Origin of the sequence: Halomonas smyrnensis AAD6 (assembly GCF_000265245.1) — a bacterium.
Lineage (GTDB): Bacteria > Pseudomonadota > Gammaproteobacteria > Pseudomonadales > Halomonadaceae > Halomonas > Halomonas smyrnensis.
Genome location: NZ_AJKS02000008.1, coordinates 1 through 57,671, shown reverse-complemented (window position 1 = coordinate 57,671; position 57,671 = coordinate 1). Strand labels below are relative to the sequence as shown.

The following is a 57,671-nucleotide window of genomic DNA, read 5'->3' as shown; positions in this document are numbered from 1 at the left end:
AATGCGCCATGACCCTCGCGCTGTCACAGCTCTATCGCGGCCCCCTCGACTTCCTGACGCCGCCTCGCATCGAGGCGACGCCGGGCGACGACGTCATCGCCGCCAGCCACCTGCTCGACCCGGCCTACCTGGAGGCACTGCTCGAACGCTACGGCGCCCAGTACGGCCACGGCGACCGCCGGGCGGTGGCCTCGCTGTGGTCCAAGTGGCACTTCGCCGGCCTGGCCGCGCACGACCTGGCGACCAACCTGCTGCTGGAACGCGACCTGCCGCTGGGGGTCGACGAGCTGCATGTGGTCCAGACGCCCGAGGGCCAGACCGCCGGCTTCAGCCTGCGCCACGCCGGCCGACCGCTCGCCGAGCTCGACGGCCTCGGCCGCTTCGCCACCCTGCTCGACGGCCACCTGATCCCGCTGATCGAGACCCTGGCCAAGGTGTCCGGCGCCTCGCCCAAGGTGTTCTGGAGCAACGCCGGCAGCTATGTCGACTACTTCGCCGGCGCCATGGCCGACCACCCCATGGGCTCCCCGGCCGCGGCCGAGCCCGGCCTGGCGCTGATCTCGACCCGCCACCTGCCCGACGGGCGCCGCAACCCGCTCTATCAGGCGGTGCGCCACGTGGTGCCGGCCGACCCCGAGGCGCCGACCCGCATGCCGAAGACCTGCTGCATTCGCTACCTGCTCGACGACCTCGGCTACTGCGCCAACTGCCCGCTGGAGTGCCGGCGCAAGGCCAAGGCCACGAAGGCCGCACAGACGGCACAGACGGCACAGACGGCGACGGTAGAACGGACCGCCCCATGAGCGCCGCGTCCGGCGTGCGCCAGCACACCGCCCGCGACCTGCAGGCCTACGGGCGGCGCTACGGCATCGACTACCGGGTGCCGGCACTCGTCTCCCGCGAGGAGGAACCGGTGATGCGTGGCGTGGTGCGCGAGCTGTCGCTGGGCCAGGGCATGGAACTGGTGACCTCCGACGTGGAAGTGCTGCACCGCTACGATTCCCACTCCCACGCACCCTCACCGCTGTCGATCGTGGTCATGCTGGAGGGCCGCGCCGAGGTCAGCCTCGAGGATCGCACCCTGACGCTGACCCCGGGCATGGCGCTGAGCCTGCGCCTCGATGCGCGCCACGGCCTGCACGCCACCCAGCCCGCCGGCCAGCGCCTGCGAGCCCTGACCCTGGGCCTCAGCGAGTCACGCCTGGCCGAGCTGGGCCCGGCGCTGCCCGACCATGGCGGCTCGCGGATGCACGCCTGGCGCCCGCCGAGCGCGCTGCTGCAGGGGCTCGAACAGGCGATGGCCACACCGCTGCCCGCCCCGGCCCAGAGGCTGCTGCTCGAAGGCCTGGGGCTGCAGCTGCTGGCCCACGGCCTGCCGCAGCCTCCCGCCCGGAACGATCCCCCGGCCGACGCGGACGAGTCGACGCGCCTGGCGCCGCGAGAGCGCCAGCGGCTCGAGCGCGTGCGCACCGCCCTCGAGCAGGATCCCGCCGCCGAGCATCGCCTGGAGGCGCTGGCCGAGCTCGCCGCCATGAGCCCGGCCAGCCTGCGCCGCAAGTTCCGCGCGGCCTTCGGCGTGAGCGTCTTCGACTACCTGCGCGACTGCCGACTGGGCCTCGCCCACGACTACCTGAGTCGCGGCTTCAGCGTGCAGCAGGCCGCCCACTTCTGCGGCTATCGCCACGCCAGCAACTTCGCCACCGCCTTCCGCCGCCGCTACGGCGTGCCGCCGAGTTCCTTGACGAAAGCCTGCTGATCGCTGCGCATAGAGCATTGAGCACTGCGCATACCTCAACCGGCGAACCAAAAAGCAATAATTCTCATTAGTTAATGAGTCATATAATCGCCACAGGAACTTCTGCATGCCGACCCCACGTCCCCTGGCGCAGGCCATCGCCCTCGCCGCCGCCGGCGTCGCTCTCTCCGCCCAGGCCCAGAACGCGTCTCAGAACAGCGAGAACCTCTCCACCGTGACCGTCACCGCCCAGGCGGCGACCAAGACCGAGACGCCGTTCAACGAGACGCCGCAGTCCGTCTCGCTGATCACTCAGGAAGAGATTCGCGAACAGGGATCGGAATCGGTCCAGGAAGCCACCCGCTATACCGCGGGCGTCTTTACCGGCCAGTACGGCGCCACGGGGGGGCGTTACGATGCGATCAAGCTTCGCGGCTTCGGTAGCGACAGCACTGACAACCAGTATCTGGACGGCCTGAAACTGCTGAACGACAAGGGCACCTACAGCATCTTCCAGATCGACCCGTATTTCCTGGAGAGCATCGAGGTGGTCAAGGGGCCCTCTTCGGTGCTCTACGGCCGCGCCGCGCCCGGCGGGCTGGTGGCCTTGACCAGCAAGCTGCCCCAGTTCACCTCGCACCGTCAGGTGCAGGCGAGCGTCGGCACTCAGGGACACCTCGGCGCCGGATTCGATATCGGCGGCCAGATAGGAGACTCGGGGCGCGCCGCCTACCGGGTGGTCGGTCTGGTCAAGGATGCCGACAGCCAGTGGGATCACGTCGAGAACGAGCGATATGCCATCGCGCCGTCTCTGGCCCTCGATATCGGCGACTCTACCTCGTTGACGCTGATGGCGTATCTGCAGAAGGACCCGGAGGGAGGCTACTACGGCGGGCTGCCGGCCGACGGCACCCTCTACAGCCATAACGGCAAGCGGATTTCCAACAGCTTCTATGACGGTGAGGAAGATTACGAAACGTTCGATCGCGAGCAGGCCATGGTCGGCTATCAGCTCGAGCACCGTTTCAACGACACCTGGACCGGACGCCAGAACCTGCGTTACATCCACAGCGATGTCGACTACGGGCAGGTCTATAACACGGGCATCTGGAGTGGCGATGAGCTTGGCCGGACCTACTTCGGCGCCGACGAGGAGCTCAGCGCCCTGGCGGTCGACAACCAGCTGATCGCCGACTTCGATCTCGGCGATACCCAGCACACCGTGCTGACGGGGCTGGACTACCAGCATCGTGACACCGACGCCGAGTGGACGACTGACGGCTCCGACTACGGCTACGGCGACGGCTTTTCTTCTATCAATCCGTTCAACCCGACGTACGGCAGCGACGGGACCATTGTCCCCTTCAGTGACAACGACCGCGAGCTGGAGCAGACCGGCGTCTACCTGCAGGACCAGATCGCTCTCGGTCAGTGGCGACTCACTCTCGGCGGGCGCTACGACTGGGTCGACATAGAGAACGAGAGCGAAAACCTCATCTCTGGCACGACGAGCCAACAGCAGCTCGACGATGAAAGCTTCAGCGGCCGCGCGGCGCTGCTGTACCAGTTCGACAACGGCCTCTCACCGTATATCAGTTACTCCGAGTCGTTCAGCCCGAGCAGCAACGTCGACGAGAGCGGCGACCTGATCGAGCCCTCCGATGCCGAACAGGTCGAGCTCGGACTGAAGTATCAGCCCAATGGGACCAGCGACCAGTACAGCATCGCCGTGTTCCAGATCGACCAGGACAACACGGCCAACTACATCCAGGAGACTCAGGCCTATCGCGCCGTCGGCAGCACACGATCTCGCGGCCTGGAACTCGAGGCCGACAAGCACATCACCGAAGACCTGGCCGTTCGGGCGAGCTACACCTACACGGACGTGGAGATTCGGGAGTCCGAGGAAGGCAACGAGGGCAAGACACCGGTGGCGACACCGGAACACATGGCCTCCGTCTGGGGCTCCTATCGGTTCCAGGAAGGGGCGCTATCGGGTCTGACCACGGGCCTTGGGGTGCGCTACATTGGCGACAGCTGGGCCAACGAATCCAATACGCTCGAGGTCCCGGACTACACGCTGGTGGATGCCTCCCTCAAGTACGATCTCTCCCAGGTCGGCCTGAACGGCGTGACCGCCCAGCTGAACGTCAACAATCTGTTCGACAAGGAATATATCGGAGCCTGTTACAGCGAGTCTCGCTGCTACTTCGGCGCCGAGCGCAGCGTGAAGGCGACCGTCAGCTACGACTTCTAAACCGCCTCGATGCCGCATGTTCACGCCACCGACGTCTGTCGGTGGCGTGTTGCGTTCAGGCCCTCCCGGCGCCTGGCGCGATCTGACCCTGGGCGGCGGCGCCCGCTGGCAGAGCAGCACCTATCGCGAGGCGCGGTCCTCGCGACAGACGTAAAGGAAGACAAGGCAGGTGAAGACAAGCAAGGCCATGAACCACGCCCCCGGGCCGCCCGGCGGCCCGGGGCGCTTGCCTGAGGACGACGAACGCGGCGCCTAGCCCGCGCCTGGCCGCGCTCGACGCGGCATCGCTCGCCGCGAGAGCATGCGCTCCCGTGCGATCAGCAGCAGGGAGATCGCGCCCGCCCCCAGGCTCAGCTGGCCACACCAGCTCACCAGCCCCACAACGAGGCCCTGCCGGCCCATCGCCTCCACGGCGGCCACCAGCAGCAGCACGATGCCCGCCAGCCTGGCACTCGCGCCACGCCGATGCGGCAGCTTCCACCCGAGTCGACGCCGGACACGCTCGGAACCCAGCGCCAGCCCCGCGAAACCGGCCACACACTCGGCCAGGGTCAACCAGATCATCATGTCGTTACCTTTCGTGTCCTGCGCAGCCGCGACGGCGCCGCAGCGCGAGGCGGCCGGTAGACGCCGAGATAGGAAAGGGCATTGGGCAGGATCTCGTCAGAGGGCTTGGTATCCATGCTAATAAAAAAGATTACTATTTGCATCATATGGCTATCCTGAATGGCTCCCTCGTTGGGAGGCTCCCCTGGCCGCATCGACGCGACAAGCCATTTAATAGAAATCAATCTCATTGATATTCACTCCGATCTTGCGTAGGCTCCTCCTGCCAAAAAATCACGCTCCTCTTTCCAGGAAACGACAATGAAAAAGGCCCTGCTCACCGCAGCCATCGCGTCTTCGGTCGCGCCCCTGCATGCCCTCGCCCAGACGCCACAGGACACCATGGTGGTCGTGGGCTCCCGTTCGCCCCAGTCCATCAGCGAGGTCCCCGGCGCCGTCTGGGTCGTGGAGCATCAGCAGCTCCAGGATCAGCTGAACACCGGACAATCGCTGAAATCGGCGCTGGGCAAGCTGATCCCCGGCTTCGACATCGGCTCCTCGACGAATCGCACCAACTACGCTCAGAACTTCCGCGGCCGCGATGCCCTGGTGATGATCGACGGCGTGTCGATGAACGGCTCGCGCAGCCTGTCGCGCCAGTTCGATGCCATCGACCCGTTCAACATCGAGCGCATCGAGGTGCTGTCGGGCGCCAGCAGCCTCTACGGCGGCGGCGCCACGGGCGGGATCATCAACATCATCACCAAGGACGGCGAACCCGGCGGGCCCCATCTGGAAAGCGAGGTCGGGCTGGCCACCGGCTTCAACGACTCGAATGACCTGCAGAAGCGTGCCGCCCAGGCGATGGCCTTCGGCAACGAGCGCGTCAACGGCCGCGTCTCCGCCGCGGTGCAGGAGAACGGCTGGTTCTACGACGGCGACGGCGAGATCATCAAGCCGGACATCGCTCAGTCGGGCCTGCAGGGCAACCGCACCATCGACGTGATGGGCTCGCTCGACGTGGCGCTCACCGAGCACCAGCACCTCGATCTCCTGGCGCAGAAATACCGCTCGCGCTTCGAGGGCGACAAGGGCCTCGTCTATCCCGACTACAACACGGGCAGCAGCTACACGGAGCAGATCCAGGGCAGCGAGGTCCGCGACGGCTACGCGTCCGACATCGACCCGGAGACCGACCGCACCCTGTTCAACGCCAACTACCGCCACGACGCGCTGCTGGGCCAGCAGTTCTACTTCCAGGCCTTCCATCGCGAGGAGTCATCGGTCTTCAATCCCTTCCCGGGCGGCGGCAACGCCTTTACGGTCTCCGAGCAGAACACCGACCTCTCCGGCGCCAAGGCCATGTTCTCGGCCCAGCTCGCCGCTCCACTGTCCCTGACCTACGGCATCGACTTCAGCCACGAGACCTTCGACTCGCGGCGCTTCACCCTGGTCTCCGACGATGGCGGGCGCACGCTGGACAAGGTCGACACCCTGGATCCGTACTACCCGTCCTTCCAGGCCGACACCCTGGCCGGCTTCGCCCAGGCCGAGTACCAGGCCACCGACGCCCTGCTGCTGTCCGGCGGCGTGCGCGTCGAGCAGACCGACGTCGAGGTCGAGCCCCAGGGCGGCAACGACGGCGGCAGCAACGACTACGACGTCTCGCTGTTCAATGCCAAGGCCCTCTACGACTTCCACAACGGCCACCAGGCCTGGCTGGCCTACTCCCAGGGCTTCGAGATCCCCGACATCGCCAAGTCGTACCGCAACGTGAGCTTCGACATCTCCGACAACCCCGTCGACGGGATCAAGACCCAGCAGGTCGAGGCCGGCTGGCGCATGAACGCGGCAGACTGGAACACCCAGATCGCGGCCTACTACAGCTGGTCCGACAAGGCGCTCGACTACGTGTACAGCGACGGCGGCCTGGAGATCGGCACCACCACCATCGACCGCGACGTGCGCACCTACGGCATCGAGGGCAAGGTCCAGCGCTACCTCGGCCGGCACGTCGATGTCGGCACCTCCTTCCACTGGTCGCGCTCCGAGGTCGAGCAGGACGGCGAGTGGCTCGATGCCAGCGTCACCGAGGCCAGCATGCCCAAGGCGGTGGCCTTCGCCAACTGGGCCGACGACGACACCCGCGCCATGCTCCAGGTCAACCGCACCTTCGACATCGACGACGCGGACGGCAACGCGCTCGATGGCTTCACCACCGTCGACACCAGCCTCAGTCAGGCCACCGGCGTCGGCACCTTCAGCCTGGGCGTGAACAACCTGCTCGACGAGCAGTACACCACCACCTGGGGGCAGCGCGCGGCGATCTTCTACGAGGCCTACGGCGCCTCCTCGCTGTGGGACCTCAACGGCCAGGGCCGCACCTTCCGCCTGACCTGGTCGCTCGACGTCTGACGCCTTCCACGACGACCACAAAAATGCCCCGGCGGCCACCATGGCCGCCGGGGCATCTTCCGTTGGGGAGCGCCTGCGCGAGCAGGCGACGCCCTCCCCGCGCTACGGCAGCGCCGCCGCCTCGAGCTCGCCGGTCTGCACCCGCCACTGGGCGGCGTAGCGGCCGTCGCGGGCCAAGAGCTCGGCGTGGGTGCCGCGCTCGGCCACCCGGCCCGCCTCGATCACCGCGATCTCGTCGGCGTGGACGATGGTCGACAGCCGATGGGCGATCATGATCACCGTGCGGCCGTGGCCGATCCGGCGCAGGGAGCGCTGGATGGCGGCCTCGGTCTCGTTGTCCACCGCGCTGGTGGCCTCGTCGAGCACCAGGATCGGCGGATTCTTGAGCAGCGCCCGGGCCAGCGACAGCCGCTGTCGCTGGCCGCCGGAGAGGCGCACGCCGCGCTCGCCCACCGCGGTGTCGAGGCCCTCGGGCAGCGCCTGGATGAAGTCCCAGGCCTCGGCGGTGCGCGCCGCCTCGACGATCTCGGCGTCGGTGGCATCGGGCTTGCCGTAGGCGATGTTGTCGCGGATCGTGCCCTCGAACAGGTAGACGTCCTGGCTGACCAGGCCGATCGATCGGCGCAGCGAGGCCAGCGTCACCTCGTCCAGCGGCTGGCCGTCGACGCTCACCCGGCCCGCGGCCGGCTCGACGAAGCGCAGCAGCAGCTTGATCAGCGTCGACTTGCCGGAGCCGGTGGCGCCCACCAGCGCCAGGGTGTGGCCCGCCGGCACCGCCAGATCGATGCCCTCGACCCCGGCGCCGGACTCGCCGTAACGGAAGGCCACGCCCTCGAAGCGCACCTCGCCGCGCACCGGCTCCGCCAGCGCCTGGCCGGCGTCGTCGCGCACCCGGATCGGCGTGGCCAGCAGGTCGAGGATGCGCCGGGTGCTGGCCATGGCGCGCTCGAACAGGTCGATCACCTGGGCCAGCCCGGTCAGCGGCCACAGCAGCCGCTGGGTGAGGAACACCAGCACCCCGTAGGCGCCGACGTTGAGCTCGCCGCTCAGCGCCATCATGCCGCCCACCGTGAAGGTGGCCAGAAAGCCGGTGAGGATCGCCATGCGGATCACCGGAATGAACGCCGAGCTGATGCGGATCGCGCGGCGGTTGGCCTGCACGTAGGCCTCGCTGGCGGCCTTGAGGCGCTCGGCCTCGCGCGCCTCGGCGGTGAAGCTCTTGATGGTGGCGATGCCCGCCAGGTTATTGGCCAGCCGGCTGGAGAGCTCGCCGACCCGCTCGCGCACCTCGGCGTAGAGTGGCCCGGCCTTGCGCTGGAAGTAGAAGGCGCCCCACACGATCAGCGGGATCGGCGTGAAGGCCAGCAGCGCGATCAGGGGCGAGAGCACGAAGAACACCGCCCCCACCGCCACCACGGTGACGCCGACCTGGATCATCGAATTGGCGCCGCCGTCGAGGAAGCGCTCGAGCTGGTTGACGTCGTCGTTCATGGTCGCCACCAGCTGCCCGGAACTTCGCGACTCGAAGAAGCCCATGTCCAGGCGCTGGACGTGCTCGTAGGCGTCCTGGCGAAGCTCGGCCTGGAGCCGCTGGGCCAGGTTGCGCCACAGGATCTGATAGAGATACTCGAACAGCGACTCGCCGGCCCAGATGAAGAAGGTCAGCACCCCGAGGATCAGGATCTGCTCCCGGGCGGTGGTGAAGCCCAGCCCGGCGACGAAGCTGTCCTCCTGGTTGACCACCACGTCGATGGCCACCCCGATCAGGATCTCCGGGGCGATATCGAACAGCTTGTTGATGATCGAGCAGACGGTGGCGGCGACGATCCGGCGCCGGTGCCCGCGGGCATAGCGGAGCAGGCGGCCCAGCGCCTCGAAGCTCCTCATATTCGACATGGGGGCTCTCCCTGTGGCGGTCTTCCCTGTACGCGACGAAAGACCGCCGGGCCCTGGCAGGCCCGGCGGTCACGATCAGACGGCTACCATACCCCGTCGTCGCGAGGCTGTCCCGCCAGCCTGCAGGGAATCGCGAGGCGCCCTCAGCCGACGGCGGCGAGATAGCGCCGCTCGACCTCGTCCCAGTCGACCACCTCGTAGAAGGCGGCGATGTAATCGGGGCGCTTGTTCCAGTACTTGAGGTAGTAGGCGTGCTCCCACACGTCGAGGCCCAGCACCGGCGTGTTGCCGTGCATCAGCGGGCTGTCCTGGTTGGCGGTGCTCTCCACCACCAGCGCGCCCTGCGGGGTCACACTGAGCCAGGCCCAGCCGCTGCCGAAGCGCGTCAGGGCGGCCTGGGTGAAGGCCTGCCGGAAGGCCTCGACGCCGCCCAGCTCGCGCTCGATGGCCGCCGCCACCCGCCCGCTCGGCGCCCCGCCGCCCTCGGGCGACATCACCCGCCAGAACAGCGAGTGATTGGCGTGGCCGCCGCCGTTGTTGATCACCGCCTGGCGCTTGTCGGCGGGCACCCGGTCGATATCGGCGATCAGCGCCTCCACCGGCAGTTCCTCGAGGCCGGTGCCTTCCAGGGCGGCGTTGAGGTTGTTGACGTAGGTCTGGTGATGCCGCGAATGGTGGATCTCCATGGTCAGGGCATCGAGATGCGGCTCGAGAGCGTCATAGGCGTAGGGCAGTTCGGGCAACGCATGCGGCATGACGGCGGCTCCTTTTCGAGAGAGGCAAGAGAGTCGTGGAGCGACGAAAGTTGAACACCGCGACCACGACCTCAGCCTACGCCCGATAAACCTAAATGAAAACCACTAGCATATAGGATATGCCTATCACGGAGATTTGATAACCATTCGTATCAAGAGTACTCTCACGCGGGTGCGCGCGCCTTCGCCCTGACCGCGAGGCCTCGCGCCGCCGACGATCCACGGAGCCCACCATGTTCGATGCCCAGGCCGCGACCTTCGAGGTCAACGGCAAACGCCTGCTGCACCCCACCGATCTTCGCTTCGAGGAAGGCCAGGTCCACGGTCTGATCGGCCACAATGGCTCCGGCAAGTCGACGCTGCTCAAGCTGCTGGCCCAGCAGCAACCCGCCAGCCAGGGCGTCATCCGCTTCGACGACCGGCCGCTCGGTGACTGGGGCCACCGCGAGTTCGCCCGACAGGTGGCCTACCTGCCCCAGCATCTGCCCAGCGCCGAGACCCTGACCTGCCGCGAGCTGATCGCCTTCGGCCGCTATCCCTGGCGCGGCCTGCTGGGTCGCCATACCCGCGAGGACCGCCAGCAGGTCGAGCGCGCCATCGCCCTGACCCATACCGAGGCCTTCGCCGACCGCCTGGTGGATACCCTCTCCGGCGGCGAGCGCCAGCGGGTGTGGCTCGCCATGCTGCTGGCCCAGGGCAGCCGCTTCCTGCTGCTCGACGAACCGCTGGCGGCGCTGGACATCGCCCACCAGGTCGAGGTGCTGGCCCTGACCCGCCGGCTCTCCCAGGAGCTGGGCCTGGGCGTGATCATCGTGCTGCACGATATCAACATGGCCTCGCGCTACTGCGACCGCCTGGTGGCGCTGCACGGCGGCCGAGTGCTGGCCCAGGGCACGCCGGCCGACCTGATGACCGGCGACACCCTGGAAGCGATCTACGGCATCCCCATGCACGTGATGCACCATCCCGTCGGCGAGCACCGGGTCGCCATCGCCCACTGATTCCATCACTCGCTCGCCACTCGTTCATGGAGTTCCGCTTGTCTCCTCCGCGCCGCCTTCGTCGACGGGCCCGCCGCTGGCTCGCCGGCCCGCTCGTCATGCTGCTCACGCTCTTCATCGCCCTGCCGGCGCTGGCCGACTCGCCACATCTGGAATCACCGCGCCTGGCGACTCTCGACTGGACCCTGGCCGAGACCCTGGCCGCCCTCGAGGCGCCGCCCGCGGCGATGGCCCAGCTCGACGCCTATCACGCCTGGGTGGGCGAGCCGGCGCTGCCGGACGCGGTGATCGACCTCGGCCTGCGCTCCCAGCCCAACCTGGAGCTGCTGGCGGACCTCGATCCCGAACGCATCCTGATCTCGCCGATGTTCGCCAACCTCGCCCCGCGCCTCGAGGCGATCGCCCCGGTGGACACCCTGGCGCTCTATACCCCCGGCCGGGACACCTGGACGGAGATGCGCGAGCTGACGCGCCGCGTCGCCGACATCGTCGAACGGCCCGAGGCCGGCGAGCGGCTGATCGAGGACACCGAGTCGCGCCTGATGCGCCTCGAGCAGCGCCTCGGCGACGACGCCCCGCCGCTGCTGGTCGTGCAATTCATGGACGCCCGCCACGTGCGGGTGTTCGGCGACAACGGCCTCTACCAGGCGGTGCTCGACCGCCTGGGGCTCAAGAACGCCTGGACCGGCGTCACCAACGCCTGGGGCTTCTCGCTGGTCGGCATCGAGGCCCTGGCCGGCCTCGACGCCCGGCTGGTGGTGGTCGAACCCTATCCGGCCGGCGTGCGCGAGACCCTGGCCGACAGTGGCCTGTGGCGGCGGCTGGTCGAACGCAGCCGCGGCGAGCCGCTGATCCTGCCGCCGGTATGGAGCTTCGGCGCCCTGCCCTCCGCCCAGCGCTTCGCCGAGCAGCTGGTGACCGCCCTGGAGAACGACGATGTCCGCTGATGCGCCTGCCCACGCCCTCCCGTCACGCCGGCTGACGCCGGGCCGCGCCTGCCTGCTGCTGGGCCTGCTCACCGCGGGGTTGGCCGTGGCCCATCTGGCGTCGAGCACGGGGCTCGTGGCCGGGCTGTCGTCGCTGGTGACGATCCTGGATGACTCCGCCGACGCCCTGGTGCTGCACTTCGCCTGGTGGCCGCGGCTGGCCATGGCATTGATGGCCGGCGGCGGCCTGGCGCTGGCCGGGGTGCTGATGCAGCAGGTGCTGCGCAACCCGCTGGCGGCGCCGACCACCCTGGGCGTGGCCAGCGGCGCCAACCTGGCGCTGATGGCCGCCAGCCTGCTGGCCCCGGGGCTGCTCGCCCTGGGCCGCGAATGGGTGGCGCTGGCCGGCGGCGGACTGGCCATGGGGCTGGTGTTCGCGCTGGCCTGGCGTCGTGGGCTTTCACCGGTGGTGGTGGTGCTCGGCGGGCTGGTGGTCAACCTCTACTTCGGCGCCTTGGCCATGGTGCTGCTGCTGTTTCATCAGGAGGCGCTCAAGGGCCTGCTGATCTGGGGCGCCGGCTCGCTGGCCCAGAACGGCTGGAGCGACGCCGCCTTCCTGGCGCCGCGCCTGGCGCTGGGCGTCCTCGGCGCCTTCTGGCTGCTGCGCCCGCTGGCGGTGCTGGAGCTCGACGAGGCCGGCGCCAGAAGCCTCGGCGTGTCGCTCAAGTGGCTGCGTCTGGCCGGGCTCGGCCTGGCGGTGTTCCTCACCGGCTGCGTGGTCAGCACCGTCGGCATCGTCGGCTTCATCGGCCTGGCGGCGCCCAACATCGTGCGCCTGGCCGGCGCCCGCCGGCTGGGCACGCGGCTGCTGTGGTCGACGCTGCTCGGCGCCCTGCTGCTGGCCACCACCGACCAGCTGCTGCAGCGCTACGCCGGCACCCTGCCGACGCTGATTCCCACCGGCGCCACCACCGCCGCCCTGGGCGCGCCGCTGCTGCTGTGGCTGATCCCGCGCCTGCGCCTCAACGGCTCGGCGCCGCCGCGCCACGCCGCCACGTCTCGCGTGCGTCACCCCGCGCCGAGAAGGCTGATCGTCGGGCTGTCCCTCGCCCTGGTCGCGATGGCCGTGGTGGCCGCACTCGCCGGTCAGGGCGCCGACGGCTGGCAGTGGGCCTCGCCCCTCGATGCCGGCCTGCTCGAGTGGCGCTGGCCGCGGCTGCTCGCCGCCTCGGGCTGCGGGCTGATGCTGGCCGTCGCCGGCACCCTGATCCAGCGCCTCACCGCCAACCCCATGGCCAGCCCCGAGATCCTCGGCATCAGCGGCGGCAGCGCCATCGCCCTGATGGGCGCCATCTTCCTGCTGCCCTCGCCCGGCAACCTGACGCTGGTTGGCGCCGGGGTGCTGGGCGCGCTCGTCTCGCTGGCGGTGCTGGTGGCGGTCAACCGCAGGAGCGGCTTCCAGCCCGAGCGGCTGCTGCTCACCGGGGTCGCGATCACCGCACTGTTCGAGGCGATCAAGGCCGTGGTGCTGGCCGGCGGCGACCCCCGCGGCCAGCAGGTCATCGCCTGGCTCTCCGGCTCCACCTACTACGTCGATGCGACGAGCGCCGTGACCGTGGCCGGCGCGGCCGCGCTGCTGGCGCTGGCCGCCGCGCCGCTGGCCCGCTGGCTGGACATCCTGCCGCTGGGCGGCGCCACCGCCGCCGCGCTCGGCATCGACCTGCGCCGGGCGCGACTCAGCCTGCTGCTGCTGGTCGCCCTGCTGACCGCCGCCGCCACCCTGGTGGTCGGACCGCTGTCCTTCGTCGGCCTGCTGGCGCCTCACATGGCGCGACTGATGGGCTTCACCCGCGCCCGGGCGCATCTCGCCGGCGCCGCCCTGACCGGCGCGCTGCTGATGGTGCTGGCCGACTGGCTGGGTCGCCAGTTACTGTTCCCGCAGGAGATTCCTGCCGGCCTGGTCGCCTCGCTGATCGGCGGCGCCTATTTCATGTGGGGAATGCGACGACTATGAACCCTATCAAGCCCCGACCGCGCCGATGGCGCGAACGCTGGCGACAGCGGATCGCCTCGATGCTGGCCTTTGCCCTGGCATGTTTTCCCCTGACGGGCGTCGCGCATCCTCACGGCTGGGTGGACGTCTCGGTGAAGGTGATGACGAATGACCAGGGGCATGCCGTGGCCCTTCAGCAGCGCTGGCGGCTCGACCCGTTCTACAGCCAGCTGGTGCTGGAAGAACTCGGCGCCGCCCAGGGCGATGAACCGATGGCGGCGCGCCTCGACCAGCTCGGCGTGGAGATCCGCCACACCCTGGCCCCGAAGCACTACTTCACCCACGTGACCCAGGCCGACCGGCCGATCGCGCTCGGGGAGGTCGATGACTTCACCACCCTGGCGCGCGACGGTCGCGTCGAGCTGATGTTCCGACTGCCCCTGTCCACGCCCCTGCGGCTGGAGGAGGCGCCGATGCGCTATCGCATCTATGACCCGACCTACTACCTCGAGGTCGTGCACGAGGCGGACGCCGAGACGCCCAGGCCGGACGCCTTGACGGTCACGAGAGCCGGCTGCAGCACCCGGATCATCGCCGCCGATCCCGATCCCGCGAAGGTCGCCGAGGCGGCCAGCCTGGATCGCGGCGAGCAAGCCCAGGAGGGCCTCGGCCGCTTCTTCGCCGAAACGGGAGAAATACGATGCGATCGTCCATGAATCCCGCCCACAAGATGCAGCGGCGCCTGCGATGGCTGGCCCCCCTGTTGATCGGTGGCATCACCCTGGGGCTGCTGGCGGTGGCCTGGAGCACCTTCGGCCAGGAGGCCAGCCTGCGGCTGGTCGCCTGGCAGCGCGACCTGCATCGCGCCCTGACGGAGGCGATCGCGGCCCTGGACGCTGCGCCGACATCGGCCGCCTGGCTCGGCCTGCTGGGCCTCAGCTTCGGCTATGGCGTCTTCCACGCCGCCGGCCCGGGCCATGGCAAGGCGGTGCTCGGCACCTACCTGCTCAGCCAGGGCGGCGCGCTGCGCCGGGCCCTGCTGCTCTCGTGCCTGGCCTCTCTGCTGCAGGCCCTGGTGGCCATCGGCCTGGTCACGGTGCTGGTTCATGGCCTGGGCTGGCTGACCCGCCAGGCCATGGGCTCGGTGATATGGCTGGAGCAGGCCAGCTACCTGCTCGTCGTGGCACTGGGGATCTGGCTGTGCTGGCGGGCCCTGGCCGGCCACCGGCGCACGCCGGGCTCCCACGACCACGACCACGACCACGACCACGACCACGACCCGCACGAGTGTGACTGCGCCCACCATCTGACGCCCCAACAGGCCACGGACTGGCGTGGCGCCCTGGCCGTGGTGGCCTCGATCGGCATCCGTCCCTGCAGCGGCAGCGTGCTGCTGGTCGGCGCCGCCTCGCTGCTGGGGCACTACTGGAGCGGCGTGCTGGCGGTGCTGGCCATGGCCGCCGGCACCGCCCTGACGGTCTCGGCGCTGGCCCTGGCCAGCGTGATGGCTCGCGGCTGGGCCGAGCGCCGCCTGCAGCGCTCGGCGAGCAGCATGAACCTGGCGCGCTGCCTGCGAGTCGTTGGCTTCGCAGGCGGCGCCCTCATCCTGATGCTGGGGCTTTCACTGTTCGTGGCCGGCGCCCGGTCACCCGACGCGCCGCCGCTGCTCGAGGGCGCCCCCACCACCTCCCCCTCGCCGTTCGGCGGCTAGCGCCTCGCGCACGACGGCCAGCCCCTGAACGCCCGTGCACGGCCATTGAAATGCGCCTCGACACCTGCGCCGACCTCGAGGGCGACGGCGCCACGCCGAGCCCCGTCTGGCGCGCCGTCTCGGTCGATCCCCTCCCGCCGGGCGAGGCCTGAGCGCCGCCTACCCCTGGCCGTCCGCGGCCCGACGCCCCGGCTCGAGGATCTCCCGGGCCAGCTCGCGGCCGCCCGGGGTCAGGTGCAGCGCCTCGCCGTTGCGTTCGATCAGCGCCTGTTCGCGGCTGCGCGCCACCACCCGGCGTGCCTTGGCATCGTCCCACAGCAGGTGCTCGCGCAGCGCCCGGGTGACGTTCTCCTCGTGCTGCTCGGGGCTGCCCTCGTGGTTGTAGAGGTGCACGGCCAGGGTGCGAATCTCGTTGAGGCGCCGCTGCCCGCGGCGCCGCAGCCACTGGGCGATCACCCCATAGCGCGGGCCGACCAGGAAGGCCAGCAGCAGGAACGCGCCGGTCATCACCGCCATCATGCCGCCGATCGAGACGTCCCAGGCCACCGCCAGGGCATAGCCCGAGACGCTGGACAGGATCGATACCAGCATGCCGTAGACGAACATCAGCCACAGCCGGTCGGTGAGCAGGTAGGCGGTGGCCGGCGGCACGATGACGAAGGCCACGAACAGCACCGCCCCCACGGCGTCGAAGGCCGCCACCGCGGTGCCGCTGGTCAGCAGCAGCAGGCCATGGAACAAGAGCCCCGGCGCCAGCCCCAGGGCCCGGGCCAGCCCCTCGTCGAAGGTGGCCAGCTTGAGTTCCTTGAAGAAGACGCCGACGAAGGCGGCGTTGAGCAGCGTCATGGCGCCCATGGAAAGCAGCGCCTGGGGCACCCGATACTCGCCCAGGGTGACGGTATCGAGCCACACGAAGCCGATCTCGCCGAGCAGCACGGTATGGGTGTCGATGTGCACGTCCCGGGCATACAGGTTGAGCAGCAGCACGCCGATCGAGAACAGCACCGGGAACACCAGGCCGATGGCGGCGTCCTGCTTGACCCGCCGGGTGCTGACCAAGAGCTCGGTGAGCACCACCGTGAGCAGCCCCGTCAGCGCGGCGCCGAGGATCTGCAGCGGGCCGCTCTGCTGATGCGTCGCCAGCCACACGATGACGATGCCGAACACGATGGCATGGCCGATGGCGTCCGAGAGCATGCTGTTGCCACGCAGCACCAGGAAGGTGCCCACCAGGGTCGAGGCGATGCCCACCAGGGCGCCCACCAGCATGATCATCGCCGCGGGATTGTCGAACAGCGCGGCCAGCATCAGGCGCCCTCCTCGTGCAGCGAGGCCAGCACCCGCTCGGCCTCGGCACGCCCCGCCGGCGTCAGCAGCCAGCGCCGCGACGGCCCCGGCTCCCCCGGCGGCGCCTCGCCCCACTCGACCAGGCCACGGCGCTCGAGCTTGCGCAGCGCGGTACGGGTGCGCAGCCCGTGATAGCTGTCGATCAGCCCCTGCTCGGAGCGGAACACCGGATCCTCGTGGCGGGCGGCGAGCCCGTAGAGGGTGGTCAGCACCTGCTGCTGGCGCAGGCGCCGACGCCCCCGCCACAGCCGCAGCGCCTCCCACACCAGGCCGCGGCCCGGGGCCAGGGCGAGCGACAGCAGCACCACGGCGGAAACGCTGAGGATGATCAGCGGGCCGGTGGCCAGGCCCCGCGACAGGGCGCTGAGCAAGGCGCCCAGCACGCCGCCGGCCACGCCGATCAGCGCGGCAAGCGTCACCATGCTCTCGAGACGCCGGCTCCACTGCCGGGCCGCCACCGCCGGGGCGATGATCATGGCCGCCATCAGCACCACGCCGACCATCTGCAGGCCGACCACCACGGCGAGCGCGACCATCATCGTCAGCAGCGCCTCGAGCCAGACCACCGGCATCCCCTGGGAGGCGGCGAACTCGGCATCGAAGGTCACCAGCTTGAACTCCTTCCACAGCACCGCCACCAGCGTCAGGGCGATCGCGGTGATGCCGGCCATGATCCACACGTCGGCGCGCAGGGTGGCCGCCGCCTGACCGAACAGGAAGGCGTCGAGGCCGCCCTGGGAGGCGTTGTGCGTGCCCTGGATATGGGTCAGCAGCACCACCCCGAGGGCGAAGAAGACGCTCAGCGCGATGCCCAGGGCGGCGTCGGTCTTGAGCCGGCTGAGGCGCGTCAGCAGCAGCATCGTCAGCGCCGCCAGGGCACCGGTGACCAGCGCGCCGACCAGGATGCTGCCCATGTGACGCCCGCCGGCGATGATGAAGCCCAGACAGACCCCGGGCAGCGCCGCGTGGGACATGGTGTCGCCGAGCAGGCTCTGGCGGCGCAGCACCGCGAAGCTGCCCAGCACGCCGCTGATCAGCCCCAGCAGGGCGGCGCCGGCCATGACGTTCTGCAGGGTGTAGTCGTTCAACAGGCTCAGCAGCGAGGCCATCACGAGGCGTCGCCCTCCCCGGCCAGCCTGCCGGCCTCGTCGAGCAGCGCGATCTGGCCGCCGTAGGCGCGGCGCAGGTTGTCGGCAGTATAGACCTCGCGCACCGGCCCCTGGGCGATGACCCGCACGTTGAGCAGCAGCAGCCAGTCGAAGTAGCTGCGCACCGTCTGCAGGTCATGGTGCACCACGATCAGCGTCTTGCCCTGGTCGCGCAGGCGGCGAAGGATGTCGACGATGGCGCGCTCGGTGGTGGCGTCGACCCCGGCCATGGGCTCGTCGAGAAAATAGACGTCGGCCTGCTGGACCAGCGCCCGGGCCAGGAACACCCGCTGCTGCTGGCCGCCGGAGAGCTGGCTGATCTGGCGCCCGGCGAGATCGGCCATGCCGACCTGCTCCAGCGCCGCCATGGCCTCGTCGCGCTCGCGCCGCCCCGGCCGTCGCAGCCAGCCCAGTCGGCCGTAGAGCCCCATGGTGACCACGTCCAGGGCGGTGGTGGGGAAATCCCAGTCGACGCTGGAGCGCTGCGGCACGTAGCCCACCCGGCGGCGATGCGACCTGTAGGGCAGGCCGAACAGGCGCACATGGCCGGCCACCGTGGGCACGAGCCCCAGCACGCTCTTGATCAGCGTGCTCTTGCCGGCGCCGTTGGGGCCGACGATGCCGGCCATCACCCCGGGCGGGACGTCGAAGTCGATGTCCCACAGCACCGGCTTGCTGTGGTAGCTGACCGTCAGGTCCTCGACGTGCAGGGCGAGATCCGGTTCATGCAGCGGTAGGGTCATGGCGTGCCTTTCTGATGCGTGGGATGCGTGGCGGGACGGACGGATCAGGCCTCGGGGATCTCCCAGCGGGCGGCCCAGTCGGCCAGCGCCTCGGGCAGCGGTGCCGGCGTGCCGCCCAGCGCCTCGACGATGTGCCGGGTGTTGGCATGGAGCATGCCGATGTAGGTGCCCTCGGCGGTCCCCGCCTCGCCCATGGCGTCGGCATACAGCTGGGCGCCGACCGTCACCGCCTGGCCGCGTTGGCGGGCGGCGTCGATCACCGCCTGGACGGTGCGGGGATTGATGGTGCTCTCGACGAACACCGCCGGCACCGCGCGCTCGACCACCGCGTCCGCCATGGCGCGGATATCGGCCACGCCGGTCTCGGTCTCGGTGCTGATGCCCTGGATGCCGGCGACCTCGATGCCGTAGGCGCGGCCGTAGTAGTGGAAGGCGTCATGGGCGGTCACCAGGATGCGCTGCGCCTCGGGAATGGAGGCCACGCTCGCCGCGATCCAGTCGTGCAGGGCGGCGAGCTCGCGGCCATAGGCCTCGGCGTTGGCCCGCATCGTCGCCGCGCACTCGGGGCGTGCCTCGGCGAAGGTCTCGGCCAGCACCGGCAGGGTCTGCGCCCACAGCGACACGTCCATCCACAGGTGAGGATCGATGCCGTAGGCATCCTGCACCCGGATCAGCGCGTCTTCGCCGATGGCGGCCGGCGAGACCGCCACGGTGGGCGTGATCTCGGCGAAGCGTTCCAGCACGTCGCCGAGCCGGCCCTCCAGCGCATAGCCGGAATAGAGGATGGTCTCGGCACGCTGCAGGATCGCCACGTCCCGGGCGCTGGCCTGGAACAGGTGCGGGTCCACCCCCGGCCCCATCAGCGCCGTGACCTCGACGCACTCGCCACCGACCCGCTCGGCGACGTCGCCGAGCATGCCGATGGTCACCACCGTCTCCAGCGGCTCCGCGGCCTGCGCCGGTCCGCTCCCCAGGACCATGGCGAGCCCCATGGTCATCCATCGCATCCGCATCGTCGATCCTCCCGGTCAGCCGCTCCCGCAGATATAACACCCCGGCCACGACCGGGTAAAAGTGCTTGTCTCACACATTGTTACACAACGAGTTGAAACTCATGGACATCAGACGACACTAATGGGTGTCGTCGACACATGACGACGCGATGGACACCGACTCAAGGAGAGACGCCATGACCCGCGATTCCCTTCGCCAGACGAGCATCACCGCCGCCCTGCTCGCCGCCGGCCTGACCGTCAGTGCCACCGCATCGGCCGCCCCTCAGGGCCTGTACTCCGCCGATGAGCTGCTCGATGCCGACGTCTACACCCAGGCGGATTCCGAGCGGTCGATCGGCGAGGTGGAAGACGTGCTGCTGGACGACGACATGCGCCTGCGCGCCCTGGTGATCGACTCCGGCAGCCTGCTCGACCTCAACGAGAAGCAGTACGTGGTCGAGGCCGACCAGTTCAAGGTCGAGACCCATCACGGCGAGCGCATCGAGGACATCGAATACCGCGTCACCCTGAGCCTCGACGCCGCCAGCCTGCGCGACCAGCCCGAATACACCGACGGCTGGTGGAACGAGGCCCGCGAGAGCATGCGCAGCGCCTGGGCCGACACCCAGGAAGGCGCGGCCAGCGCCTGGGAAACCACCCAGGAAGGCGCGTCCAACGCCCTGGATCGCATCGGCCAGGCCCTGCAGAGCGCCGGCGAGAGCGCCCAGAAGGCCGCCGAATAACCCGACTCGGCGACACTTCACCACTCCCACGCGCCCCGGCCCTGCCGGGGCGCGTCGCGTTCAGGCCCGGCGCAGGTCGGTCAGGATCGGCGTGCCGGTGGCCGGATCGGGCACCAGGGTGCAGGTCACGCCGTAGAGCTCGTGCACCAGCGCCTCGGTGACCACCTCGGCGGGCGCCCCCTGGGCGACGATGCGCCCGTCGCGCATGGCCACCAGGTGATCGGCATAGCGGCAGGCGCTGGCCAGGTCGTGCAGCACCAGCGCCAGGGTGCGGCCGTCGGCCGCCAGGCGCCTGACCAGCTCGAAGACCTCCAGCTGGTGGCCCAGGTCCAGCGCCGAGGTCGGCTCGTCGAGCAGCAGCAGCGGCGTCTGCTGGGCGATGGTCATGGCGATCCAGGCGCGCTGGCGCTGGCCGCCGGAGAGCGCCTCCAGCGGCCGGTCGGCCAGGGCCTCCAGCCCCGCCGCGGCCACCGCCTCCTCCACCGCGCGCCGGTCGTCGCCGGACCACTGGCGCAGCCAGCCCTGGTGGGGCTGGCGGCCGAAGCGGATCAGGTCGCCCACGGTCAGCCCCTCCGGCGCCGTGGCCTCCTGGGGCAGCAGCGCCAGTCGTCGGGCCAGCTCCCGGGGCGGCAGGCGCTGGATGTCCTGGCCATCGAGCAGCACCGCGCCCGAGTCCGGCGCGTGCAGCCGCGCCAGCCCGGCCAGCAGGGTCGACTTGCCGCAGCCGTTGGGGCCGACGATGGCGGTCACCCGGCCCGGCGGCAGCTCGACCGCCAGGTCCTCGATGATCGCGGTGCGACCGTGGCTCAGGCTCAGCGCCTCGACCTGCAGGCGTTGCGGGGCGTTCATGAGACTCTCCTATGGGTGGGACGCATCAGGATCCACAGCAGCCAGGGGCCGCCGACCACGGCGGTGACGATGCCCACCGGCAGTTCGATGGGGGCCAGCAGCAGCCGGCCGGTCAGGTCGGCCAGCACCATCACCAGGGCCCCGGCCAGGGCCGAGGCGGTCAGCGGCACGCCCCGCGAGGTAGACAGCGAGCGGGCGATCTCCGGGCCGATCAGCCCGACCATGCCCACCGGCCCGGCCACCGCCACCGCGAGCGCGGTGAGCAGCACCGAGAGCCCGAGGATCTGGGCGCGCCGGCGACGCAGCCCGACGCCGAGCCCGCGGGCCACGGCGTCGCTGAAGCGCATCAGCGACAGCGGCCGGGCCAGCGCCATGGCCAGCGGCCAGCCGAGCGCCAGGCCGATGCCCAGCACCGCGACGGCGCCGCCCGGGCGCGCGTTCAGGGTGCCCACCGTCCACGGGTAGGCCTGGTTGGCGGTGTCGATATCGACCCGGGCCAGCAGCAGCTGGGTGACGGCGCCGAACACCGCGCCGACGCCGATGCCGGCGACGATGAAGCGATAGCCGCGGGTATCGCCGCCGCTGGCCACGCCGAAGGTCACGGCCGCCGCGGTGGCCGCGCCGACCAGCGCCATGGCCGGCGGTGCCAGCGACACGCCGAGCCCCACGACGGAGGCCACGGCGAAGGCGGTGGCGCCGTTGTCGATGCCGATGATGCCGGGGGTGGCCAGGCGGTTGCGGGCCAGGGTCTGCATCAGGCAGCCGGCCAGCGCGAAGGCGGCGCCGGTCAGCCAGGCCGCCAGCAGCCGCGGGAAGCGCAGCTCCCGCACCAGGAAGCCGGCCAGCGGGTCGCCCTCGCCCTTGAGCGCCGCCCAGGCGCCGGCGGGCGACAGCACCTGCTGGCCCAGGCACAGGTAGGCCAGCGAGGACGCCGTCAGCAGCCCCAGCAGCAGCAGAGAGACGATCAGCGCGCGGCGCTCGATCAGCAGATGGCGCTCGCCCCAGGCCAGGCGCCAGTAGCCCGGCGGCGGCGCGACGCGGCGTGGGGCATCGGCGCGGGCAGGCATCGGCAGGGGCTCGGACATCAGGGTCTCGGACATGACGGTCTCCGGCTCACAGGGTCGGCAGTCGACGGGCGCGCACCACGGCGACCAGCACCGGGGCGCCGACCAGGGCGGTGAGCACGCCCAGCGGCAGCTCCGACGGCGCCACCACACGCCGCGAGACCACGTCGGCGGCGAGCACCATCAGCGGGCCCAGCGGCAGGCACAGCCACAGGGTGCGGCGAATGTCGGGGCCGGCCAGGGCGCGGGCCGCGAAGGGCACCACCAGGCCGACGAAGGCGATCGGCCCGGCGATGGCGGTGGCGGCGCCGACCAGCAGCGCCACCGCGATCACCACCAGCGCACGCACCCGGCCGGGGCGATGGCCGAGGCCCGAGGCGACCCGCTCGCCCAGCGCCAGCGCCGCCAGGGGCCGGGCGATCAGCGCGGTGACGACCAGCGCCAGGCCCAGGCTCGGCAGCACGGCGGCGAGGTCATCGAGGCGGCGTCCGGCCAGGCTGCCGACCACCCAGAAGCGGATCTCGTCGGCGGTGCGCTGATCGAACAGCAGCAGCAGCGAGGTCAGCGAGGCCAGCAGCGCCGAGAAGGCGGCCCCGGCCAGCACCAGGCGCACCGGGTCGTCGCCCGGGCCGCGCAGGCGTGCCACGCTCATCACCGCGAGGCAGCCGCCCAGGGCACCGACCTGGGCCACGGCCACGCGCAGGGTCGCCGCGCTGGCGCCCAGCCACAGCGCCACGGCCACGGCGAAGGCGGCCCCGGCGCTGACGCCCAGCAGCCCGGGCTCGGCCAGCGGGTTGCGCGATACGGCCTGCAACAGCGCGCCGGCCACGCCCAGAGACAGCCCCACGGCGATGCCGATCAGGGTGCGCGGCAGACGCAGGGTCTCGACCACGAACCGCGCCTCGCTGTCGCCGTGGCCGGCGAGCACCGCCAGGGCGCGGGCCGGACCGACCTCGCCGGCGCCCCACAGCAGGCTGGCCAGCACCGCCAGCGCCAGCAGGCCGGACAGCATCGGCATGACACGGGAAAGCCCCGCCGATGGGCGGGGCTCGATGTTGACGGAGGCGGCCTTCGACATCAGGGCACGAGCGCCGCTTCGATGTCGTCGAGGATGGCCTCGGCGGCCAGCGGGCCGTTGGCGCTGGTCCACAGCTGGCCGTCCACCGGCACCACCCGGCCGTTGTCGACCACCGGCAGGCGGGCGAAGGCCGGGGAATCCTTGGCCGCGGCCAGGGCCTCGTCGCCCTCCTCGTTGAGGGTGGCCAGGAACAGCCAGTCGCCCTGCAGCCTTGACAGGTTCTCCAGGCTCAGCGGGTCGCTGTGCACGCCATGACCGTTGACCAGGTCGCCGGAGGCGACGTCCAGGCCGACGGCCTCGAGCAGGCCGCTGGCGAACAGCCGGTCGGACATCACCAGCGGGCCCTGGGGCATCCAGCGCACCAGGTTGGCGGTGGCGCCGACCTCGGCCGCGTCCACGCGCTCGGCCAGCTCGGCGGCCCGACTCTCGACGCCCTCGATGGCCGCGTTCACCGCGTCCTCGCGGCCCAGGGCCTCGCCGAACTGGCGCCCCTCGACCTTCCACGCCTCGGGGGTGATGCCCGGGCTCTGCGGCACCACGGTGGGGGCGATCTTCGACAGCAGCGCGTACTGGGCATCGGCGAGGCTCGGGCCGGCCAGGATCAGGTCCGGGCGCTCGCCGACCACCGCCTCCATGTTGATCTCGCGCACCACGCCGACGATCGCCGGGCGCTGATCGCCGAGATGCGGCGCGATGTAGCGGGCCACGTCGTCGCCGCCGCGGGTGGTCACCGCGCCCACCGGCATCACGCCGGCGGCCAGGGCGGCATCCAGGGCGCCTTCATAGAGGGTGACCACGCGCTCGGGGGCGTCCGGCACCTCGATCTCGCCGTGGGCGGTGTCCAGGGTACGCGCCTGGGCCGGGGTGACCGCGGCGGCAATGGCCGCCACCAGGCAGGCGCCGATCAGGGTCGACGCCCTGGGCAGGGAAACTGACATGGAAGCTCCTCGACTCGCCGGGCACCCGTGCGCCCGGCCATGCGAATATTTGCCAATGATAATGAATCTCAAACCGGTTCTCACCCCCGCTCGGCGCAACGTCGCGTTCGATGTTACGCAACGCGACGTTGCGGGAGCGCAGGAACCGGGGCCAGAGGCTGTTCGCCCAGCCGGGCATGAACGCTCGCCGGAGAGGTCCACGGGCCGGGCGACAGCACCGTCACGTCGATCGCCTCCCGCCCCGCGCGGCCAGCGCCGCGCGGCGGCCGGCGACCAGGACCGGAGCCAGCGATAAGCGGGCGATCAGAACGCGACGTTGATGCCCAGCCACAGGCGACGGCCATCCTCGACGTAGCCGTACTCTTCCTCGGTGATGTCCTCGTCGAACAGGTTGTAGAGGCCGGCGTTGAGGGTGGTCTGCGGCGTCAGCTGATAGCCGAGGCCGGCGTCCACGAAGGTGTAGGACGGCGCGACGATGGCATCCTGGGACGGACCGGTGGTGGGCTGGCTCTCCTCGCCGCGATAGGTCAGGCGGGTCCACTGGTTCAGGCGCTCGGTGGCCTGCCATTCCAGCGATGCCGAGACCTGGTGCTTGGGCAGCTGGTTGAGCGGCTCGCCCTCGTACTCGCCGCTCTTCTGCTCGGAGTCGGTGTAGGTGTAGCTGGTGCTCAGGTCCAGATGGTCGGCCAGCGGCGTGGACAGGGAGAACTCGACGCCCTGGGTGACCGCCTCATCGACGTTGACCCGGTAGGTCGGATCGGAACCGTAGTCGTTGGCGCCGTCGGTGCATACGGACGTCGGGCAGTTGATGCGGGTGATCTTGTCGTCGAAGTCGGTGTGGAAGACGGTCAGGCCGGCCATCAGGCCGTTGTCGCCGGCATAATGCAGGCCCAGTTCCTGACTGAGCGAGGTTTCCGCCTCCAGATCCGGGTTGCCGTAGATGTTGCCGCCGCGGCTGACCTGGACCCAGCCGGGGCTGGTGTAGCGCAGGTCCGGCGCGCGGAAGCCGGAGGAGACACCGCCCTTCAGCGTCCAACGGTCGTCGAGGTGCCAGACGCCATACAGGCGCGGCGACCAGTGGCTGCCGTAGTCCTCGTCCTCGTTGAGGCGCACGCCGCCGGTCAGCGAGAAGTCCTCGGTCAGCATCCATTCGTCCTCGGCGTACAGCGCCCAGCGATAGCGGGTCAGCTCGCTCAAATCGGACGTCTCGGACTGGTTGCCGCCGTCCTCCAGGCGCTGATCCTCGTACTGGCCGCCCAGGGTCAAGATATGGGCGCCCAGCGGCAGCACCGCCTTGGTGTCGGCCACGGTGCTCTGGTAGCTGTTGTCGCGGGAGGGGTTGTCGATCTCCTCGTGCTGCACGTAGCTGGTGGTGGTGCCGACGTCGAAGTAGCCGTCGTGGCTCAGCGCGAAGTGGCGGCGATCGTACTCCTGCTCGGAGCGCTCGTTCGGCCCACGAGACCCCACCAGCTCGACGGACTCACCGGGATTGGTAATCCGGCGCTGCTCGCTGTAGCCCGCCTCGAGGCCGATCTCGTGGATGTCGTCCGGCGTCCAGCTCAGCTTGGCGGTGCCGCTGGCCAGGCGCTGGTCGGCGTAGCCGCCGATGATGGCGTCCTCGTCGCGCTGGTCGTACTGGCCGTAGACCTGCAGGCCGAGACGGTCTCCGATCAGCGGCCCGGCGACATGGAAGCGGCTGTTGTGCTCGTCGCCGGAGGCGGAGTCTTCCTGGATCGTCATGCTGGTGGAGACCTCACCGCCCCACTCCTGCGGCACCTTGCGGGTGATCACGTTGATCACGCCGCCCAGGGCATCGGAGCCGTACAGCGACGACATCGGGCCGCGGATCACCTCGATGCGCTCGATGGCCGACAGCGGCGGCATCCAGCCCTGCTCGATGCCCGGGCCGTCGCTGTTGGGGCGGGTTTCCCGCGAGCCCTGACGCTTGCCGTCGACCAGCATCAGGGTGTACTTGGCGCCCATGCCGCGGATGCTGATGTCCTGGGACGACCCGCCGCCGGTGACGGTCACGCCCGGCACGTTGCGCAGCGCATCGGTGATGTCTCGGTAGGCGCGGCCTTCCAGGTCCTCACGGCTGATCACGCTGATCGAGGCCGGGGCATCCTGCACCTGCTGCTCGTAACCGGCGGCGGTGACCACGACATCGTCAAGCTCGGCCGTTTCCTGCGCGACGGCGGGGGAGGCCGCCAGGCCGGCGATCAGCGAGGCAAGGACGGTGCGAGAAGAGGGGAACGACATGTGTGGCGACTCCTGAAGATCCCACCGGCCTCATCCGGGCCGGCTATAGTTAATGCGAATTTTTATTATTCACATTCTTCCACATTCGCTCGCTCGCGTCATGGCACGGCGCGTTGCGTGACACGCAACGCGATCACGATCCTCACCGATCACAACAACGAGAATGATTTTCAACCAGCGTATTGCTACGATGGGCCTTCCGTTAGCACCCTACGGCTCAACACCATGCACGATGCCGATGAACTGCTCGCCTTCGCCGACGTCATGGACAGCGGCAGCCTCACCCTGAGCGCCCGCCGGCTGGGCGTGGCGAAATCGACCCTGAGCCGCCGCCTCCAGCAGCTGGAAGCGCGGCTCGGCCAGCCGCTGATGCGGCGCCAGTCGAACCGGCTGGAACCCACCGAGGCCGGACGCGTCTTCCACGACTACTGCCTGCGGCTGATCGCGCTGGCCGACAAGGGCCGCCAGGCCCTGGACGAGCTGCGCGAGGAGATCAGCGGCGAGCTGACGCTGGAGGTCCACGAGGGCCTGTCGCGCACCTGGGTGGCGCCCGCCCTCGACGCGTTCATGGCCCGCCATCCCGCGCTGAAGCTGAACCTGCTGACCCGCGACCAGCTGCCGGGCCAGGCCGCCTGCCATTCGGTGGTGGTGTGGTACGGCGAGACCGGCGAGACCGCCCTGCGCCAGGAGACGGTGGCCCGGCTGCCGCGCGGGCTCTATGCCCATCCCGACTACCTCGCCCGCCACGGCACGCCGTCCCATCCCCGCGACCTGGACGGCCACGCCTGGATCGACCTGCTCGGCGAGGCCGAACGCGGCCTGGTGCTGCGCCATCCGCGCGAGGGCGAACACGACGTCTGCCCGCCCGGCTCGCGGCTGCGCGTCGATCGCCTGCTGCTGCACTCCGACGCCATCGCCCGCGGCCACGGCCTGGGCGTGCTGCCGGTGTGGATGGCCGAGCGCCGCCGGGCGGCTCATCCGGACCAGCTGGTGCGCTGCCTGCCCGACTGGCAGGCCTCGGCGATGCCGGTGAGCCTGCTCTACCCTCACGGCCACCGGCCTCGCAAGGTCACGGCGCTGCTCGAGTTCCTGCGCGGCGCCTGCCCCGCCGACTGGGCCACCGCCCCCGAGGCCGCCCCGGCGGAGGCCTGAACCGCCCGCCGTGCCTGTTGCGACGGCGATTGCTAGAATGGAGCCCTTAACGACGCTCAAGGAGCGAGCATGGGACTTCGCGAAATCGCCGTCGGCGGCCTCTATCTCTCTCCCCTGCTGCTGTATGCCCTGCTCGGCTTCGGGGCCACGCTGCTGATCCGCGCGGTGCTCTATCGGCTGCTGGGCGCGAACCGCCTGTGGTTCGAGGCCTGGTTCGACACCGCCCTGTTCGTGATCTGCACCGCCGTCATCGCCTACCTCTCTTCCGCCACCGGGAACGCCTGAACATGCGCACCCTGCTACGCAGCCTCGTCACCCTGGTCGTCGTCGCCATCGCCATCGCCGCCGGCCTGTGGCTGTGGCACTACTACCTCTATACGCCCTGGACCCGCGACGGCCGCGTGCGCGCCGAGGTGATCACCGTCGCCCCGGACGTCTCCGGTCGCGTGGTGGCGCTGACGGTGGGCGACAACCAGCGCGTCGACGAGGGCGAGACGCTGTTCCAGATCGATCGCGCGCGCTACGAGACGGCGGTGAACCGGGCCGAGGCGGTGGTGGCCCAGCGCCAGGCCGAGCTTCAGCAGAGCCAGGACGAGGCCTCGCGGCGCAACCGCCTGAGCCGTCAGGCGATCAGCGCCGAGGGCCAGGAGACGGCTCGTATCAACCGCCAGGTGGCCAGCGCCACCCTCGACCAGGCCAAGAGCGACCTGGCCAGCGCCCGGCTCGACCTCGAACGCACCACGGTGTCGGCGCCGGCGGCGGGCCACGTGCTCAACCTGCAGCTCAGCGAGGGCAACTACGTCAGCGACGGCGAAGAGGTGATGGCGCTGATCAAGGAGGGCTCCTACTTCGTCACCGGCTACTTCGAGGAAACCAAGACCCCGCAGTTCTCGGTCGGCGACCCGGCGCGGGTGATCCTGATGAGCGGCGACACCGAGCTGGAGGGCCACGTGGAGAGCATCGGCCGCGCCATCGCCGACCCCAACACCGACCCCAACAGCCAGCTGCTGCCCCAGGTGGACCCCACCTTCAGCTGGGTGCGGCTGGCCCAGCGCATTCCGGTGCGCATCGCACTGGACGAGATTCCCGAGGGGACGACCCTGAGCGCCGGCATGACGGCCTCGGTGTATGTGGAGCCGAACGTCGAGCCGACGGAGTAACGGCGCATGTCCCTCTGGCTGCAGGCCTATCTCACGCCGAGTTCCGATGCGGTCAAGTTCGCCGCCAAGGCCACCCTGGCCATGCTGCTGGCGCTCTATGCGGCGCTGTGGTGCGACCTGGAGCGGCCCTACTGGGCGCTGATCTCGGCGGCCTTCCTGCAGGTCCGCCCGATGAGCGGCATGGTGGTCGAGAAGGGGCTCAGCCAGATCAGCGGCACCCTGGTCGGCTGCGGCGCCGGCATCGCCATCATGAGCCTGTTCGCCCAGGCGCCCATCCCGGCGCTGGCCGCCCTGACGCTGTGGATCATGTTCTGCACCTACGGCAGTTCGCTGCTGCGCAACAACGCCTCCTACGGCTGCATCATGGGCGCCGTCACGGCCATGCTGATCGTGGTGATCGGCGCCGGCCAGCCCGACGGCATCTTCTCCATCGCCGTGGCACGGCTCTCCGAGCTGTCGCTGGGTGCGCTGTGCGCCACCCTGGTCAGCGCGCTGCTGTGGCCGATCAAGGTCGGCGACCATCTCGGCCGACAGGCCGACGACGTGGTCAACCAGGCCTTCCGCCACGCCGCCCTGCGGCTGACCGACAGCGACGATCTCGACGAGCTGCAGGGCACCCTGACCCACAGCCTGGAGCCGCTCACCCAGCTCGAGACCGACAGCCAGGCCGCCCGCTACGAGGGCCCGGAAGGGCCGGGCCGGATCCGCGCCAGCCACGTGCTGACCCGCCGCACCCTGCGCCTGCTGGCCACCCTGCACGCCCTGCAGCAGATCCTGCATCACTACGGCGAGCGCATCTCGCCGACCATCCACCGGCTGGCCGAGGAGCTCGCCGACGGCTTTCGCGAGTCGGCGGAGGTCAGCGGCATCGCCCCGGCCCAGCGACGCCTTCACGCCCTGCGTCACCGGGTCAAGGACTGCCCCGACGACGACGGGACGCCCCTCGAGCAGCGCTGCCTGCTGGGCCTGCGCGAGGCGCTGGGCCACGCCGTGGTGATGCTCGACGCCCGCGATGCCATCAGCCACCCGGGGCGCATGCGGCTGCGAGGCGCGGCGCTGGCCTGGCATCGCGACCACCTGGTGGCCGGCCTCAACGCCGTGCGCGCGGGCCTGGTCTTCTCCCTGCTCGCCGCCTTCTGGCTGGCCACCAGCTGGGACAACGGCCAGGTCGCGATGCTGCTCGGCACCCTGTTCTCGGCCTTCTTCGCCACCCGCGACAACCCGGTGATGGTGTGCATGATGTTCGCCAAGGGCATGCTGGCGGCGATTCCCAGCGCCTTCCTGTTCGGCCACGTGCTGCTGGCCCAGGCCAGCGGTTTCCCGATGCTGGCGATGATCCTGATGCCGCCGCTGTTCCTCGGCCTGCTGGGCGCGGCCAACCCGCGCCTGATGGGCTACTGCCTGGCCTTCACCATCGGCAACATCCTGCTGACCATGCCCGACAACGGCATGGACTTCTCCTTCGACAGCTTCATCAACCGCGCCATCGCGGTGATGATCGGGATGTCCGCGGTGGTGACCGGCTTCCGACTGCTGCCCGGCTTCGGCTCGCGGCTGCGCAAGCGCCGGCTGGTGGGCGCCATCGTCGGCGACCTGCGCCGCCTGACCTCGCCGCCGATCCACGAGGCGGAGGCACGCTTCGTCGGCGGCATGGCCGACCGTCTGCTGCACCTGGCCAGGCATGACGACGTGCTGCCCGAAGACCAGCGCCATCTCTTTACCCTGGGCCTGACCGGGCTCGACATCGGCTATGCCTGCCTGCAGATGCGCCGCCGGCTGGACGACCTGCCGGACGAGGCCCTGCACCGCGCCAAGCGCAACTTCTTCGATGCCCTGGCCCAGGCCTACGCCGACAGCGCCAGGGGCCGCTCGCCCGACGCGGTGGCCCCGGCCGGCGAGGCGCTGGTCGAGGCCGCCCGCCACCAGCCGGCACTGAGCGAGCGCCAGCGGGCCCAGCTCGCCGGCCTGGCGCAGCGTCTCGAGCTGTCGCTGGAACGCCAGGCACAGCGAGCCCGCGCCCTTCAAGGCCTCTCGCCGCCCCCGGCGCAGGCGGAAGTGGCATGAGTCACGCCCCGCCGCCACGGCTTTACCCGCTCATTTCCCTCAGCCAAGGAGACGCTGCATGTTCGCCGAACTCTTCGCCGTGATGGCGCCGGTCATCGCCGGTGCCGGTCTGGGCTTCGGCTGGGTTCGGCTCGGCCACGACTACCCCGTGGCCTTCGTCACCCGCCTGGTGTTCAACATCGGCACCCCGGCGCTGGTGCTCGCCTCGCTGGCCGGCGCCGAGATCGACGCCGACAGCTTCGGACGCACCATGCTGGCCACCGCCCTGGTGCTGACCGCCATGGGCGCCGCCACCCTGGTCTCCGCGCGCCTGCTGCGTCGCGACTGGCGGGTGCTGCTGGCGCCGATGATGTACCCCAACACCGGCAACATGGGCCTGCCGGTGGTGCTCTATGCCTTCGGCGAGGCCGGCTTCGCCTTCGGCATCACGGTGATGGTCACGGTCTCGCTGTTCCAGTTCACCCTCGGCACGATGATGACCAGCCGCGGCAATCCGCTGAAGTCGCTGGCCAAGACGCCCACGGTCTACGCCATCCTGATCGCCCTGGCGCTGCTGCTCACCGACACCGACCTGCCACCGTGGATCGCCAACAGCGTGGACCTGATCTCGGGCTTCACGGTGCCGCTGATGCTGATCACCCTCGGGGTGTCGCTGGCCCATATCCAGGTCAGGAACCTGCGCTCGGGGCTCGGCTTCTGCCTGCTGCGCATGCCGCTGGCCGCCGGCCTGGCCTGGGGCATCGGCGCGCTGCTGAACCTGCCGCCCATGGCCCATGCCATCCTGGTGCTGCAGATGAGCATGCCGGTGGCGGTGTTCAACTATCTGTTCGCCCAGAAGGCCCGCCGCGAGCCGGAATACGTGGCCAGCCTGGTGTTCTGCTCGACCCTGCTGTCGCTGATCTACCTGCCGCTGCTGCTGGCCTGGCTGATGTAGCCCCGGGCCGGCGACCGTGGACACCGCCTATACTGGAGGCCGCCCCGTCCACGGAGCCGGCCCATGATCCCTCCCTCGCGTTTCCCGTTCGCCTGCCGCCTGCCGAGCGCGGCGCTGCTCGGCCTGCTGCTGAGCGCCATGGCCCACGCCGAGCCGGCCCCGTCCCGGCTGGTTGATACCCAGCGCCTGACGATGTGCCTGACGCCGCTGGTCGGCGGCCTCGACCATCCCTGGGGCCTGACCCAGCTGCCCGACGGCCGGCTGCTGGTGGGCGAACGCCCCGGCCGCCTGAGCCGGCTCGAGGCGGATGGCACCCTGACCCGGCTGGCGGGCCTGCCCGAGGTCTCGGCCCGCGGCCAGGGCGGGCTGCTCGACCTGGCCCTGCATCCCCGCTTCGGCGACGACGGCGGCGAGCACGACTGGCTCTACTTCACCTGGAGCCGGCCGGAGCCCGGCGGCGACGCCACCGCGCTGTCCCGGGCGCGTCTCGAGGGCGACCGGCTGACCGACGTGCAGCGGCTCTTCGTCCAGAACCGCGGCGCCGGCCCGGGGCGACACTACGGCTCGCGGCTGGCCTGGCGCCCCGACGGCACCCTGCTGATGAGCGTCGGCGAACGCGGCAGCCCGCCGCGCGCCCAGGACGGCGGCGACCACGCCGGCAGCATGCTGCGCCTCACCGAGACCGGCGGCGCGCCGGCCGACAATCCCTTCGTCGACGATCCCGAGGTGCTGGACGAGATCTTCAGCCTCGGCCACCGCAATCCCCAGGGGCTGACCGTCGCCGACGACGGCACGGCCTGGTCCACCGAGCACGGCCCGCGCACCGGCGACGAACTCAATCGCCTGGTGCCGGGTGCCAACTATGGCTGGCCGGAGGTCTCCCGCGGCCGCGACTACGTCACCTTCCTGCCGGTCGGCGAGGACAGCGCCCCGGGCATGCGCGACCCGGTGCATGTCTTCGAGGGCCGCTTCGCCCCATCGGGCCTGACCCTGGTGACCTCGCCGGCCTTCGCCCCCTGGCGGGGTGATCTGCTGGCCGGCGGGCTGCGCGGCGAGGCGCTGCTGCGGTTGCGCCTCGCGGGCGACAGGGTGATCGAACGCGAGAGAGTGCTCGAGGGAGAGCTCGGCCGCATCCGTACCGTGCGGCAAGGCAACCATGGCCACATTTACCTGCTGGTCGATGCCGCTGAGGGTGGCCTGTGGCGTCTTTCCCCTACGACAGCCCGAGCCGCCGCAGCCTGCGCCGAATGAGGACTCACCGCCGGCCCACCCGGCCCGGACGGGGGCGCCCGACGAGAATTCAACGCGCCCGCGCGTTACCCAACGGCCGCGTTGATAACAACCTTCGACCCCCATCACTCGCGCTCGGCACCATCGTTGTGGCCCTGCGAGGCGACGATGACCTTTATTTAGGCGACATTCGGCACCATTCGAACTTTGTTGGATTCAACGCTACGGTATTGCGTTTTATTTCGCGTCAACGCAGCCGGCTGGCATGCTGGCGTCAGGCTTCATCACAACCACTCGCCCACCCCTGCCGTTCAACGCAGGCACGGGCGTCGACCAAGGTTCGCCAATGAGTGACAACCGAAACGTCAAGATTCGGGTCCGCAACCTCAGCAAGGTCTTCGGCAACCAGCCGAAGAAGGCGCTGGAACTGCGCGACCAGGGGCTGAAGCGTCCCGAGATCCTCGACAAGACCGGCCAGACCCTGGGCCTGTCGAACATCGACTTCGATGTCTACGAAGGGGAACTGCTGGTGATCATGGGGCTGTCCGGCTCCGGCAAGTCGACCCTGATCCGCTGCCTCAACCGCCTGATCGACCCGACCGAGGGCGAGATCGTCATCGACGGGCAGAACATCCCGAGCCTCAAGGAGAAGGAGCTGCTGGAATGCCGCCGCCGCCACTTCTCCATGGTGTTCCAGAACTTCGCCCTCTTCCCCCACCGCACCGTGCAGCAGAACGCCGAGTTCGGCCTGGAGATCCGCGGCATCGATGCCGGCGAACGTCGCGAGACCGCCCGCAACGCCCTCAAGCAGGTCGGCCTGGACGGCTGGGAAGACGCTTTTCCCCGCCAGCTGTCCGGCGGCATGCAGCAGCGCGTCGGCCTGGCTCGGGCGCTGGCCAACGACGCCAGCGTGCTGCTGATGGACGAGGCCTTCTCGGCCCTCGACCCGCTGATCCGCGGCGACATGCAGCAGGAGCTGCTGCAGCTCCAGCACCGCATGAAGAAGACCACCGTCTTCATTACCCACGACCTCGACGAGGCCCTGAGCATCGGCGATCGCATCGTGCTGCTCAAGGACGGCGAGGTGGTGCAGATCGGCACCCCGGAGGAGATCCTCACCGCCCCCGCCGACGACTATGTCCGCCGCTTCATCGAGGGCGTCGACAAGTCGCGCATCCTCAGCGCCGAGAGCGCCATGCGCAAGGTGCGCTCCACGGTGCGCGACACCGATGGCCCGCGCACCGCGCTGCGCAAGATGCGTGACCACAGCCTCGATTCCATCTACATCCTCGACCGCGACCGCCGCCTGGTCGGCCTGATCGACGCCGATGGCGCCAGCCAGGCGCTGGAGGATGGCAAGCAGACCGTCACCGAGGTGATGACCCAGGACTTCCGCAAGGTCACCCGCGAGGAGCCGCTGCACAACCTGTTCGCCATGTTCAGCGAGAACCGCTTCCCGATCGCCGTGGTAGACGACGACCAGGTGCTGCAGGGCGTGGTCGTGAAAGGCGCCGTCCTCGATGAACTCGCACAGGCAGGAGACCACTGATGGCTATCGAATTTCCGCGCATGCCGCTGGGCGACTGGATCGAGAACGGCCTCAACTGGCTGACCAGCGAGTACTCCGCCGTGACCCGCGGCATCTCGCGCATCACCCAGACCGGCATCGATGGGCTCAACGATGCCCTGATGTGGTTGCCCGACTGGTCGCTGCTGGTGATCATCGCCGGCCTGTGCTGGTGGCTCGCCAACGTGCGTCTGGCCATCGGCGCGGCCGCCGGCCTGGCACTGATCTGGAACCTCGGGCTCTGGGACCCGATGATCGAGACCCTGACCCTGGTGGTGATCGCCACCCTGGTGGCGGTGATCATCGCCCTGCCGGTGGGCATCGCCGCGGCGCTCTCCGAGCGGCTCTATCGGACGATCATGCCGGTGCTGGACTTCATGCAGACCATGCCGGCCTTCGTCTACCTGATCCCGGCCATCCCGTTCTTCGGCATCGGCTCGGTCTCGGCGATCTTCGCCACCGTGATCTTCTCCATGCCGCCGGCGATCCGCTTCACCACCCTGGGGATCCGCCAGGTCCCCACCGAGCTCGTGGAGGCCGCCGACGCCTACGGTGCCACCCGTGGCCAGAAGCTGTTCAAGGTCCAGCTGCCGCTGTCGCTGCCCACGGTGATGGCCGGCATCAACCAGACCATCATGCTGGCGCTGTCGATGGTGGTCATCGCCGCCATGATCGGCGCCGACGGCCTCGGCAGCGAGGTCTGGCGCGCCATTCAACGCCTGCGTCCGGGGGATGGCTTCGAGGCCGGCATCGCCGTGGTGATCCTGGCCATGCTGCTCGACCGCCTCACCCAATCGCTGCGCAAACGCGGCAAGGCCTGATGATCGGCCGTTGAACGACCGCCGGTTGAATCCGGCGGTGTGTCTCAGCATGCTCGTGAACACATTCCGAAGGAGAATCATTATGCCTAAGCAACCGATGCGCATCGCTGGCCTGGCCCTCATCGCCGGCGCCAGCCTGACCGCGGCGACGGCCCAGGCCCAGGACAAGGGCAGCGTTCACCTGGCCTACGTCGAATGGGCCTCGGAAGTCGCCTCCACCAACGTGGTGCGCGCCGTGCTGGAGCAGGCCGGCTACGAGGTCGAGATGACCTCGCTGTCCGCCGCCGCCATGTGGCAATCGGTCGCCACCGGCGATGCCGACAGCATCGTCGCCGCCTGGCTGCCGACCACCCACGCCGACTACCTCGAGCGGGTCAGCGATCAGGTCGACGATCTGGGTCCGAACCTCGACGGTACCAAGCTCGGCCTGGTAGTGCCCGCCGATAGCGACATGAACTCCATCGCCGACCTGAACGACCATGCCGATGCGCTGGGCGGCAAGATCACCGGCATCGATCCGGGCGCCGGCCTGATGAGCCTCACCGAGGACGTCATCGACGCCTACGAGCTGGACCTCGACCTGCAGAGCGGCAGCGGCGCCACCATGACCGCGGCCCTGCAGACCGCCATTGCCAACGACGAGCCGATCGTGGTGACCAGCTGGACGCCGCACTGGATGTTCGCCCGCTGGGACCTCAAGTACCTCGAGGACCCCCAGGACGTCTATGGCGGCGCCGAGCAGATCCATACCATCGCGCGCGACGGCCTCGAGGAAGACATGCCGGGCGCCTACGCCATCCTGGACGCCTTCGAGTGGACGCCCGAGCAGATGGGCGAAGTCATGCTCATGAACCAGGAGGAAGACTCCGACCCCTACGAGAACGCCAAGCAGTGGGTCGAGGACAACCAGGACCTGGTGCAGGAGTGGCTGCCGCAGTCGTGATGGCGGCCGCATGACCGCCAGGGGGAGGTGTCTCACGGGGCACCTCCCCCTTGCGTGTCGGGCGCCGGCGTCAACGGCGCGAGCGCACACGGAACCGGACGCGTCGCAGATTGCCGGTTATCAGTCCTATTCTATTTGATTAGAATCCCCTGTCCGATCGCGCCCCGCGCCATCGGATGACCACGACAATGACAACAAGGGCAACGCCTCCCCGGACGACGCCGATGACCGTGCCGCGGCCGTTGAAAGCGCGGCACGCTCGAATCGCCGTCCAACGGCCACACTGAGCGTGTGAGCGCGGACGCAACCCAACAAGGAGCGCAGGCATGTTCAAGAAGATCCTGGTGCCGGTGGACCTGGCACACCCCGATGTGTTCGAACCATCGCTGAAGGTCGTCGCCGATCAGGCCCGGCATTACAATGCCGAGGTCTGCTACGTGGCGATCATCGCCAATACCCCGGGCAGCGTGGCCCGAACCCCGGACGAGTACCAGCAGAAGCTGGAGGCCTTCGCCCAGGAGCGCGCCCAGGTGCACGGCCAGCCGGTCAGCGCCAAGGCCATCGTCTGCCCGGACCCCATCGCCGATCTGGATGACGTGCTGGTCAAGGCGATCGACGAGCTGAGCGTCGATCTGGTGATCATGCAGACCCATCCGCCGAAACACCTGGATGTCGTGCTTCCCTCACACGGCGGCAAGATTGCCACCCATACCGACGCATCGGTGTTCCTGGTCCGCCCACAGGACTGATGCGCCCCACTCGTTCCTCGACGTCAACAAGGAGAGATCCCGTGACGAACGACAACAAAGCCCCCGAGGGGGCCGCCGGCGAGGGCATTCCCGCCCCGGAAGGTCCGGCCAACCTGATCGATACCGATTACGTGATCGGCCAGGACAACATCACCACCAACAAGTTCGGCCTCGATGTCGATCTGCACGGCAAGGTCTTCACCGTGTCGTCGCTAGTGATCCTGGTCTTCGTGATCCTGACGCTGGCCCTGCAGGCCGAGATCGAGCCGATCTTCGACGCCATCTTCAGCTTCCTGACCGGCAACCTCAGCTGGGTCTTCCTGCTCGGCGGCAACATCTTCGTGCTGGTCAGCCTCGGCATCGTGCTCTCGCCGCTGGGCAAGGTGCGCATCGGCGGTGCCAATGCCACGCCGGACTTCAGCTACGCCGGCTGGTTCGCGATGTTGTTCGCCGCCGGCATGGGCATCGGCCTGATGTTCTACGGCGTCTCCGAGCCGCTGACCCACTTCGGCACCGCCCTCGACGGCACCACCGTGGAGAACGGCGTACGCACCGACTGGGCGCCGCTGGGCGCCGCCGCCGGCGACGAGGTCGCCGCCCAGAAGCTGGGCATGGCCGCCACCATCTACCACTGGGGCCTGCACCCCTGGGGCGCCTACGCCATCGTCGGCCTGGCACTGGCGATCTTCGCCTTCAACAAGGGCCTGCCGCTGACCATGCGCTCGATCTTCTACCCGATCCTGGGTGAGCGCGTGTGGGGCTGGCCGGGACACCTGATCGACATCCTGGCGGTGTTCGCCACCCTGTTCGGTCTGGCCACCTCGCTGGGCCTGGGCGCCTCCCAGGCGGCCGCCGGCCTCAGCTACCTGTTCGACGTGCCCAACAGCAACATCACCATGGTGCTGCTGATCATGGGCATCACCGCCGTGGCGATGTGCTCGATCCTGCTGGGCGTCGACAAGGGCGTGCAGCGCCTGTCGCAGCTCAACATGGTGCTGGCCTTCCTGCTGCTGGTGTTCGTGATCATCGTTGGCCCGACCCTGCTGATCGCCACCGGCTTCTTCGAGAACCTGGTCGCCTACGCGGTCAACCTGCCGGCGCTGGCGATGCCCTTCGGCCGTGAGGACGCCAACTTCAGCCAGGGCTGGACCGCCTTCTACTGGGCCTGGTGGATCTCCTGGTCACCGTTCGTCGGCATGTTCATCGCCCGCGTCAGCCGCGGCCGCAGCGTGCGCGAGTTCCTGACCGCCGTGCTGCTGGTGCCGACCCTGGTCTCGGTGCTGTGGATGACGGCCTTCGGTGGCACCGCCATCGATCAGGTCATCTCCGACGGCTTCCAGGGCGTCCAGGACGCCGCGCTGGAGATCAAGCTGTTCGCCATGCTCGGCCAGCTGCCGCTGTCCGCCATCACCTCCTTCGTCGGCATCATCCTGGTGATCGTGTTCTTCGTGACCTCCTCGGACTCCGGTTCGCTGGTCATCGACTCGATCACCGCCGGCGGCAAGGTCGACGCGCCCAAGCCGCAGCGCATCTTCTGGGCCATCATCGAAGGCGCCATCGCCATCGCCCTGCTGCTGGGCGGCGGCCTGACGGCCCTGCAGACGGCGGCCGTCTCCACCGGCCTGCCCTTCACCATCGTGCTGCTGCTCGGCTGCTACGCGCTGGTCAAGGCACTGAGAAGCGAGCCCAAGGGCAACTGAAAGACGCCCTGATCTCGACGAGAAAGGCGGCCTTCGGGCCGCCTTTTTCGTTGCCGCGTCGGCCTCGAGCGTCACCGCCATGGCGCCGATCGGGCCGAGTGTCGATATGATGCAACACCTATACATCTTACTTGCCTAATGTAAATTTTCCCGCTCGTCGGTCGATGGCGTGCAGGCCACGCCCCGCGGGCCTCTGCGCCGTTTTCCGACGGTGCCGTCAGGGCGCGACAGCCCCCACCGGCGCCGCCTCGCGATCCCCCTCCTGCGCCGGCTGACACGATACGCTGTTGGCGTATCGCGACACTTTTCCCCTCCCGACACGCCGCAAACGAGTCGTCACACGGTGACACCTCGACCAATACCAGCATAGATATCTGATATAAAAGCTTTTTTTCCATTCCGGCCCGATGCTTGCTCCTTTACCTGGCAGATCCACGCACGTCCATGACGCTCCCTCCCCCGCCAGGGGCCTGGGACAGGACGTTCGTTTCCGACCACGACCAGGAGCAAGACGCCCATGAAGATCACCATCTTTGGTTCCGGATACGTAGGACTCGTCACCGGCGCCTGCCTCGCCGAAGTCGGCCATGAAGTGATGTGTGTCGATGTGGACGCCGACAAGGTGGCCCGTCTCAGCCAGGGCGAGGTGCCGATCTACGAGCCGGGCCTCGAGACGCTGATCCACCAGAACCTGGCCGCCGGCCGCCTGCACTTCACCAACGATGCCAAGGCCGCGGTCGAGTTCGGCCTGCTGCAGTTCATCGCCGTCGGCACGCCGTCCGACGAGGACGGCAGCGCCGACCTGCGTCACGTGCTCAAGGTCGCCGAGACCATCGCCACCCACATGACCGAGTACCGCATCATCGTCGACAAGTCGACGGTACCGGTCGGCACCGCCAGCAAGGTGGAGCGCACCGTGGCCGCCACCCTCGAGGCCCGCGGCGCGGACATCGAGTTCGACGTCTGCTCCAACCCCGAATTCCTCAAGGAAGGCGCCGCCATCGAGGACTTCTCGCGCGGCTCGCGCATCGTGGTGGGCACCGAGTCCGAACGCGTTCGCCAGGTCATGCGCGAGTGCTACGGCCCCTACAACCGCCAGCGCGACAAGCTGATGTTCATGGGCGTGCGCAGCGCCGAGCTGACCAAGTACGCCGCCAACGCCATGCTGGCCACCAAGATCAGCTTCATCAACGAGATGGCCAACCTGGCCGAGCGCCTGGGCGCCGACATCGAGGAAGTGCGTCACGGCATCGGCAGCGATCCGCGCATCGGCTACCACTTCATCTATCCGGGCTGCGGCTACGGCGGCTCCTGCTTCCCCAAGGACGTCAAGGCGCTGGCCCACACCGCCGAGGCCGCCGGCCATCCGGCCCACCTGATCAACGCCGTCGAGCAGGTCAACGCGCGCCAGAAGAGCCGCCTGTTCGAGATGCTCAGCGATGCCTTCGACGGCGATCTGGCCGGCAAGACCATCGCGCTGTGGGGCCTGGCCTTCAAGCCCAACACCGACGACATGCGCGAGGCCCCCAGCCGCGCGCTGATGGAAGCGCTGTGGCAGGCCGGCGCCCGGGTCCAGGCCCATGATCCCGAGGCCGCCGAGGAGTGCCTGCGGATCTACGGCAACCGCGAGGACCTGGATCTCACCGAGAACCGCGACGAGACCCTCGAGGGCGCCCACGCGCTGGTCATCTGCACCGAGTGGAAGGCCTTCCGCACCGTCGACTTCGGCCGCCTGCGCGAGCGCCTGATCGAGCCGGTGGTGATCGACGGCCGCAACCTGTTCTCGCCCGAGAGCGCCAAGGAGGCGGGGCTGACCTACTACGGCATCGGCCGAGGCGCCTCCGTCCGTCCCGTCGTCGCCTGAGGCCTCGCCATGTCGAAGCTCCCCGACCACACCTCCGTCGCCAGCAAGGTGACGGAGGTCACCGCCCTGCTGCTGCTGCTGGCCCTGCTGGTGCTGCTGCTCTCCGAGCTGCCGTCGGAGGTCTTCTCGCCGGCGTCGAAGAGCTTCTTCTTCGCCATCGGGGCCATCGGCGCCTGGCGCTACTCCTGGTGGTTCGTCCAGGCGCTGCGCTCGGTGTGGTACAACCGGCGCATCTTCCCGCGGCTGCGGGCCGAGGCGGACGCCGCCGGCGAGGCCGGCAAGCCCAGCGAGCTGTACGTGCTGTGCACCTCGTTCCGCATCGATGCCGACGTCAGCTATCGGGTCTACGAGGCGCTGGTGCGCGAGGTCCGGGACTACGGCGTCCCGACCACCATCTTCGCCTCGCTGGCCGACCGTACCGACGTCGACATCATCACCCACGTGATGGACGACCTCGGCTGGCCGAGCAACATCGAGCTGCGCTACATGTTCCAGAAGGGGGACGGCAAGCGCTCCGCCATGGCGGAAGTGCTGCGCGCGATCTCGCGTCGCGCCCCGGCCCCGGACGCCCTGCTGGTCTCGATGGACGGCGACATCCTGCTCGAGCCCGAGACCCTCGAGCGCTCGCTGTCGTTCTTCCGCACCAACGAGGACCTGGGCGCGCTGACCACCAACAACAGTGCCATCGTCACCGGCGGCGACGTCACCAAGGAGTGGTACGACCTGCGCTACGCCCAGCGCCACCTGGTGATGAGCTCCGGCTCGGTGTCGCGCCGGCTGCTGGTGCTGACCGGCCGCTACAGCGCCTTCCGCCTCGACCTCGCCACCCAGCCGAGCTTCATCGAGCTGGTCGAGAACGACCGCGTCGACCACTGGCGCTTCGGCAACTTCAAGTTCCTCTCGGGGGACGACAAGTCGACCTGGTACTGGCTGCTCAAGAACGGCTGGCGGATGCTCTACCTGCCGGACGTCTACGTCACCGGGTTCGAGGAGCTGCCGGACCGCCGCCGCTTCTTCAAGTCGACCACCGACCTGATGCGCCGCTGGTACGGCAACATGCTGCGCACCAGCGGCCGGGCGATCGCCCTGGGGCCGCGCCCGATGGGCATGTTCACCTGGTGGAGCCTGGTCGACCAGCGCCTGTCCATGTGGACGACCCTGATCGGCCCCACGGTGGCGATCCTGGTGACCCTGTTCGTGCGGCCCTCGTTCATCTTCGCCTACGCGCTGTGGATCCTGTTCACGCGCAGCATCTCGACGCTGATCCTGGCCTGGCAGCGCGGCCGCTTCAGCCTGCTGTGGATCCCGCTGATCTATTACAACCAGGTCTTCGGCGCCCTGCTCAAGACCTACGTCAGCTTCCGTTTCAACCGCCAGAAGTGGTCGCGCCAGGGGATCTCCGCCGGCGAGCCGGACGACCCGGCCGCGGTCAACCGCCAGCGTCGCATGGGTCACGTGCTGCACGGCGCCTTCATCGCGGTGATGCTCTACGTGCTGGTGCTGGCCACCGGGGTGCTGCAGCCGCCGGATCGCACCGCCATGGCCATCCTCCAGGGCCCCGCCGCCGAGGCCGAGGCCCAGACCGGCACGGCCAATCGCTGGATGGCGATGATCCTGGCCGACGGCTCCCCCAGCGGCAACGTCACCCTGCCGCCGGAGCGCCTGGCGCTGGACGAGGGCCTGCTGGACATCGTCGCCACCACCGAGCGCATGCGGACCGAACGCCTCACCGGCGCGCCCGGCGACGAGCCGACCACGCTCGAGATCAGCCCCGAACTGGCCCGTCATGTCCACGACGCCAGCGGCCGCCCGCTCGACGCCGGACAGCTCGCGACCTGCCACACGACCCTGGGCTGCGCCCTCGAACTCGACGGCCGCAAGGTGGCCCTCGTCGACCTGAATATCAGCGTGCAACCCGGCCGCTCCTGACCTCGCAGGACGCCGCCGGGAGGCAACCACTGGAGAGAGATACCCCATGACCGATTACTACGCCGACAATCACGATCGAAGCGAGCCCACGCTGGGCGATCAGCGCCGGGGCCAGGGCGCCGACCAGACACCCGGCGCCGGCATCGCCCACGAGCGCCGCGACGAGCGTCGCTACCTGCGCGTGAAGCGCGCCTTCCAGGTCAAGATGGACGACGGCCAGGGGTTCGACGGCGTCGACCTGTCCCAGGGCGGCTTCGCGATCCACAGCCAGCGGCCGATCCGCGAGGGCGCCCGGGTCCAGGCCTCGCTGCTGCTGCAGGCCGGCGGCGCCGAGATGACCGTCCCCGTGACCGCCGAGTGCCGGCACTGCACGGCCGGCGAGCGAGGCCACACCGCCGGCTTCGAGTTCACCGACATCAGCCCCGGCCACCAGGAGCTGCTGCGCCGCCTGATCCGCGCCAGCCTGAGCGGCCGCGAGATGGACCTGGAAGGCCTGATGGCGGGCGAGGACCCGCAGACCCCGCGCAAGCGCGGCGCCGCCGGCCAGCCGCAGCCGGCCCAGCGTCCGCCCAAGCCGCTGGGCCGCTACGTGGCGCTGTTCATGGCCATCGGCGTGCTGGGCCTGGTGGCGGCGGCCACCGCCTACCGCAACTTCATGCTGATCGAGCCGAACTTCGCCGCGGTGACCGCGCCGCGCATCGACATCCGTGCCCCGGGTCCAGGCATCCTCCAGGCCCATGACCTCAAGGCCGGCGACCGGGTCGAACGCGACGCGAAGCTGACCAGCGTCAAGAACGTCGACCTCGAGTCGGACCTGATCCTGGCCCAGGCCGCCCAGAGCTACAACAGCCAGCTGATCGAGAACCTGCAGAACAACATCGATGGCGGAGCCAATCAGGTCAGCCTGGCCAACTCCGCCAAGCCGGCCAACGGCGAGTCGGTGAGCTTCGAGACGGTCTCGCCGGAGATCGCCCGGGCGCGCATCGACCAGTTCGAGACCGCCCGCGACTTCCAGAGCTCGCGGATCACCGCGCTGGAGGCCCGCCAGTCCCAGAACGAGGTCTACAGCCCCTGCAACTGCCTGGTGGCCTGGGCGCTGAGCAGCTCCGACGGCACCTACATCAACGAGAGCGAGCGCATCATGACGCTCATCCGCACCGGCGACAACGACATCATGGTCGAGGCGCTGGTGCACATGGATGACATCGATCGCATCGGCCCGGACCAGCAGGCCTACATCTCGCTGCCCAACACCGCCGGCCCGATCAGCGCCCGGGTGCGCAGCGTGGCGCTGGACATCGAGCGCCAGCCGCGTGCCGGCTTCCCCAGCTGGGTGCGTCAGCAGCAGAACGTGGCCAGCGTGCTGCTGGTGCCCGAAGAGCCGCTGCCGGCCGACGCCGTCGGCACCCCGGTGGACGTGCGCTTCACCGAGACCCCGCTGGTCGGCAGCGCCGCCGAATGGGTCTGGCAGGGCGCCCGCTCGGTCGCCCAGCTGGTCGACGGCCTGGTCGACGGCGTCACCGGCGCCAACGACGACGAGGCGCCGCTCGCCGACGGCGAACGCCAGGCGAGCTGATCCCGAGCGCCCTATCACGAGGACATCCCGGCCGCCCGCGCGGCGGCCTCCGACCGGAGCCCGATATGTCAGCCGAACACGTCATCCCGAGAAAGCGCCCCCTGGCCCTGCTGATGCTGGCCCTGCTGCCCGGCCTGAGCGCCCCGGCCCTGGCCGAGGGCAAGGGGCCCGCGATCACCTCACCAAGCGTGGCCGCCTGCTCGACCCGCTATCCGCAGGTCGCCGCGCCCTCCCCTGCCCTGCAGGCCGAGGATGCCCAGGCCGCCATCCGTGAAGGCTTCGCCACCCAGCGCGACTGGGGCACCGAGAACGTCGAACGCCTCGCGGCCGGCGAGACCGGCCTCGATGAGCCCGGCCTGCGCGTCCACTACCCCAAGGGCACCTCGTCGCCCGGCGATACCGAGACGGGCGGCGCCGGCTTCTATGCCGCTCCCGACGCCCTGGCCGGCGCCGAGCGCGCCTGCCTGCAGTACCGGGTGCGCTTCGAGCCGGGCTTCGACTTCGTCAAGGGCGGCAAGCTGCCGGGCCTGTACGGCGGCGAGGCGCCCAGCGGCGGCGAGGAGGCCGACGGCGAGAACGGCTTCTCCATGCGCTACATGTGGCGGGCCAACGGCCAGGGCGAGCTCTACGAGTATGCCGTCGACCAGCACGAGGACTACGGCAAGTCCGTCGGCCGCGGCCGCTGGACCTTCCCCACCGGCCAGTGGGTGACCCTGGAGCAGGAGATCATCCTCAACGACCCCGGCCAGGAGAACGGCGTGGCCCGCGTGTGGGTGGACGGCCAGCCGATCCTCGAGCAGCGCGGCATCATCTACCGCACCGACGAGGACGTGACCATCGACGGCCTGATGTTCTCCACCTTCTTCGGCGGGCACGGCAAGGACTGGCGCACGCCCCGTGACCAGCACGTCGACTTCGCCGGCTTCCGCTTCCATGCCCCCCGTTCCTGATTCCGAGGACTCTCGATGTCTCTGTCTCCATCAACCCGCCTAGGTCACGGCGACATGCCCCGTCGCCTGCTCGCCGGCCTGTCCCTGGCCCTCTGCGGGCTGGGCGCGGGCGGGCTGACCACGGCCCAGGCCATGACCCTCGAGGAGCGTGCCGAGCTCGACCTGTCGCACTACGAGGTGACGGATCCCGACGCCTCCTATTTCGACGTCGAGAAGCGCAGGGCGCAGCTCGAGGACACCGACAACGCGATCCTGCTGCAGGAGATCGACCAGCTGTCGACCGGCACCAGCTGCTCGCAGCTGCTGGCGTACAAGCCGATCAACACCCGCATGCGGATCCCCGGCTACTACCCCAGCCCCGATGAGTGGGAACTGGCCTCGGAGCCGCTGTTCCAGTTCGAGGACAACGTCTCGCACCTGGCCGGCAGCTACATGGCCACCGGCGATGACTACTACGCCGAATGCCTGGTGCGCTTCCTCGACAAGTGGTCGCAGGACGAAGCACTGACCAACTTCTATTACGACTCCATGGAGCCCCAGGCCTGGTTCGCCACCGAATCGATGATCTTCGCCGCGGCCATGGCCTATTCGGTGGTGCGCCCCGAGATCGAGGGCATGGAGGAAGAGCGTGAGCGGATCGAGACCTGGCTCAACGACCTGGCCCACCAGCACTCCGACATCCAGGGGCAGCCCGGCAACAGCTGCTGCAACAACCACTTCTACCGTCGGGCCCTCTACGGAACCATGGTCGGCGTGCTGACCGAAGACAACGATCTGTTCCGCTTCGGCGTCAGCGCCATCTACTCGGCGCTGCACGACATCACCGAAGAAGGCGCGCTGCCGATGGAGATCGCCCGTGGACGCCGCGCGACCCACTACCAGAACTACGCGCTGCTCTACCTGATCACCAACATGCAGGTCATCGAGCGTCAGGGCTACGACATCTTCGACCTGGAGGTGGACGGCCACGGCATCCAGGACGCCGTCGACTTCGCCCTGGAGATCTTCGCGGATCCCACCGCCCTCGGCGACATGGCGCCCCACGAGCAGTACACCGGCTTCCTCAAGGACAGCCAGTACTTCGCCTGGATGGAGATCTACCAGTCGCGCTTCCACGATCCGCGGATCGCCGACTTCGTGCGCCGGCAGCGCCCCATCTACAACCGCAGTGCCGGCGGCTACATGACGCTCTACTTCATGGACCCCGACGCCCAGCAGAACATCGTCATGGATGAGACCCAGCGCGAGGACGCCGCGTTCAAGGGCCTGAGCGAGCAGTGAAACGCTCGCTCCGACGTTCATCCATCACTTCGAGGCAACCCGACATCATGACCCAGATTCCACGCGACATCTCATCTCCTCGCCAGCCCACGGGGCTGAAGCTGGCCGTCTCGGCCACCCTGGTGGCCTGGCTCGGCGGCTGCGCCACCACCCCGCAGCCCGACGCCCACGTCACCGCTCCCGTGCCGCCGCAGTACGCGGACTGGTTCGACGGCGGTCAGCCGCGCACCCTGGAATGGATGCACAAGAACACCGTGGAGAAGGCGCAACAGCTGCTCGAGCAGGGCCGCAGCCAGCAGGCCATCGCCGAGCTCGAGACGCTGATGCAGAAGGGGCTGCCCAAGGGCTACTACGAGATGGCCAAGATCTTCGATCAGGGCCTGGGCGTGCCCGCCGATCCGGCGCGCGCGGCCAGCCTCTATTCCGAGGCCATCAAGACGCCCTCCTACATCACTGGCAACGCCTCGCTGAACCTGGCCAAGCTCTACCGCGAGGGGCGCGGCGTCGAGCGCAACGACGTGCTCGCCTACTACCTGATCCAGCAGGCCATCGAGGAAGAGGTCGGCCCCCGGGCCCAGGCCGCCATGGCCGAGCTGCTCGTCGAGGGCGGCGACGGCGTCCAGGCCGACCCCGAACAGGCCGCCGCGCTCTACCGGCGTGCCGCCGAGGCCGACAACGGCGCCGCCCTCGAGGCCCTGGCCAAGGCCCACGGCCCCGGCGGCTGGCTGGCCGAAGACCGCGGCCTTTCCAGCCAGTACGCCCAGCGCTACGCCGAGCTGCTGGAGCAGGACGCCCGCGCCGGCGACGTCGGCGCCATGAATCAGCTGGCCGGCCTGTTCACCGAGGACGGCCTGATGGGCCACCAGCCCCAGCGCCACATGCACTGGCTGAACAAGGCCGCCGAGGCCGGCGATCCCGGCGCCCTGAGCCGGGCCGGCCGCTCGCTGGTGGAAGGCAACGCGCCCCAGCGCGGCCAGGCGATGCTGGAGCAGGCTGCCCTGGACGGCAATGTGTCGGCCATGGAAACCCTGGGCAAGCTGCTGCTGGAAGGCAACGCCAACGTGGCCGCCAGCCCGGAACGCGCCCAGCACTGGCTGAGCGCGGCCATCGCCCAAGGCTCGGTGGATGCCCAGGTCACCCTGGGCCGCGCCCTGCTCGACGGCGACGGGCTGCCCCCCAATCCCCGCCGCGGCATCGAGCTGCTCAAGCAGGCCGCCGAACAAGACGACGCCCTGGCGCTGTCGCTGCTCGGTGCCTACTACCTCGAGGATGAGGGCCACGCCAGCCAGCCGAGCCAGGCGCGCGAGTATCTGGAGCGCGCCAACGAGCTGGGCCACCCCTACGCCACCCAGCAGCTGGGGCAGATGTACCTGGAAGGCAACGGCGTGCCGGCCGACGGCCAGCGCGCCGAGGCCCTGCTGAAGGACGCCGCCGACCAGGGCCAGACCGCCGCCCTGCGCATGCTCGGCGAGGCCTACCTGGAAGGCGAGGTGCTGCCCTACCATCCGTCGAAGGCCGAGGAGCTGTTGAAGCAGGCCGCCGATGCCGGCGACGCCTCCGCCAAGACGGCGCTGGGCGCCGGCTATCTCGAGGGCACCCTCCAGCAGCGCCAGCCCTCACGCGGCCTCGCCCTGCTGGAAGAGGCCGCCCGCGAGGGGGATGCCTACGCGATGGTGGTGCTGGGCCGCGCCTACCGCAAGGGCGACGGCGTGCCCCGCGACCTGGGCAAGGCCAGCGAGTGGCTGAACCGCGCCCGGGAGGCCGGTCACGACTCGGCCGAGGATGCCCTGTCACGGCTGCACTATGACCAGGGCAAGGCCGGCAACATCAATGCCCTGGTGGAGGCCGCGGAAGACGGCCACCCCGGCTCCATGGCGCGGCTCGGCGAGGCCTTCCTCAACGGCCGTGGCGTGCAGCAGAACCTGAACGCCGCACGCTCCTGGCTGCAGCGCGCCGCCAACGAGGGCCATCCGGGCGCCAGCGCCGATCTGGGACGGATGTATCTCGAGGGCAAGGGCGTGACACGCGATCCCGCCCGCGGCGCCCGCTACCTGCAGCAGGCCGTCGCCGGCGGCCACGTCGGGGCCCGCGGCGATCTGGGCAAGCTGCTGCTGACCGGCGAAGGCGTGAGCGCCGACCCCGAGCGCGGCATGCGCCTGCTCGAGCAGGCCGCCGCGCGCGGCAACAGCGGCGCCCGGCTGGCCCTCGCCGACGCCCTGCTCGAGGGCGAGCACGTCGCCCAGGACACCCAGCGCGGCATCGAGCTGCTGCGCGAGTCCGCCGAGGCCGGCGACGACTATGCCGCCCAACGCCTCGGCGCCGCCTACCTCGAGGGCAAGGGCGTCCAAGCCGATCCGCAGCAGGCCAGGACCTGGCTCACCCAGGCCAGCGAGGCCGGCAGCCTCTCGGCGCGCACGCTGCTCGGCACCGCGCTGCTGCGCGGTGAAGGCGGCATGAGCGTCGACGCCGCGCGCGGACGCCGCCTGCTCGAGCAGGCCGCCGAACAGGGCCACGCCGGCGCCCAGGCCACCCTCGGTCGGGAGCTGCTGCGCGGCGAGACCCTCGGCCAGGACCTGCGTCAGGGCGCCGACTACCTGCTGGAGGCCGCGCGCCAGGGCCACGAGACCGCGCGCCTGGCGCTGGCCAAGGCCTACCTGACCGCCAACGGGCTCGAGAACGCCAACCGCGAGCAGGCGCTGCTGTGGCTCGACGAGGTGATGGACGGCAACGGCGAGTTGGCCGCCCAGACGCTGCACGACCTGCTGTCCGACGAGGACGCCATGCAGGCGCTGCAGGTGGCATCGGCCGAACGCTGATCGCGCCCGGCCTCTCATGGCGGGAGGCCACACACGACGACGGGCCGGCAGTTTCCTGCCGGCCCGTCGTCGTTCGGGGGAAGGCCCGAAGGCCTAGCCGCCGCGGCGCCTATTCGGTGAAGGGCTTACTTCACCGAAGGGCTCATTCACCGAAGGGATTGCGCAGCACGATGGTCTCGTTGCGATCCGGGCCGGTGGAGATGATGTCGATGGAGGTGCCCACCTGCTCCTCGAGGAAGCTGATGTAGGCGCGGGCGTTGGCCGGCAGCGCCTCGACGCTCTTGATGCCGATGGTCGACTCGCTCCAGCCCGGCAGGTCCTGGTAGACCGGCTCGATGGCCTCGTAGCCTTCGGAGTCCACCGGGGTGTCGAGCAGCTCGCCGTCCTTGCTGCGATAGCCCACGCAGACGCGGATGTTCTCCAGGCCGTCGAGCACGTCGAGCTTGGTCAGGCAGATGCCGGACACGGAGTTGATCTGCACGGCGTGGCGCAGGGCCACGGCGTCGAACCAGCCGCAGCGGCGCGCGCGGCCGGTGGTGGCACCGAACTCGTGGCCCTTCTCGGCCAGGTGACGGCCGTGCTCGTCGAACAGCTCGGTCGGGAACGGGCCGGAGCCGACGCGGGTGGTGTAGGCCTTGGTGATGCCCAGCACGTAGTCCAGGTACAGCGGGCCGACGCCGGAACCGGTGGCGGTGCCGCCGGCGGTGGTGTTGGAGCTGGTCACGAACGGATAGGTGCCGTGGTCGATGTCCAGCAGCGAGCCCTGGGCGCCCTCGAACAGGATGTTGTCGCCGGCCTTGCGCACGTCGTGCACCAGGCTCACGGTGTCGCAGACCATGGAGCGCAGCTCGTCGGCCATGCGCATGGCGTCGTCGAGCACCTGCTGGAAGTCCACCGGCTCCTCGCCGTGGAACTTGGTCAGCACGAAGTTGTGGTAGTCCAGCACCTCGCCGAGCTTGGAGGCGAAGCGCTCGCGGTGCAGCATGTCGCCCAGGCGCAGGCCGCGGCGGGCGACCTTGTCCTCGTAGGCCGGGCCGATGCCGCGACCGGTGGTGCCGATCTTGGCCACGCCGCGGGCCTTCTCGCGGGCCTGGTCGAGGCGCTCGTGGTACGGCAGGATCAGCGGGCAGGCCGGCGACAGGCGCAGGCGCTCGCGCACCGGCACGCCCTTGGCTTCCAGCTCGCGGATCTCCTCGAGCAGCGCTTCCGGCGACAGCACCACGCCGTTGCCGATCACGCAGGTCTTGTCGTCACGCAGGATGCCGGAGGGGATCAGGTGCAGGACGGTCTTCTCGCCATCGATCACCAGGGTGTGACCGGCGTTGTGTCCGCCCTGGAAGCGCACGACCGCGCCTGCGGACTCGGTGAGCAGGTCGACGACCTTGCCCTTGCCTTCGTCACCCCACTGGGTGCCCAGTACGACTACGTTCTTGCCCATTTGCCTCGTCTCTCGTTGCTGCGCCGCCAGCGTCCGGCGGTGCCGATATCGTGTCTGCCTGAGATCAGGCCTGATCGCTGGCCGCGGCCAGCGGTGCGACCTGCCAGCCGCCGTCGGCGGGAGTCAGGTACCGCTGGCAGCGGTGTTCCTGCGGACCGGTGCGCTGCCCGGGCAGCGCCTGGACGACCCGCTCGCCCTGCTCGCGCAGGGCCTTGATGGCCTCGGCCAGGCCCTCGCCCTCGGCCGGCGCCCAGATGCCGTCGTGGGGCGGCTCGCTGGGCACCAGATTGGCCAGCAGCTTGAGCTCCAGGGAGAAGCCGGTGGCCGGGCGGGCGCGACCGAAGGCGCGGCCGGTGTCATCGTAGCGGCCGCCCTTGGCCAGCGCCTGGCTGTAGCCGGGCACGTGGGCGGCGAACATCATGCCGGTGTGGTACTGGTAGCCGCGCAGCTCGGCCAGGTCGAAGTAGAGCGCCACGTCGGGATGCTCGGCGACCACGCCGGCGTGCAGGGCACGCAGCTGGTCGAGCGCCGCCCCCACCGCCTGGGGCGCCTCGGCGAAGGCCTCGCGGGCCTGCTCCAGCACCTCGGGGCCACCGTGCAGCTCGCCCAGGGCGCACAGCATGCCGGCCATGGCCGGATCGCTGACGCTTTGCTCGACCCGCGCGGCCAGCTCGCCGGGCGACTTGAGCTCGAGGGCCTCGAACACCGCCTTCTCCTGCTCGGCGGTCAGCTCGGCGGCCTCCACCAGGCTACGGTAGATGCCGATGTGGCCCAGCGCCAGGTGGATCTCGCCGGCGCCGGCGACCTGCAGGCTGGTCAGCGCCAGGCGCAGGACCTCCAGGTCGGCTTCCAGGCCGGCATGGCCGAACAGCTCGAGGCCGACCTGCACCGGGCTGCGACCGCCCTGATGCTGGTCCGCCTTGGCCCGCAGCACGGTGGTGCAGTAGCACAGCCGCACCGGGCCCTGGCGCTTCAGCGAGTGGGCGTCCATGCGCGCCACCTGGGGCGTGACGTCGGCGCTGACGCCCATCATCCGACCGGTCATCTGGTCGGTGAGCTTGAAGGTCTGCAGATCGAGTTCGGTGCCGGTGCCGGTGAGCAGGGAGTCGAGGAACTCCACGGGAGGCGGCATCACCTGGTCGTAGCCCCAGCGATGGTAGAGATCGAGCAACGCCCGGCGCAGCTCCTCCATGCGGCTGGCCTGAGGAGGCAGCACCTCGTCCATGCCGTCGGGCAGCAGCCAGCGGTCAGCGATGGTCATGTCGTTCTTCCTGCAAGACGATGATTGGCCTTCGGCGAGCCTGGCGGCAGGGTGAATCACACGCCTGGCGGAGCGCCGGAGGGGAATGCCGGGAGTGGTCGGCCACAAAAAACGGCCACAAAAAAACCGGGCCACGCCCGGTTACAGGAGTCTATCACGTTTGGTGGCGGGAGGAACCCCGCACGAACGGAAGGGGCGGCCTGAACCGCCCCTTCCCGGCCGTCACTCGCCGCCCTGGGCCGTCGGGCTCTTGAGGTACTGGAAGAAGTCGCTGGACGGATCCAGCACCAGCATGTTGCCGTCGCCCTGGAAGCTCGAGCGATAGGCATCCAGGCTGCGCCAGAAGGAGAAGAACTCCTCGTCCTTGCCGTAGGCCTCCGAGTAGATGGCCGCGGCCTCGGCGTCGCCCTCACCGCGCAGGGTCTCGGAGCGCTCGTTGGCCTGGGCCAGCAGCACCTGACGGCGGCGGTCGGCGTTGGCGCGGATGCGCTCGGACTCTTCCTGGCCCTGGGCACGCCACTCGCGGGCCTCGCGCTCGCGCTCGGAGCGCATGCGGTCGTACACCGCCGAGGAGACGTCCTCGGGCAGGTCGATGCGCTTGACCCGGATGTCGAGGATCGCCACCCCGAGCTCGTCGCGCATCAGCTCGTTGAGCTCCTCGGTGGGCCCGGTCATCAGCTCGTCACGCTGCTCGGAGATGATCTGCGAGAGGTTCAAGCGGCCGAACTCGTTACGCAGGCTCTCGTCGACCCGCGGCTGGATCAGGCGCACGGCCTGCAGCTCGTCGCCGGCGGTGGCCTCGTAGTAGCGGGTGGGATTGACCACCTGCCACTTGACGTAGGAATCCACGATCACCGCCTTCTGCTCGAGGGTCAGGTACCGGCTGGCGTCGGTGTCCAGTGTCAGCACCCGGGTGTCGAACTTGCGGATGGTCTGGGTGATCGGGATCTTGACGTGCAGACCCGGCTGGATATTCTCCTCGACCACTTCACCGAAGCGCAGCTTCACCGCGCGCTCGGTCTCGTCGATCACGTAGAGGCTGTTGCTGGCCAGCCAGGCCACGGCGGCCAGGCCGCCGACGATGAGCAGGGAACGGTTATTGATCATCGTTAACGGCCCTCCCGGCTGATTCCGTTGCTGCGAGCACTGCGGCTGTCACTGCTGCCGTCGGCCTGGCTGGCGCTCAGGCGCTCGAGGAGCTGGGGGTCCATCGACACGGTGTCGCCACCCTGGCTACCGGCGGCGCCGGTGTTGCCGCGGCTCAGGCGATCCATCGGCAGCACCATCAGCGGCGCGTCGTCGTTGACGTCGACCATCACCTTGCTGGTGTCGCCGTAGACGTCGGACAGGGCGTCGAGATAGAGGCGCTCGCGCATGATGGCCGGTGCGTCCTGGTACTGGGTCAGCAGTGCGTTGAAGCGGTTGGCCTGACCGCGAGCCTCGGCCACCACCGATTCGCGGTAGCCCTGGCCCTGCTCGACGATGCGCTGGGCCTGGCCCTGGGCGGCCGGAATCACGGCGTTGGCGTAGGCCATCGCCTGGTTGATGGTGCGCTGACGATCCTCGCGGGCCCGGATGACGTCATCGAAGGCGTCCTGCACCGCGTCGGGCGGCGAGGTGGACTCGACGTTCAGGGTCTGCAGGCGGATGCCGGTGCCGTAGCTGTCCAGGTAGGACTGCAGGCGGCTGGCCACCGCGGTGCCGAGGATCTCGCGGCCGGAGGTCAGGATATCGATCATGTCGGTACCGCCGACCACGTGACGCAGCGCGCTGTCCAGGGCGTTCTCGAGCGAGAGCTCCGGGTTGCGCACGTTGAGCACGTAGCCGCGCGGATCGGCGACCTGGTACTGGGCCGAGATCTCGACGGAGACGATGTTCTCGTCCTGGGTGAGCATCGACTGGGTCTGGCTGACCGAGCGCACCCGGGTCACGTTGACCATGCGCACGTCATCGATCAGCGGCGGGTTCCACTGCAGGCCGGGGGTGACCACTTCCTGGAACTTGCCGAACCGCAGCACCACGCCGCGCTCGGACTGGTCGACCAGGTAGAAGCCGGACGCGGCCCAGATGGCCAGCGCCACGATCAGCAGCAGGCCCGGCAGGGCGAAGGCGTTGCGCGGCTTGCCGCCGCCACCGCCCTTGCCACCGTTGCCGCCGCGCTTGCCGCGACCGCCCAGCATGCCGTTGAGCTTGTCCTGAAACTTCTTCAGGGCCTCGTCGAGGTCGGGCGGCCCCTGATTGTTGCCGCCACCGCCGCGGTTGCCACCGCCGCCGTTACCGCCGCGGCGCCCTCCCCCGCTCCAGGGGTCGTGCTGGTTGCCGCCGCCACCGGGCTCATTCCAGGCCATACGTCGTCTCCACTCTGCGTTGCGTTCCGCCGCGCGCTCCGGCACGACGGGCATCGGTTGCGATCCTTGTGGTGCCGACCCTGGTGTGTCGGCACCCGAAGGCGACTCTTTTATTACGGTCTCGTTGTTCCGGCCTCGTCACCGCCTTGCCGTGCCTCGCGGTTCCCCGCTCACTCCTCCCAGAGGGGGCGGTCCTGCAGGGCCTCCGGCAGATAGTCATCGGCGCGTTCGCCGAGCCGTGCCATCAGCTGCAGGAAATCGCGACGCGGCAGGCGGATCTCGAGCTGGGTACGCCCCATCTCGTCGAAGCGTTCCTCGCGCACCGCGCCCAGCTCGTGCAGGCCGGCGCGCAGCTTGCCCTGCTGCGGCTCCAGGGTGACGTCGAAGTCGATGATGTCGTCGGCCAGGCACTCGGAGAGCGCCTGCTCGAACAGCTCCAGGCCCTTGCCGTCGCGGGCCGACAGCCACACCGTCTCGGGCATGCCATCGGCGCCGCGCTCGATGCGCGGGGCGCTGTCGAACATGTCGATCTTGTTCATCACCTTGAGCGTCGGCACGTCCAGGGCGCCGATCTCGTCGAGCACTTCCTCCACCTGGCTCACGTTGAGGTCGCGGTCGGCATCCGCCGCGTCGATCACGTGCACCAGCAGGGTGGCCTCGGCGGCCTCCTGCAGGGTGGCCTGGAAGGCCTCCACCAGCTTGTGCGGCAGGTGGCGGATGAAGCCCACGGTATCGGCCAGCACCACCGGCCCAACGTCCTCGATCTCCAGGCGCCTGAGCGTCGGGTCGAGAGTAGCGAACAGCTGGTCGGCCGCATAGACCCGTGAGGCGGTCACGGCGTTGAACAGCGTCGACTTGCCGGCGTTGGTATAGCCGACCAGCGAGACGCTGGGCACCTCGGCTCGGGAGCGCGCGCGCCGATTCTGATGGCGCTGGCTGCGAACCTTGTCGAGGCGCTTGTGAATGGCCTTGATACGCCCACGCAGCAGCCGGCGGTCGGTCTCGAGCTGGGTCTCGCCCGGGCCGCGCAGGCCGATGCCGCCCTTCTGGCGTTCGAGGTGGGTCCAGCCGCGCACCAGGCGCGTCGACATGTACTCGAGCTGGGCCAGCTCGACCTGCAGCTTGCCCTCGTGGGTCCGCGCCCGCTGGGCGAAGATGTCGAGGATCAGGCCGGTACGGTCGAGCACGCGACACTGGAGCGACTGCTCGAGGTTGCGCTGCTGGGAAGGGCTCAGGGCATGGTTGAAGATCACCAGCTCGGCCTTGTGAACCTGCAGCGCCTCGCGCAGCTCCTCGGCCTTGCCCGAGCCGATGAAGGAACGGGGATCGGGCCGGCTGCGCGAGCCGGTCAGCAGGGTGGCCGGCTCCGCGCCGGCCGAGCGCACGAGCTCGAGGAACTCGCCTGGGTCTTCGCGCTCTTTCTCGTCCTGGAAGTCGACATGGACGAGTACCGCCGTTTCACCGGCGTCGGGACGTTCAAAAAACAATCAATACCTCACGCATTGCTTTCCGACGGCGCATCGGGAGCCGGCAGCCGAACGTTGCGCGACGGCACAACGGTGGAGATGGCGTGCTTGTAGACCATCTGGCTGACGGTGTTGCGCAGCAGAATCACGAACTGGTCGAAGGATTCGATCTGGCCCTGCAGCTTGATGCCGTTGACCAGGAAGATCGATACCGGAATGCGCTCCTTGCGCAGGATGTTCAGGTACGGATCTTGAAGGGACTGCCCTTTGGACATGTTGCTCTCCCTGAATTGTTTCTGGAGTTGATCATTCAGTGCTCGCCCCGTCCGGGGGCGACACAGGGTAACCGATGAGCCCGGTCGTACGGCCGCTCGAAGCGACCATCTTACGCTAAGTCCCGAATTCGCGCACCAGTTTCAGGAGTTGTGCAAGCGGGTCGGGGCCCAGGCTATCCACCCAGTGCAGCGCCGGCCAGCGGCGCATCCAGGTCAGCTGACGCTTGGCCAGCTGGCGGGTGGCCACGATGCCGCGGTGACGAAAGGTCGCATGATCGACCTCGCCCTCGAGGTATTCCCACCCCTGACGATAGCCCACGCTCTTCATCGACGGGAGCTCCGGCGTCAGATCGCCGCGCGCCTTGAGCGCGGCCATCTCGTCGAGGAAGCCGGCCTCGAGCATGGCGTCGAAACGCCGGGCGATGCGCGCATGCAGCACGCCGCGATCGGCGGGCGCGAGCCCTATCGACAGCGGCCGCCAGGGAAAGGTTTCCGGGCGCTGCTCATGCCACAGCTCGGTCAGCGACCGGCCGCTGATGCGATACACCTCCAGCGCCCGCATCAGGCGCTGGGGATCGTTGGGATGGATGCGCTCGGCGGCCGCCGGGTCGACCCGCGCCAGCGCCTCATGAAGGCCGGCCAGGCCGAGACGCTCGGCATCGCGCTCCAGCTCGGCGCGCACCTCGGCGTCGGCCGACGGCAGGTTGGCCACGCCCTCGACCAGGCGCTTGAAGTACATCATGGTGCCGCCGACCAGCAGCGGCACCCGGCCGGCCGCGGTGATCTCGGCCATCTCGCGCAGCGCGTCCTCGCGGAACTCCGCCGCCGAGTAGGGCTCGGCCGGGTCGCGGATGTCGATCAGCCGATGCGGCGCACGGGAAAGCTCGTCGGCGGAGGGCTTGGCGCTGCCGATGTCGAGGCCGCGGTAGACCATCGCCGAGTCGACGCTGACCAGCTCGCAGCCCAGCCGTTCGTGCAGCTCGATGGCCAGGTCGGTCTTGCCGGCGGCGGTGGGGCCCATCAGGAAGATGGCGGGTGGGCGGGTGTCATGCATCGTCGTTCACTGCCCCCTCAGGAAGAGGCGGTCCAACTCCTTCATGCTCAGCTCGGTCCAGGTCGGCCGGCCATGGTTGCACTGGCCGCTGCGCTCGGTGATCTCCATGTCGCGCAGCAGGGCGTTCATCTCCTCGACCGTCAGCTGACGGTTGGCGCGCACGCTGCCGTGGCAGGCCATGGTGGACAGCAGCTCGTTGATATGTGCCTCGAGGCGATCCGAGCGGCCGTAGCGCTCGAGGTCGCCCAGCATGTCGCGGATCAGCGGCTCGACGTCGGCGTCGACCAGCAGCGTGGGCACCTGGCGCACCAGCAGCGTCTCGGGGCCGGCCACGTCGAGCTCGACGCCGAGCCGGGCGAAGGCCTCGTGCTCGGCCTCGGCGGTCGCCACCTGGGCGGCACTGGCGGCCAGCGAGACCGGCACCAGCAGCGGCTGGGCCTCGAGGGCGCCGCCGTGCACCTGGGTCTTCATGCGCTCGTAGACGATGCGCTCGTGGGCGGCGTGCATGTCGACGATCACCATCCCGCGCTCGGTCTGCGACAGGATATAGACGCCGTGCAGCTGGGCCACGGCGTAGCCCAGCGGCGGCGCCTTGGTGGCGTCCTCTTCCGGCATCGCCGGGCGAGGCGCGGCCCCGGGCGCCGACTCGGACGGCGCCGCAGCCGAGCCCTCGGCGGGTGCGGCGACCGTGGCC

General features: G+C 69.6%; 47 protein-coding genes. 27 read left to right on the top strand and 20 right to left on the bottom strand.

The genetic code is table 11. From position 1 onward, the window contains the following. The first annotated feature begins 8 nt into the window (after positions 1-8). The 3 genes from fhuF (at position 9) to UYS_RS0210570 (ending at position 3,992) form a co-directional block, all read left to right on the top strand. Positions 9-803 (top strand): siderophore-iron reductase FhuF, encoded by a 795-nt coding sequence (gene fhuF / locus UYS_RS0210580; protein WP_016855481.1) that lies wholly within the window; start codon positions 9-11, stop codon positions 801-803. Further along, entirely contained in the window at positions 800-1,756 is a 957-nt protein-coding gene (locus tag UYS_RS0210575; protein WP_016855480.1) for an AraC family transcriptional regulator, read from the top strand. The genes fhuF and UYS_RS0210575 overlap by 4 nt, the downstream gene beginning before the upstream one ends. Positions 1,757-1,862: 106 nt before the next feature. Continuing rightward, the gene (locus tag UYS_RS0210570; RefSeq protein ID WP_016855479.1) at positions 1,863-3,992 is read left to right on the top strand and encodes a TonB-dependent siderophore receptor; all 2,130 of its coding nucleotides are present in this window, start codon (positions 1,863-1,865) and stop codon (positions 3,990-3,992) included. A 252-nt stretch (positions 3,993-4,244) separates the two neighbouring features. On the opposite strand, the gene UYS_RS17295 is transcribed toward UYS_RS0210570, so the two are convergent. Next, positions 4,245-4,559, bottom strand: coding sequence for a DUF3325 family protein (locus UYS_RS17295; RefSeq protein ID WP_016855478.1), 315 nt, complete (start codon positions 4,557-4,559; stop codon positions 4,245-4,247). A gap of 300 nt (positions 4,560-4,859) precedes the next feature. On the opposite strand from UYS_RS17295, the gene UYS_RS0210560 reads away from it, so the two are divergent. Then, positions 4,860-6,953 (top strand): TonB-dependent receptor, encoded by a 2,094-nt coding sequence (locus UYS_RS0210560; RefSeq protein WP_016855477.1) that lies wholly within the window; start codon positions 4,860-4,862, stop codon positions 6,951-6,953. Positions 6,954-7,055: 102 nt separating this feature from the next. Here UYS_RS0210560 and UYS_RS0210555 read toward each other — a convergent pair whose 3' ends face one another. After that, a complete protein-coding gene (locus UYS_RS0210555; RefSeq protein ID WP_016855476.1) occupies positions 7,056-8,849 on the bottom strand; it encodes an ABC transporter ATP-binding protein in 1,794 nt (597 codons plus the stop codon). 143 nt (positions 8,850-8,992) lie between these two features. Then, a complete protein-coding gene (locus tag UYS_RS0210550; protein WP_016855475.1) occupies positions 8,993-9,604 on the bottom strand; it encodes a superoxide dismutase in 612 nt (203 codons plus the stop codon). Between the two features lie 233 nt (positions 9,605-9,837). On the opposite strand from UYS_RS0210550, the gene UYS_RS0210545 reads away from it, so the two are divergent. The 5 genes from UYS_RS0210545 (at position 9,838) to UYS_RS0210525 (ending at position 15,235) form a co-directional block, all read left to right on the top strand. Continuing rightward, positions 9,838-10,605, top strand: coding sequence for an ATP-binding cassette domain-containing protein (locus UYS_RS0210545; protein ID WP_016855474.1), 768 nt, complete (start codon positions 9,838-9,840; stop codon positions 10,603-10,605). Positions 10,606-10,703: 98 nt separating this feature from the next. Continuing rightward, positions 10,704-11,552 carry an ABC transporter substrate-binding protein gene (locus UYS_RS17290; RefSeq protein ID WP_156821599.1) on the top strand — a complete coding sequence of 283 codons (849 nt, stop codon included), beginning with the start codon at positions 10,704-10,706 and terminating at the stop codon, positions 11,550-11,552. After that, entirely contained in the window at positions 11,542-13,545 is a 2,004-nt protein-coding gene (fhuB, locus tag UYS_RS0210535; RefSeq protein ID WP_016855472.1) for a Fe(3+)-hydroxamate ABC transporter permease FhuB, read from the top strand. Before UYS_RS17290 ends, fhuB begins: the two co-directional genes overlap by 11 nt. 59 nt (positions 13,546-13,604) lie before the next feature. Further along, positions 13,605-14,240 carry a DUF1007 family protein gene (locus tag UYS_RS0210530; protein ID WP_016855471.1) on the top strand — a complete coding sequence of 212 codons (636 nt, stop codon included), beginning with the start codon at positions 13,605-13,607 and terminating at the stop codon, positions 14,238-14,240. After that, positions 14,237-15,235, top strand: a complete 999-nt coding sequence (locus UYS_RS0210525) for a nickel/cobalt transporter (RefSeq protein WP_016855470.1) — start codon at positions 14,237-14,239, stop codon at positions 15,233-15,235. Before UYS_RS0210530 ends, UYS_RS0210525 begins: the two co-directional genes overlap by 4 nt. Before the next feature lie 159 nt (positions 15,236-15,394). On the opposite strand, the gene UYS_RS0210515 is transcribed toward UYS_RS0210525, so the two are convergent. From UYS_RS0210515 to UYS_RS0210500, 4 genes are read right to left on the bottom strand one after another with little or no spacing between them, the layout of a single operon-like run. After that, entirely contained in the window at positions 15,395-16,543 is a 1,149-nt protein-coding gene (locus UYS_RS0210515) for a metal ABC transporter permease (RefSeq protein ID WP_016855468.1), read from the bottom strand. Beyond that, positions 16,543-17,691, bottom strand: a complete 1,149-nt coding sequence (locus UYS_RS0210510) for a metal ABC transporter permease (RefSeq protein WP_016855467.1) — start codon at positions 17,689-17,691, stop codon at positions 16,543-16,545. Before UYS_RS0210510 ends, UYS_RS0210515 begins: the two co-directional genes overlap by 1 nt. Then, positions 17,691-18,473, bottom strand: a complete 783-nt coding sequence (locus UYS_RS17285; RefSeq protein WP_016855466.1) for a metal ABC transporter ATP-binding protein — start codon at positions 18,471-18,473, stop codon at positions 17,691-17,693. The genes UYS_RS0210510 and UYS_RS17285 overlap by 1 nt, the downstream gene beginning before the upstream one ends. A 44-nt stretch (positions 18,474-18,517) precedes the next feature. Next, positions 18,518-19,486 carry a metal ABC transporter solute-binding protein, Zn/Mn family gene (locus UYS_RS0210500; RefSeq protein WP_026068486.1) on the bottom strand — a complete coding sequence of 323 codons (969 nt, stop codon included), beginning with the start codon at positions 19,484-19,486 and terminating at the stop codon, positions 18,518-18,520. A 176-nt stretch (positions 19,487-19,662) separates the two neighbouring features. Between UYS_RS0210500 and UYS_RS0210495 the strand changes: the two genes are divergently transcribed. Then, the gene (locus UYS_RS0210495; RefSeq protein WP_016855464.1) at positions 19,663-20,211 is read left to right on the top strand and encodes a PRC-barrel domain-containing protein; all 549 of its coding nucleotides are present in this window, start codon (positions 19,663-19,665) and stop codon (positions 20,209-20,211) included. Positions 20,212-20,271: 60 nt separating this feature from the next. Here UYS_RS0210495 and UYS_RS0210490 read toward each other — a convergent pair whose 3' ends face one another. The 5 genes from UYS_RS0210490 to UYS_RS0210470 all read right to left on the bottom strand — a co-directional run bounded on the left by UYS_RS0210490 (position 20,272) and on the right by UYS_RS0210470 (position 26,399). Then, positions 20,272-21,060 carry an ABC transporter ATP-binding protein gene (locus tag UYS_RS0210490; RefSeq protein WP_016855463.1) on the bottom strand — a complete coding sequence of 263 codons (789 nt, stop codon included), beginning with the start codon at positions 21,058-21,060 and terminating at the stop codon, positions 20,272-20,274. Beyond that, positions 21,057-22,160 carry a FecCD family ABC transporter permease gene (locus tag UYS_RS0210485; protein ID WP_016855462.1) on the bottom strand — a complete coding sequence of 368 codons (1,104 nt, stop codon included), beginning with the start codon at positions 22,158-22,160 and terminating at the stop codon, positions 21,057-21,059. Before UYS_RS0210485 ends, UYS_RS0210490 begins: the two co-directional genes overlap by 4 nt. A 13-nt stretch (positions 22,161-22,173) precedes the next feature. Beyond that, positions 22,174-23,142 carry a FecCD family ABC transporter permease gene (locus tag UYS_RS0210480; RefSeq protein WP_016855461.1) on the bottom strand — a complete coding sequence of 323 codons (969 nt, stop codon included), beginning with the start codon at positions 23,140-23,142 and terminating at the stop codon, positions 22,174-22,176. A gap of 59 nt (positions 23,143-23,201) precedes the next feature. Continuing rightward, complete coding sequence (locus UYS_RS0210475) at positions 23,202-24,140, bottom strand: ABC transporter substrate-binding protein (RefSeq protein WP_016855460.1); 939 nt, start codon at positions 24,138-24,140, stop codon at positions 23,202-23,204. A 303-nt stretch (positions 24,141-24,443) separates the two neighbouring features. After that, the gene (locus UYS_RS0210470) at positions 24,444-26,399 is read right to left on the bottom strand and encodes a ligand-gated channel protein (protein WP_016855459.1); all 1,956 of its coding nucleotides are present in this window, start codon (positions 26,397-26,399) and stop codon (positions 24,444-24,446) included. A gap of 225 nt (positions 26,400-26,624) precedes the next feature. Here UYS_RS0210470 and UYS_RS0210465 point away from each other — a divergent pair, with 225 nt between their 5' ends. From UYS_RS0210465 to UYS_RS0210385, 17 genes are all read left to right on the top strand, one after another. Beyond that, a complete protein-coding gene (locus tag UYS_RS0210465; RefSeq protein WP_016855458.1) occupies positions 26,625-27,551 on the top strand; it encodes a LysR family transcriptional regulator in 927 nt (308 codons plus the stop codon). Between the two features lie 69 nt (positions 27,552-27,620). Further along, entirely contained in the window at positions 27,621-27,836 is a 216-nt protein-coding gene (locus tag UYS_RS0210460) for a DUF1656 domain-containing protein (protein WP_016855457.1), read from the top strand. Between the two features lie 2 nt (positions 27,837-27,838). Continuing rightward, the gene (locus tag UYS_RS0210455; RefSeq protein WP_016855456.1) at positions 27,839-28,711 is read left to right on the top strand and encodes an efflux RND transporter periplasmic adaptor subunit; all 873 of its coding nucleotides are present in this window, start codon (positions 27,839-27,841) and stop codon (positions 28,709-28,711) included. A 6-nt stretch (positions 28,712-28,717) separates the two neighbouring features. Continuing rightward, complete coding sequence (locus UYS_RS0210450) at positions 28,718-30,775, top strand: FUSC family protein (protein WP_016855455.1); 2,058 nt, start codon at positions 28,718-28,720, stop codon at positions 30,773-30,775. Between the two features lie 58 nt (positions 30,776-30,833). Next, on the top strand, positions 30,834-31,709 hold the full coding sequence (locus UYS_RS0210445; RefSeq protein WP_016855454.1) for an AEC family transporter: 876 nt from the start codon (positions 30,834-30,836) through the stop codon (positions 31,707-31,709). 63 nt (positions 31,710-31,772) lie between these two features. Next, the gene (locus tag UYS_RS0210440) at positions 31,773-32,960 is read left to right on the top strand and encodes a PQQ-dependent sugar dehydrogenase (protein WP_016855453.1); all 1,188 of its coding nucleotides are present in this window, start codon (positions 31,773-31,775) and stop codon (positions 32,958-32,960) included. 325 nt (positions 32,961-33,285) lie between these two features. Then, on the top strand, positions 33,286-34,488 hold the full coding sequence (locus UYS_RS0210435) for a quaternary amine ABC transporter ATP-binding protein (RefSeq protein ID WP_016855452.1): 1,203 nt from the start codon (positions 33,286-33,288) through the stop codon (positions 34,486-34,488). Next, the gene (locus tag UYS_RS0210430) at positions 34,488-35,327 is read left to right on the top strand and encodes an ABC transporter permease (RefSeq protein ID WP_016855451.1); all 840 of its coding nucleotides are present in this window, start codon (positions 34,488-34,490) and stop codon (positions 35,325-35,327) included. The genes UYS_RS0210435 and UYS_RS0210430 overlap by 1 nt, the downstream gene beginning before the upstream one ends. 82 nt (positions 35,328-35,409) lie before the next feature. Next, positions 35,410-36,270, top strand: a complete 861-nt coding sequence (locus tag UYS_RS0210425; RefSeq protein ID WP_026068484.1) for a glycine betaine ABC transporter substrate-binding protein — start codon at positions 35,410-35,412, stop codon at positions 36,268-36,270. Positions 36,271-36,596: 326 nt separating this feature from the next. Next, positions 36,597-37,019, top strand: a complete 423-nt coding sequence (locus UYS_RS0210420) for a universal stress protein (protein WP_016855449.1) — start codon at positions 36,597-36,599, stop codon at positions 37,017-37,019. A gap of 41 nt (positions 37,020-37,060) precedes the next feature. Beyond that, complete coding sequence (locus tag UYS_RS0210415) at positions 37,061-38,719, top strand: BCCT family transporter (RefSeq protein WP_016855448.1); 1,659 nt, start codon at positions 37,061-37,063, stop codon at positions 38,717-38,719. Positions 38,720-39,236: 517 nt separating this feature from the next. Beyond that, positions 39,237-40,583 carry a UDP-glucose dehydrogenase family protein gene (locus tag UYS_RS0210410; protein ID WP_016855447.1) on the top strand — a complete coding sequence of 449 codons (1,347 nt, stop codon included), beginning with the start codon at positions 39,237-39,239 and terminating at the stop codon, positions 40,581-40,583. 9 nt (positions 40,584-40,592) lie between these two features. Then, a complete protein-coding gene (locus UYS_RS0210405) occupies positions 40,593-42,512 on the top strand; it encodes a glycosyltransferase (RefSeq protein ID WP_016855446.1) in 1,920 nt (639 codons plus the stop codon). Between the two features lie 46 nt (positions 42,513-42,558). Beyond that, positions 42,559-44,088 (top strand): PilZ domain-containing protein, encoded by a 1,530-nt coding sequence (locus UYS_RS0210400; RefSeq protein ID WP_016855445.1) that lies wholly within the window; start codon positions 42,559-42,561, stop codon positions 44,086-44,088. Between the two features lie 65 nt (positions 44,089-44,153). Further along, complete coding sequence (locus UYS_RS0210395; protein ID WP_016855444.1) at positions 44,154-45,038, top strand: polysaccharide lyase; 885 nt, start codon at positions 44,154-44,156, stop codon at positions 45,036-45,038. Positions 45,039-45,092: 54 nt separating this feature from the next. Beyond that, a complete protein-coding gene (locus tag UYS_RS0210390; protein WP_016855443.1) occupies positions 45,093-46,319 on the top strand; it encodes an alginate lyase family protein in 1,227 nt (408 codons plus the stop codon). A gap of 47 nt (positions 46,320-46,366) precedes the next feature. Next, positions 46,367-49,135, top strand: coding sequence for a tetratricopeptide repeat protein (locus tag UYS_RS0210385; protein WP_016855442.1), 2,769 nt, complete (start codon positions 46,367-46,369; stop codon positions 49,133-49,135). Between the two features lie 142 nt (positions 49,136-49,277). On the opposite strand, the gene UYS_RS0210380 is transcribed toward UYS_RS0210385, so the two are convergent. The 8 genes from UYS_RS0210380 to UYS_RS0210345 all read right to left on the bottom strand — a co-directional run. Next, the gene (locus UYS_RS0210380) at positions 49,278-50,573 is read right to left on the bottom strand and encodes an adenylosuccinate synthase (RefSeq protein WP_016855441.1); all 1,296 of its coding nucleotides are present in this window, start codon (positions 50,571-50,573) and stop codon (positions 49,278-49,280) included. A gap of 64 nt (positions 50,574-50,637) precedes the next feature. Beyond that, positions 50,638-51,834 carry an ATP phosphoribosyltransferase regulatory subunit gene (locus tag UYS_RS0210375; RefSeq protein ID WP_016855440.1) on the bottom strand — a complete coding sequence of 399 codons (1,197 nt, stop codon included), beginning with the start codon at positions 51,832-51,834 and terminating at the stop codon, positions 50,638-50,640. 222 nt (positions 51,835-52,056) lie between these two features. Further along, positions 52,057-52,941, bottom strand: a complete 885-nt coding sequence (gene hflC, locus UYS_RS0210370) for a protease modulator HflC (RefSeq protein WP_016855439.1) — start codon at positions 52,939-52,941, stop codon at positions 52,057-52,059. A gap of 2 nt (positions 52,942-52,943) precedes the next feature. Next, positions 52,944-54,182 (bottom strand): FtsH protease activity modulator HflK, encoded by a 1,239-nt coding sequence (gene hflK, locus UYS_RS0210365; protein ID WP_016855438.1) that lies wholly within the window; start codon positions 54,180-54,182, stop codon positions 52,944-52,946. Positions 54,183-54,352: 170 nt separating this feature from the next. Beyond that, positions 54,353-55,669 carry a ribosome rescue GTPase HflX gene (hflX, locus tag UYS_RS0210360; RefSeq protein ID WP_016855437.1) on the bottom strand — a complete coding sequence of 439 codons (1,317 nt, stop codon included), beginning with the start codon at positions 55,667-55,669 and terminating at the stop codon, positions 54,353-54,355. 8 nt (positions 55,670-55,677) lie between these two features. Next, entirely contained in the window at positions 55,678-55,923 is a 246-nt protein-coding gene (hfq, locus tag UYS_RS0210355; RefSeq protein WP_016855436.1) for an RNA chaperone Hfq, read from the bottom strand. A 115-nt stretch (positions 55,924-56,038) separates the two neighbouring features. After that, complete coding sequence (gene miaA / locus UYS_RS0210350) at positions 56,039-56,977, bottom strand: tRNA (adenosine(37)-N6)-dimethylallyltransferase MiaA (RefSeq protein WP_016855435.1); 939 nt, start codon at positions 56,975-56,977, stop codon at positions 56,039-56,041. A gap of 6 nt (positions 56,978-56,983) precedes the next feature. After that, positions 56,984-57,671 (bottom strand): hypothetical protein (locus tag UYS_RS0210345; protein ID WP_016855434.1); only part of this gene is annotated, 688 nt, incomplete at its 5' end.

Coding starts and splice junctions, on each gene's coding strand:
- UYS_RS0210390 (WP_016855443.1), top strand. CDS start 45,093: ATGCCCCGTCGCCTGCTCGCCGGCCTGTCCCTGGCCCTCTGCGGGCTG.
- UYS_RS0210450 (WP_016855455.1), top strand. CDS start 28,718: ATGTCCCTCTGGCTGCAGGCCTATCTCACGCCGAGTTCCGATGCGGTC.
- UYS_RS17295 (WP_016855478.1), bottom strand. CDS start 4,559: ATGATGATCTGGTTGACCCTGGCCGAGTGTGTGGCCGGTTTCGCGGGG.
- UYS_RS0210475 (WP_016855460.1), bottom strand. CDS start 24,140: ATGTCAGTTTCCCTGCCCAGGGCGTCGACCCTGATCGGCGCCTGCCTG.
- UYS_RS0210570 (WP_016855479.1), top strand. CDS start 1,863: ATGCCGACCCCACGTCCCCTGGCGCAGGCCATCGCCCTCGCCGCCGCC.
- miaA (WP_016855435.1), bottom strand. CDS start 56,977: ATGCATGACACCCGCCCACCCGCCATCTTCCTGATGGGCCCCACCGCC.
- UYS_RS17290 (WP_156821599.1), top strand. CDS start 10,704: ATGCTGCTCACGCTCTTCATCGCCCTGCCGGCGCTGGCCGACTCGCCA.
- UYS_RS0210485 (WP_016855462.1), bottom strand. CDS start 22,160: ATGTCCGAGACCCTGATGTCCGAGCCCCTGCCGATGCCTGCCCGCGCC.
- hflC (WP_016855439.1), bottom strand. CDS start 52,941: ATGATCAATAACCGTTCCCTGCTCATCGTCGGCGGCCTGGCCGCCGTG.
- UYS_RS0210490 (WP_016855463.1), bottom strand. CDS start 21,060: ATGAACGCCCCGCAACGCCTGCAGGTCGAGGCGCTGAGCCTGAGCCAC.
- UYS_RS17285 (WP_016855466.1), bottom strand. CDS start 18,473: ATGACCCTACCGCTGCATGAACCGGATCTCGCCCTGCACGTCGAGGAC.
- UYS_RS0210545 (WP_016855474.1), top strand. CDS start 9,838: ATGTTCGATGCCCAGGCCGCGACCTTCGAGGTCAACGGCAAACGCCTG.
- hfq (WP_016855436.1), bottom strand. CDS start 55,923: ATGTCCAAAGGGCAGTCCCTTCAAGATCCGTACCTGAACATCCTGCGC.
- UYS_RS0210455 (WP_016855456.1), top strand. CDS start 27,839: ATGCGCACCCTGCTACGCAGCCTCGTCACCCTGGTCGTCGTCGCCATC.
- UYS_RS0210405 (WP_016855446.1), top strand. CDS start 40,593: ATGTCGAAGCTCCCCGACCACACCTCCGTCGCCAGCAAGGTGACGGAG.
- UYS_RS0210375 (WP_016855440.1), bottom strand. CDS start 51,834: ATGACCATCGCTGACCGCTGGCTGCTGCCCGACGGCATGGACGAGGTG.
- UYS_RS0210380 (WP_016855441.1), bottom strand. CDS start 50,573: ATGGGCAAGAACGTAGTCGTACTGGGCACCCAGTGGGGTGACGAAGGC.
- hflK (WP_016855438.1), bottom strand. CDS start 54,182: ATGGCCTGGAATGAGCCCGGTGGCGGCGGCAACCAGCACGACCCCTGG.
- UYS_RS0210550 (WP_016855475.1), bottom strand. CDS start 9,604: ATGCCGCATGCGTTGCCCGAACTGCCCTACGCCTATGACGCTCTCGAG.
- UYS_RS0210560 (WP_016855477.1), top strand. CDS start 4,860: ATGAAAAAGGCCCTGCTCACCGCAGCCATCGCGTCTTCGGTCGCGCCC.
- UYS_RS0210530 (WP_016855471.1), top strand. CDS start 13,605: ATGCTGGCCTTTGCCCTGGCATGTTTTCCCCTGACGGGCGTCGCGCAT.
- UYS_RS0210525 (WP_016855470.1), top strand. CDS start 14,237: ATGAATCCCGCCCACAAGATGCAGCGGCGCCTGCGATGGCTGGCCCCC.
- UYS_RS0210555 (WP_016855476.1), bottom strand. CDS start 8,849: ATGTCGAATATGAGGAGCTTCGAGGCGCTGGGCCGCCTGCTCCGCTAT.
- fhuF (WP_016855481.1), top strand. CDS start 9: ATGACCCTCGCGCTGTCACAGCTCTATCGCGGCCCCCTCGACTTCCTG.
- UYS_RS0210510 (WP_016855467.1), bottom strand. CDS start 17,691: ATGGCCTCGCTGCTGAGCCTGTTGAACGACTACACCCTGCAGAACGTC.
- UYS_RS0210440 (WP_016855453.1), top strand. CDS start 31,773: ATGATCCCTCCCTCGCGTTTCCCGTTCGCCTGCCGCCTGCCGAGCGCG.
- UYS_RS0210460 (WP_016855457.1), top strand. CDS start 27,621: ATGGGACTTCGCGAAATCGCCGTCGGCGGCCTCTATCTCTCTCCCCTG.
- UYS_RS0210445 (WP_016855454.1), top strand. CDS start 30,834: ATGTTCGCCGAACTCTTCGCCGTGATGGCGCCGGTCATCGCCGGTGCC.
- UYS_RS0210495 (WP_016855464.1), top strand. CDS start 19,663: ATGACCCGCGATTCCCTTCGCCAGACGAGCATCACCGCCGCCCTGCTC.
- UYS_RS0210435 (WP_016855452.1), top strand. CDS start 33,286: ATGAGTGACAACCGAAACGTCAAGATTCGGGTCCGCAACCTCAGCAAG.
- UYS_RS0210470 (WP_016855459.1), bottom strand. CDS start 26,399: ATGTCGTTCCCCTCTTCTCGCACCGTCCTTGCCTCGCTGATCGCCGGC.
- UYS_RS0210575 (WP_016855480.1), top strand. CDS start 800: ATGAGCGCCGCGTCCGGCGTGCGCCAGCACACCGCCCGCGACCTGCAG.
- UYS_RS0210385 (WP_016855442.1), top strand. CDS start 46,367: ATGACCCAGATTCCACGCGACATCTCATCTCCTCGCCAGCCCACGGGG.
- UYS_RS0210430 (WP_016855451.1), top strand. CDS start 34,488: ATGGCTATCGAATTTCCGCGCATGCCGCTGGGCGACTGGATCGAGAAC.
- UYS_RS0210395 (WP_016855444.1), top strand. CDS start 44,154: ATGTCAGCCGAACACGTCATCCCGAGAAAGCGCCCCCTGGCCCTGCTG.
- UYS_RS0210425 (WP_026068484.1), top strand. CDS start 35,410: ATGCCTAAGCAACCGATGCGCATCGCTGGCCTGGCCCTCATCGCCGGC.
- UYS_RS0210400 (WP_016855445.1), top strand. CDS start 42,559: ATGACCGATTACTACGCCGACAATCACGATCGAAGCGAGCCCACGCTG.
- UYS_RS0210465 (WP_016855458.1), top strand. CDS start 26,625: ATGCACGATGCCGATGAACTGCTCGCCTTCGCCGACGTCATGGACAGC.
- UYS_RS0210410 (WP_016855447.1), top strand. CDS start 39,237: ATGAAGATCACCATCTTTGGTTCCGGATACGTAGGACTCGTCACCGGC.
- fhuB (WP_016855472.1), top strand. CDS start 11,542: ATGTCCGCTGATGCGCCTGCCCACGCCCTCCCGTCACGCCGGCTGACG.
- UYS_RS0210500 (WP_026068486.1), bottom strand. CDS start 19,486: ATGCGGATGCGATGGATGACCATGGGGCTCGCCATGGTCCTGGGGAGC.
- UYS_RS0210420 (WP_016855449.1), top strand. CDS start 36,597: ATGTTCAAGAAGATCCTGGTGCCGGTGGACCTGGCACACCCCGATGTG.
- UYS_RS0210480 (WP_016855461.1), bottom strand. CDS start 23,142: ATGCCGATGCTGTCCGGCCTGCTGGCGCTGGCGGTGCTGGCCAGCCTG.
- UYS_RS0210515 (WP_016855468.1), bottom strand. CDS start 16,543: ATGCTGGCCGCGCTGTTCGACAATCCCGCGGCGATGATCATGCTGGTG.